Origin of the sequence: Actinoplanes sp. HUAS TT8 (assembly GCF_051380535.1) — a bacterium.
Classification (GTDB): domain Bacteria; phylum Actinomycetota; class Actinomycetes; order Mycobacteriales; family Micromonosporaceae; genus Actinoplanes.
On sequence record NZ_CP195646.1, the window covers coordinates 11,077,501 to 11,135,171 of the forward strand.

Below are 57,671 nucleotides of genomic sequence, written 5' to 3' on the forward strand. Positions count from 1 at the left end.
AAGGTAGATGAGCCCGGCCGGTGGTTGTGCCGGGGTAAGCGTGTAGGCCGTCATGTAGGCAAATCCGCATGGCAATAGGCTGAGACGTGATGCCGAGCCGTTCTGGTGAAGTCATTGATCCTATGCTGCCGAGAAAAGCCTCTAGCGATGTTTCGAGCGGCCCGTACCCTAAACCGACACAGGTGGTCAGGTAGAGAATACCGAGGCGACGGGTGAACTGTGGTTAAGGAACTCGGCAAATTGCCCCCGTAACTTAGGGAGAAGGGGGGCCGGACGCGTGAAGCCACTTGCTGGTGGAGCGTGGTATGGCCGCAGAGAGCAGGGGGAAGCGACTGTTTACTAAAAACACAGGTCCATGCCAAGTCGTAAGACGATGTATATGGACTGACGCCTGCCCGGTGCTGGAACGTTAAGGGGACCTGTTAGCTCTTCGGGGCGAGGCGGAGAACTTAAGCGCCAGTAAACGGCGGTGGTAACTATAACCATCCTAAGGTAGCGAAATTCCTTGTCGGGTAAGTTCCGACCTGCACGAATGGCGTAACGACTTCCCCACTGTCTCAACCACAGGCCCGGCGAAATTGCAGTACGAGTAAAGATGCTCGTTACGCGCGGCAGGACGGAAAGACCCCGGGACCTTTACTATAGCTTGACATTGGTATCTGAATTCGATTGTGTAGGATAGGTGGGAGACTGTGAAGCTCGGACGCCAGTTCGGGTGGAGTCATTGTTGAAATACCACTCTGTTGGGTTTGGGTATCTAACTTGCGGCCCTGATCGGGTCGAGGGACAGTGTCTGGTGGGTAGTTTAACTGGGGCGGTTGCCTCCTAAAGGGTAACGGAGGCGCCCAAAGGTTCCCTCAGCCTGGTTGGCAATCAGGTGTTGAGTGTAAGTGCATAAGGGAGCTTGACTGTGAGACTGACGGGTCGAGCAGGGACGAAAGTCGGGACTAGTGATCCGGCACTTGCGTGTGGAAGCGGTGTCGCTCAACGGATAAAAGGTACCCCGGGGATAACAGGCTGATCTTCCCCAAGAGTCCATATCGACGGGATGGTTTGGCACCTCGATGTCGGCTCGTCGCATCCTGGGGCTGTAGCAGGTCCCAAGGGTTGGGCTGTTCGCCCATTAAAGCGGTACGCGAGCTGGGTTTAGAACGTCGTGAGACAGTTCGGTCCCTATCCGCCGTGCGCGTTGGATACTTGAGAAGGGCTGTCCCTAGTACGAGAGGACCGGGACGGACGAACCTCTGGTGTGCCAGTTGTCCTGCCAAGGGCACGGCTGGTTGGCTACGTTCGGAAGGGATAACCGCTGAAAGCATCTAAGCGGGAAGCTCGCTTCGAGATGAGGTATCCCACCACCTTGAGTGGGTAAGGCTCCCAGCTAGACTACTGGGTTGATAGGCCGGAGATGTAAGCACGGTAACGTGTTGAGTTGACCGGTACTAATAGGCCGAGGGCTTAACCACCCTAAACATTTTACTTGCGTCCACTGTGTGATTCACAGCAAACGAACAACCACCCTGTAAGTGATTACGGGTTGCTGGTTGGTTCTGCTGACAGTTGTTTCGGTGGTCATAGCGGAGGGGAAACGCCCGGTTACATTCCGAACCCGGTAGCTAAGCCCTCCAGCGCCGATGGTACTGCACTCGGGAGGGTGTGGGAGAGTAGGACGCCGCCGGACTTAACTTACAGATTAGGCCCACCCCATACGGGGTGGGCCTTTTCTTTTGCCCGAATTCAGGGGCCAATCGAGTGATGCCGGCCCCTGAGGCCGACAACCCGAAAACAGGCCGGGAACGGGACCTGCCGGGAACAGGGGCGGCCGAGAATGGGGCCGGCGGGGAACGGGGGCGGCCGGGAACGGGCGCGGTTCGGTGGCAGACGGGTTCGGGTGATCCGGGGCCTCAACCGAACGATCAGACAACCGATCTCGGTGGGCATGCGTAAGTGGACCCTCGGTGCGATTGTCACCTCGGCGGTTGCCGCCTCGGCGGCCCTGGCTGCTCCTGCCCCCGCGTTTGCTGTCGGCACCGTGATCGGGGCCGACGCGCCCGGTGCGGTGCCGGGGCGATACATCGTGACTCTCAAGAACCGGGGGACCGCCCCGAGTGTGCACAGCCTCGGGACCGGAAAGGTGATTCGCAGCTTCCAGGGGATTCCGGGCTACGCGGCGCAGCTGACCGCGGTGGAGGCTCGGCGACTGGCCGCCGACCCGTCGGTCCGCTCGGTCGAGCAGGACCGCCGTGTCCACCTGGCCGGCGCGGAGAGCCCGAGCCCGGCCCAGCCGGCCGGGACGACGGGGCTGGCCCGGGCCGCTGGGACATCGGCGCTGAGCGCGGCGGGGCTGGGTGGGGCCGCGGGGGCGCAGCGGATCGGGGTTGCCGGGCAGAAGAACCCGACCTGGGGGCTGGACCGGATCGACCAGCGGGCGGTGAAGCTGTCCAACAGCTACACGGCCACCGACGACGGTTCGGCGGTTCACGCGTACGTGATCGACACCGGGATCCGGATCGGGCATCAGGAGTTCGGGGGGCGGGCCACCTACGGGTACGACTTCGCCGACCGGGACAGCAACGCCGCGGACTGCAACGGGCACGGCACGCACGTGGCCGGGACGATCGGTGGCGCCCACTACGGTGTGGCCAAGAAGGTGCAGCTCGTGGCCGTGCGGGTGCTGGACTGTGAGGGCGGCGGCTACCTGTCGGACGTGATCGACGGGGTGGACTGGGTCACCCGGAACGCGGTCAAGCCGGCCGTGGCGAACATGAGCATGGGCGGCGATGCGAGCCCGTCGCTGGATCTGGCGGTGCAGCAGTCGATCGCGTCCGGTGTCACCTACGTGGTGGCGGCCGGCAACGAGAACACCAACGCGGTCTGGAGCAGCCCGGCCGACGTGGCCGCGGCGGTCACCGTCGGGGCGACCGACGGGAAGGACAAGCGGGCCTACTTCTCCAACTACGGCAGTGTGGTGGACCTTTTCGCGCCCGGGGTGAACATCCGGTCGTCGGTGGCCGACAGCAACACGGCCACGGCCGTCTACAGCGGCACCTCGATGGCTTCCCCGCACGTGGCCGGTGCGGCCGCGCTGCTGCTGGACGCGAGCCCGAGCCTGACGCCGGCGCAGGTGCAGAGCCGGCTCAAGGCGAACGCGACGACGGGCAAGGTGGCCGACCGGAAGGGGTCACCGAACCGGCTGCTGTTCGTGACGGCGCCCCCGGCCAAGCCGGTGATCGCGACGACCCGGGCTGCTGCGGGGACGGTCGGTACGCCGTACGCCGGAAGGGTGAATTTGAAGGTCGGCCGGATCGGGAGCTGGTCGATGGCGGGCGGGGAGATGCCGCCCGGGCTGGAGCTCAGCCGCGGTGGTGTGATCACCGGGACGCCGACCGAGCCGGGGGAGTTCTCGGTGAGCGTGCGGTTCACCGACTTCGTGCCGCAGTCGGTGACGCAGACCATCGTCATCCCGGTGGTGGCCGACGCGCCGGTGATCGACGACGCGATGCTGCCGAGCGGGCAGGCCGGTGTGGACTACGAGGGGCAGCTGAGCACCGTGGACGCACGGAACGGGACGTGGACGGTGACCGCCGGCGCGCTGCCCGAGGGGCTGATGCTGGACTCGGAGACCGGCGCGATCAGCGGGGTGCCGACGGCGTCGGCGGGCGAGACGGCGACGTTCACGGTCGGGTTCGCCGACCTGTGGGGTGGCAGCGCCGCGCAGGAGTTCACGATCCGGATCGACCCGGGCGTCTGACGACTTGAACGTGTGGGCCCCGGCCGGGTGCCGGGGCCCACCGCGTTGGTCAGGCGAACAGGGCCGCGTACTTCTGGGCGATCTCCGCCGTGTCCGGCAGGTCGGCCTCGACGACCGGCAGGCCCGGCTCGACCACGGTGGCCCCGAGCTCGCCGAGCAGTTGGCGGAGCAGGGCCTCGGCGGCGGCGGCCTGCGGGGCGACGCCGGCGGTGACCACCGGGACGGCGCGTTTGCCGGCCAGGGCCTGGTTCTGCAGCTGGTCCAGGAGCACCTTGAGGACGCCGGTGTAGCTGCCCTTGTAGGTCGGGGTGGCGACCACCAGCAGGTCGGCCTCGTTCAGGGCGGCGACCGCGGCCGCGGTGGGCTCGTCGCCCTTGGTGAGCAGGCCGGCGCCGAGTTCGCCGACCTCGATGACGGCCGGGGCGGGGGCGCCGAGTCGGGCCGCGACGGCCTCGCCGACCGCGATGGCCAGGGTCGACGTCCGGGAACCGGCGCGGGGATTGCCGGACACCACAACAATTTTGGTCATCGGCTTGGCGGCGTTCGGACCGGATGCGGCCCGGTGAGCGCCGCGCCTCCTCTCCTCAGATGTCCACCAGTTGAGAATTTCTCGTGCTGCTTCACCCTGCGGGGTTTTTTGCCTTTGGTCAACGGCGATCCCAAATCCTAGTAAAAAGATGGGCTAGGTGGGTATCTGGCCAGGTAGGACGGTCGCCCCGAGCGTAACCGGAACCGCGCTGAGCAGGATCGGGTCGCGTGGGGCCTGGTGTGATGTGGCGTGCATGACTAGCATGCGGTATGCCTATCTAACAGATAGGAATTATATCCTTGCCAGGTGCCACCGGATCCGGTGGCAGTCGCCGTCGAAGGAGTCGCACATGTCCGCGCTCGCCATCGCTCATCCGCGTGCCACCCATACCCGCCCGAGCCTGCGGCCGGTTCCGGATCTGGGAAAGACCGATCTGGAGAAGGAAGAGGCGCCGGTCACGGTCACGATCAGCATCGCCGGGGGCACGGGGGGCCGGGATCGAGTGCTGGCCGCGCTGCGTGAGCTGGTCGACGCGGCCGGTCCGGGAGCCGCGGTCGAGGTGGACCTGCCCGAGGTCGCCGACTCGCGGGACGGGGAGATCGTCCTGGACCCGCGGGCGCGCACCGCCCTGCGGGACGGCAAGCGGCTCGACCTGAGCCGGTTGGAGTACGACCTGCTGCTGTTCCTGGCCCAGCACCCGCGCCAGGTGTTCAGCCGGACCCAGTTGCTCACCCACGTCTGGGGGCACCGGCACACCACCAACCGGACCGTGGACGTGCACGTGAGCCGCCTGCGGACCAAGCTGGACGACCCGGAGCTGATCACGACGGTGTACGGGCTGGGCTACCGGCTCGCCGATGACGCGCCCATCGCCGTACAGGATCGGTGATCGGGATTCATCCCGAAAGGGTCATAACCCGGGCACTATGGGGCCGACGTTTCCGCAGGTCAGCGGTCACTTGATCACTATTGTTCCGGATTGACCGGTCCTTGCCACATCATCGATCACTTTGAATACTTGCGAGCACGGGTGTGCCGGACCGGCACGCCACCTACCCAATCCCCCTGGGAGGAACCGTGCTCAACCCGAAGCTTCGCCGACCGATCGTCGGCCTGGCGGTCGGCATTCTTGTCGGCAGCGGCTTGCTCGCCACGTCACCCGCCACGGCTGCCCCGGCCGTGGGTGACGCGTCGTTCGCGCCGTCCGCGCTGGCCAGCAAGCTCGACACCCAGCTGGGCACCCGTGACGCCGGGTCCTACCTGGACGCCTCGGGCAAGCTGGTGGTCAACGTCACCGACGCGGCCACCGCGGCCGAGGTGACGGCGTCCGGTGCCACCCCGCGCTACGTGGCCCGCAGCGGCGCCACCCTCGCGGCGGCCGACGCCAACCTGAAGACCAACCTGAAGACCCCCGGCACCGCCTTCGCCGTCGACCCGCTCACCAACCAGGTCGTGGTCAGCGTCGACGAGAGCGTGACCGGTGCCAAGCTGGCCGCGGTCAAGGCGACCGTCGCCAAGCTGGGTGACAGCGCGCGGATCGAGACCATCTCCGGCAAGATCAGCACCCGGATCTCCGGCGGCGACGCGATCTACGTGAGCGGCGCGCGGTGCTCGCTCGGCTTCAACGTGCAGAGCAGCTCCGGCGTGAAGTACTTCCTGACCGCCGGTCACTGCACCAACGTCGGCGCCACCTGGACCAACGGCTCCACGACGCTGGGCACCCGGGCCGGCACCAGCTTCCCGGGCAACGACTACGGCATCGTGAAGTACACGACCACGTCGGTGACCATCAGCGGCGCGGTCGGCTCCCAGGACATCACCTCGGCCGGCACCCCGGCGGTCGGCGCCACGGTCTACCGCCGCGGCTCCACCACGGGCATCCACTCCGGTCGCGTCACGGCGCTGAACAGCACGGTCAACTACTCGGAGGGTTCGGTCTCCGGCCTCATCCGGACCACCGTCTGCGCCGAGCCGGGCGACAGCGGCGGCTCGCTCTACTCCGGCACCACCGCGCTCGGCCTGACCTCGGGCGGCAGCGGTAACTGCACCTCCGGCGGCGTCACCTACTTCCAGCCGGTCGTCGAGCCGCTCAGCGTCTACGGCGTCTCGGTCTTCTGATCCACCGGACCGACCGCGGGCGCCGGCTCTCTCCCCGAGGGCCGGCGCTCCACTGCCCGCCTCCGGTGCCATCGGCGCTGTCCGAAGCCCACACTCTCCGACGCGGGGCCGCTGGTGCCTGAGGTCCGTGCGGCGGGGTCGCTCTCCAGCGGCCTCGCCGCACAACCATTTTCCCGTACGGGGAAATCGGGCCTTTTTGATCGTGAAGTTCTTACTCCCCGACCGCGCCGACCGCGAGCTCGACCACGACGTCGACGTGGCCGACGTGACGGGCGTACTCCTGGACCAGGTGGAACAGGATGCGCTCGAGAGTCGGCGGCTCAGCACCGTCCCAGCGCGGGCCCGGCTTACCGGCCGCGCCCAGATCGTTCTCGGCGACCACCTTGTCGGTGTGCGCGCCCTGCGCCCGCAGCGCGTCGGCCAGCTCGGCGAAACTCTCCTCCGGGGCGACATACCAGCGGTCGACGTTGCGGTCACCCCACGGGTCGTCGAACGCGACACCCTCGAAACCCCACTCGATCCAGCGCAGCTCGACAAACCTCAGATGTTTGACCAGCTCGACCGGGGTCCAACCGGACGGCAGCCGGCTCGTCCGGCGCTCACCCTCGGGAAGCGCGGAAACCTTGGCGAGCAGCGTCTCGCGGAAGTACGACAGGTAGCCCGTGAAGACGTCGGCGGTGCCGGCGGCGGGGCGGGTCGGCGACGGGAACTCGATCGTCATGTCGCGAGTATGCGGGTTGGCCGGCGGCCGGATCGCGCCGAGTTTCCCTTCCATGACGAGATCACCTCGGAGATTCTTCTGTAACACGTCCGAAACCCACGGGTTCCCGGGGTGAAACCGGCCGTGGCGACTCTGATCTCCGGCAACGGGGCCGCCCGATCCGATTCCACGGCCCTGGAGGTCGCATGCCCGCAGTTCCGGACTCCGGGGACACGGCCTGGCTGCTGGTCAGCGCCGCGCTGGTCCTCCTCATGATCCCCGGCCTGGCGCTCTTCTACGGCGGCATGGTGCGGATCAAGAGCACCCTGAACATGCTGATGATGACGTTCGCCTGCCTGGCCGTGGTCAGCGTGATCTGGGTGACCTACGGGTACTCGCTGGCCTTCGGGCCGGACACCGGGCACGGGCTGATCGGGAACCTGAGCCTGGCCGGGATGGCCGGCATCGGACCGGACTCGGTCACCGGCTCGACGCCGACCCTCGTCTTCGCGGCCTTCCAGATGATGTTCGCGATCATCACGGCCGCGCTGCTCAGCGGAGCCATCGCCGACCGGGCCAAGTTCAGCACCTGGGTGATCTTCGTGGCGATCTGGGTGACCCTGGTCTACGCGCCGATCGCGCACTGGGTGTTCACCCCGGACGGCTGGATCGCGGCCCACCTGCGCATCCTCGACCTGGCCGGCGGCACCGTGGTCGAGATCAACTCCGGGGCGTCCGGGCTGGCCCTGGCGATCGTTCTCGGACAGCGGCTGGGCTTCCGCTCCGACCCGATGCGCCCGCACAGCATGCCGCTGGTCGTGCTCGGGGCCGGACTGCTGTGGTTCGGCTGGTTCGGCTTCAACGCCGGATCAGCCCTCGCCGCGAACGGGTCGGCCGCCCTCGCATTCTTCAACACCCAGGTGTCCGGGGCGGCCGGGATCGCCGGCTGGCTCATCGTGGAACGCCTGCGCGACGGGCACGCGACCACGCTCGGCGCGGCCTCCGGGGCGGTGGCCGGACTGGTCGCCATCACCCCGGCGTGCGGGTCGGTGAACCCGTTCTGCGCCCTGCTGATCGGCGTGGCCGCGGGTGCACTGTGCGGATACGTGGTCGGGCTCAAACACCGGCTGGGACTGGACGACTCGCTCGACGTGGCCGGAGTGCACGGGGTGGGTGGCTTCCTCGGGACGATCCTCATCGGTCTGCTGGCCACGGCGACGGCCACCGGAGGGCCGCGTGGACTGTTCTTCGGGGGCGGGCTGTCGCTGTTCGGGCGGCAGACGCTGGCGGCGGTGACCGTGGCGGCCTTCTCGTTCGGGGCGACGTGGATCATCGCGACCGTGCTGAACCGGACCGTCGGATTCCGGGTGACCGCCGAGCACGAGCACGGCGGACTCGACCTGGCCGTGCACGGCGAGTCGGCCTACGACCTGGGCGTCACCGGCGGTCACAGCGGCGGCGGCGGTCACGCGACCCGCCCGGCGGCCCACCGCCCGGTCGACGCCTAAAACCCATCTTCCGCGCCGCCCGCCCCGAAGCTCCCCTCCAGCCCACCTCGCGCCTCGCGCAGGGTCCAGCTGGTGCTCACGGTCGTAAAACGGGCCAGAAGCAGCCCTGAGCGCCAGCCGGCTTCGCCGGGCCGCGGCGCCGGCTCGGCCCCGGCGTGGTTCGCGGCTCGCGGTGGGCCGGCTGGTGCTCACGGCTGTAAATCGGGCTGGGAGCAGCCGTGAGCGCCAGCCGGCTTTGCCGGGCCGCGGTGCCGGTTCGGCCCCGGCGGGGTTCGCGGCTTGCGGTTGGCCGGCTGGTGCTCACGGTCGTAAAACGGGCTGGGATCAGCCGTGAGCGCCAGCTGGCTTCAGTGGGGCGGCGCCGGGCTCGGCCCCGGTGGGGGTGGGTCAGAGGTCGAGGTCGAGGCGGACCGGGTAGTGGTCGGAGGCGTGTTCGGCGGGGCCGCCCCGGATGACGCGCATGTCGTGGGCGGTGGCCGCGACCGGCGGGGAGGCCAGGACGTAGTCGAGGCGCATGCCGCCGAACTCGCGGCCACCGCCCTGGGTGGTCGGGACGGTGCGCCCGTCGCCCTCGCCGGCCCGCCCCCACAGGTCGATCAGGCCGAAGGCGGCCACCGCACGGCTGTCGACCGTGCCGTCGCGGTGCAGGTGGCGTTTGCGGAACATGGAGGGCTGGCTGGCCAGGGCTTCGGTGTGGTCACTGTCCGGGTCGAGGCCGTTCAGGTCCCCGGCCACCACGATCCGCGGTGAAGAACTCACATAGCGGGCGGCCAGCCAGCGGGCCTCCCGCATCCGCCGGTACGGCGAGAACGGGTTGAGGTGCGCGCTGACCACGGTGAGCGGCCCGGATCCGGTCGCGATCACCGCCACCGAGGCCGCGTGGTGCAGCCGCCAGGTGACGCTGGCCGTGTGGGTCATCCGCAGCGGCTCACGGACCAGCACGGCCACCGGCATGCCGATCAGGGACCGGGCCAGGTGCGCGGTCATCCCGACGGCGCCGGCCAGCTCGGTCATCCGCCGGCCGTCGTTGCGGTGGAAGTCGCGCAGCTCCTGCAGGGCCAGGACGTCGGGTTTCTCGGCCGAGATCACCTCGGCGACGGACGGCAGCCGGAAGCGCTGACCGCGGTCCACCCCACCGGTCTTGATGTTCCAGGTCATGAAGCGCATCAGGCGACCACCAACTGCCGGTTCTCCACGGCGGCCTCGGCGGCGGTGACCGCGTGCGCGTTCGGCCGGACGACCCACCACAGCACCGACAGCCAGGCCGCGGCGAGCAGGCAGGCGCCGAGGACGTCGGTCGGGTGGTGCATCCCACGGTACATCCGGGACAGCGCCACGCCGAGCGGCATGACCACCGCGAGCACCGGGAAAACCCAGCGCCAGGGCTTACGGACCCGGGCCATCACGATGATCGCGATCGCGCTCCACAGGCAGATGGTGGCCGCGATGTGCCCGGACGGGAACGACGACGTCGGCATCTGCCCGTCCAACTGCTCGACCCCGGGGCGGGGTCGGCCGACCGCGGCCGCGCTGGTCAGGAACAGGGTGAGCTCGCCGACCATGGCCAGGACCAGGAACAGCACCGGACGCCACTGACGCCACAGGGCCAGCGCGAGCGGGCAGACGATCAGCGAGACGGTGAGAATCGCGTGGGTGTCCCCGGCCTTGCTCCACAGCCAGCTCACCTGGTCCAGACCGGGGGTGCGGAACGTCTGCAGCCAGCGGCAGAAACCGTCGTCCCAGGCCGGGTTCCACCTGGTGAAGCTGTAGCCGGCCACGTAGAGCAGGCCGAACGTCAGCACCCAGCCGACCAGGATCTCCGCCGCCTTGGCCCACGGGTGCGGCAGGACGGCCTCCTCGGCCGGCGCGAGCCGCAGGTCGGTGGCGGCCTCCGGTTCCAGTCCCTCCCGGGCCGGGGAGGACGAGTGCCCGGCCTCGCGGCGCCACACCCGGAAGGCGTACGCCGTGGTGCTGATCCAGGCGATCCCGAGCAGCCACCCGGCCAGCACGTCGGAGAGGAAGTGCACGCCGAGCGCGATCCGGCTGAACCCGATCAGCGCCACGATCAGCCCGATCAGGCCGAGGAACAGGGGACGCCAACGGCGGCGGACACCGGGCAGGAGCACCAGGGCCAGCATCCCGTAGACGATCATCGAGCCGAGGGCGTGCCCGCTCGGGAAGCTGTTGCCGGGGGCGTGCGCGACCGGGGTCTCCAGCACCGGCCGGACCCGTCCGACCAGGACCTTCAGCGACGGGTCGAGGATCATCGCGCCGACCCCGGTGACGACCAGGTAGAGCGCGAGCCGCGGCCGCCGCCGGATCAGCAGCATCGCGACCACGACGGCGACCAGCGAGATCATGAAGACCCGCCCGCCGAACGTCGAGATCTGCTGCAACACCTTCACCGCGAGGTCCGAGGCCGCGACCCGATGGTTCAGCCCCTCGGCGACGCGGTGGTCCAGGTTCTGCAGCGGCGTCCAGTGGAACCGGACCAGCAGCAGGAGCGCCGCGAAGCCGAGGCCGACCGCGATCACCGCGATCAGGCCCAGCACACTGCGCTCGGCGAAGTGCCGGACCGGCGCCCAGCCGGACCGTTCCACAACTCGGTTGTCCTGTGACACAGCACGCTCCCAAGTGGTCGGGGGTGCCGCGTTCCTTACCCCGCGGAGTCGGTCGGTACACCCGGGGTGCGCTGGGCGGGCACGTCGTGGTGCGGTTCCCACTGGTCCGGCTGGGCGGGTTTCGCGCCGACCCGGCGGGCTTCCAGCTGGGCCGCGAAGGCCAGGCCGAGGAAGAACGCCAGGCCGGTCAGGTTCGCCCAGAGCAGCAGCGCCATCATGGCGGTGAGCGGCCCGTACGTCGCCCCGAAGCTCCCGCTGACCCGGATGTACCCGGCCAGCAGCAGACTCGCCGCCCACCAGAGCACGGTCGCCACCACGGCGCCGAACAGCAGCCAGGACAGCGCCGGCTGCTGGCGTCGCGGCGCGTGGCGGAACAGCGCGCCGACCGCGTAGACGATCAGGATCAGGCTCAGCGGCCAGCGCACCACGTCCCAGCCGACCCGGATCCAGCCCTCGATGTGGAAGCGCCGCTCGGCCGACTCGCCGGCCGCCCGCCCGGCGACCAGGATCAGGAAGCCGAACAGGGCCGGCAGCCCGGCGGTGAACGCGAGGACCGTGGCCCGGGTGTACTTCGGCAGGGCCGGCCGGTCCCGCTCGACGCCGTAGATGCGGTTGGCGCCCCGCTCGACCTGGGCCATCGCCGTGGTCAGGGCGATCAGGCCGGTGATCAGACCGAGGACCAGGGCCAGCTCGCCGGCATCCTCGGTGCGGTCGTCGTCCATCAGCAGCTCGCGGACCACCGGCTCGCTGGCGCCCGGGGTCAGCGCGATGACGGTGTCGGCCACGACCTCACCGCCCGACTCCACGCCCAGGTCGGTGGCGAGACCGGAGAGGGCGATCAGGAACGGGACGATGGCCAGGCAGAGCTGCAGCGCGAACGCGCGGGCGTGACTGAAGCCGTCGCCGTAGCGGAAGCGGATGAACGCGTCCCGGAACAGCGGCCAGCCGCCGTAGTTGCGCAGCGCCAGGTACGCGTCGTCGGCCGAGAGCTCGTCCCCGCCCATGGTGCGCGTCTCGGGGACCGGTTCGGTGCTGCTCACCGCGAAGTGGCCCGCTTGGCGACCGCCTTGGCGTCGTAGGCCAGGTCCGGGTCCGCGTCGGGTTGCGGAACACAGAGCAGAAGAGCCTTATGACGTACGGAGATCTTCATGGCCTTGCCCGGCGCGATGAGATCGCCGTCCAGCTGGCGGGGCTGGGCGTGGTTGCTGTAGATCTCCACCCGGGAGGCGGTGAACGTCTCCATCCGCGGCACGCGCTCGCGCCGCCCGGCCACCCCGGCGATCAGCCCGGCCCAGTGGAACAGGTTGTTCGGGCTGATGATGGCCACGTTGAGCTGCCCGTCGTCCGGCACCGCCCGCTTGAGCAGCCGCACCCCGCCCTGGAGACGGCCCACGTTGCCGACGATCACGGTCCGCGGGTGGCGGGGCATCGGCGGGCCGCCGTCGAGCCGGATCCGCACCCGCATCGGCCGGTCCAGCAGGTGCTTGGCCGCGCCGAACAGGTAGGCCGGCCAGCCGATGTGCTTCTTCGCCCGCTCGGACGTGTCCTGCAGCATCTTCGCGTCGAAGCCCATCCCGGCCATCACCACGAAGCACTGGTCGCCGATCACGCCGACGTCGATCCGGCGGCGGCCACCTTCGAGCGCCACCTGCAGCCCGGCCGCCGGGTCGGTGCCCAGCCCCAGGTTGGCCGCGAGCAGGTTCCCGGTGCCGGCCGGCAGCACCGCCAGCGCGACGCCGGTGCCGGTGAGCGCGGTCACCACGGCGGTCACCGTGCCGTCGCCGCCGCACGCGAAGACGAGCTCGGCGCCCCGCGCGACGGCCTTCTTGGCCTGGCCCCGGCCCGGGTCCTCGGGAGTCGTCTCGAACCACTCCGGCTCGGGCCAGCCGGCCCTGGTGAGGGTGTTCCGGAGCGTGTTCCGGAGTTGATCGGGATCGGTCACCTTGGCGGGGTTCACCACAACGGCCGAGCGGGGTCCTGTCACGGCCACAGTTTGCCCGAGCAACGTCACAGCTGCGACTCAGGAATCAATCCGGCCCGGGAAGGGCACACTTTCACGGGTGACTCCCTTGACGTACCCCGAAGTCGGGCTGACCCGCACCGGACCACTGCCGGACGGCTACCGCCACCTGCGCCATCGGACCCGCCTGGGCTCCGGCGAGACCGTCTTCACCACCGCCGGAGAGGCGGTCCTGACCTTCCGGATGCACCGGGCGACCGGCGCGAAGGTCCGCACCGACGCCGAGCGGGCCGCCCCCGGCGTGCGGCTCTCGATCGGACTCGGACCGGTCAGCGCACCCTGCGAAGTGGTCTGGATCACCCAAGACCAGAACAAGATCGGATTTGGGTACGGAACCCTGCCCGGTCACCCGGCGAGCGGCGAGGAGGCGTTCGTCGTCGAACGCGACGAGCGCGACGACGTCTGGTTCGCGGTGACCGCTTTCAGTCGCCCGGCCGGTGCCCTGATGCGACTCGCCGGGCCGTTCGCGGTGCTGGTCCAGCGCGCCTACGCGCACCGGTGCGGACAGGTACTGCGGCGGCTGGGTACCGTGAGCCGGTGAGCACGACGACGGTCACCTGGTGGGGACACAGCACCGTGTGGCTGGCCGACTCGGGGGTCACCCTGCTGACCGACCCGGTGCTCACCGATCGGCTCGCGCACCTGCGGCGGATGGTCGGCCCGCCCCCACGGTTGCCCGGCGCACCGGACGCGGTCCTGCTGTCCCATCTGCACGCGGACCACTTCCATGTGGCGTCGCTCAAGGCCGTACCGGGAAATCCTCTTTTGATCGTGCCTCGCGGCGCCGCCGCGTTCGCCGCGAAAGCTCTCGGCGCGGCCGCGGCCCGGCGTTGCGTGGAGGTCGCGCCCGGCGAGGAGGTCGAGGTCGGCGCCGTCCGGGTGCGGGCCGTCCCGGCCAAGCACGACGGCGGACGCGGTCCGTGGTCCCGCGACCGGGCCGAGGCCATCGGATTCGTCGTCGAGGGCGAGGCCCGGACCTGGTTCGCGGGCGACACCGGCCTGTTCGACCGGATGCACGAGTTCGGGCCGCTCGACCTGGCCCTGATCCCGGTCGGCGGCTGGGGTCCGTCCCTCGGCGCGCACGGGCATCTGGACCCGGCCGACGCGGCCGAGGCGCTGCGCCGGGTCAAAGCGGCCTGGGCCGTGCCGGTGCACTACGGCACGCTCTGGCCGATCGGGATGGGCCGGATGCGGCAGCACATGTTCGCCGAACCCGGCCCCCGATTCGCCGAACTGGCCGCCCGCACCTCACCCGACACCCGCGTCCGGGTGCTGACACAGGGCGAGACGTTGACCCTGGGACCGGCCGCGTGATCGCCACCCTGGGGGCGCTGGGCGCGCTGGCCTGGCTGTTCGGCGTGGTCTGCTTCGGCGCGATCATCCCGATCGTGCCGACCGGGGCGGCGGTCAGCAGCGCCGCCGCGCTCGCCTTCCACGAACACCACCCGGTGACCATCGTGCTGGTCATCGCCGCCGGCGCGGCCGGGGCCTACGTCGGCGACCTGGCCATGTACGCGATGTGCCGGTTCGGCGGCGAGAAACTCGCCCGGCGGCTGCGCTGGCTGCGCGACGAGGAACACCTGGCCTCGGTCAAGGACAAACTGAAGGCCCACGAGATCCAGGTGCTGCTGGTGTCCCGGCTGATCCCCGGCGGCCGCGTGCCGGTGCTGCTGGCCGCCGCGTTCGCCGGCCTGCCCTGGCGCACCTTCGTGACCGCCAACCTGCCCGCCTGCGCCCTGTGGTCGGCCGTCTACGCCGGGATCGGGGTGGCCGGCGGCTCGATCTTCCCGAAACCGTGGCAGGGCATCATCGCCGCGATCGTGCTCATCCTCGTCGTCAACCAGGCCGTGGGCTGGTGGAACAAGCGCGCCGCGGCTAGTACTTGAGGTAGGTCCGGGTCATCTTGGCCGCCGTCTCGACCACCTTGTGGCCGCTCGCCTCCGACTTGTTCAGGTGAGAGAGCACGGCGATGGAGACGTCGGTGTCGTCGCCGACGATCCGGCCGACCGAGTTGATGATGTAAAGACCGTTCTCGGTCGAGCGGCCCAGCCAGCCGTTCTTCACCGTGAAATCCTCACCGGTCTTGGCCGCGGCCGGGACACCCCACTGCTGGGCCGGGTTGACCGTGCTCATCAGCGTGTGCGCGTACTTCCGGGAACTCGCGGTCAGCGGGCTCTTGTCGGACACCAACTGGGCCAGCAACTTCACCTGATCCTTGGCCGTGGTCCTGGTCAGGCCCCACGAACTGTTCACCGTCGTCTGCGTCAGACCCAGCCGCTTGTCACACTTCTGAACCGCGGACTGCTTGCCCAGCTTCGTGAACAGCGAGGTCGTGGAGTCGTTGTCGCTGTTGCGGATCATGTTCTTGGCCAGCGCGTCCTCCTGCGAGGTGAGCTTGCGGCCGGCATCCTGCGTGGTCATCAACAGGCAGGCCAGGACCTGGACCTTGACGATGCTGGCGGTCTCGAACTTCTGGTCCCCGCGGAACGCGTACGTCAGACCGGTCTTCTTGTCGAGAACGGCGAGCGAGAACTCGGGGGCGGTCGCCGCATACTTCGTCAAAGCGGCGTCCAAGGTCTTGACCTTCTTCTCCCACGCGATCCGGGCCAGCTCCTCCGGGCTCGGACCGGTCGGCGACGGCGACGCCGTGTTGCCGGTGAGGAACGTGGCCGCGGCGCTGTCGCTGCCGATCACGCCCTTGGCTAGCAAGGCCACACCTCCCAGGACGATCACGGCCGCCATCGTCAAAAGCCACTTCGGGGAACGTCGCACGGAAGCATGATGCCCTGTCCGGGCGACGGTTGGTGTCGATGACAACTGTGAATCATGCAGGAATATCCGAATTTCCACCGTGCGATGCGACCCGGCAACTCTTGGTCATCGGATCGTGCCCGCTGTCGCTGTCGCTGCCTCCGCTGCTGCCGGTGCCGCTTGCGCCGCCGCTCGCCGATGCCGTCACCTCCGGCGCCGCCGCTGCCAGCTCCTGCGCCGCCGCTTCCTGCGCTACCGCCGCGGCTCGCGCCTGATTGCTTGCTCGCGTCGCCGCTTCCTGTGCCGTCAGCGCCGCCCGGCCGCTTGCTTGCGCCGCCTTCGGCGTGCGCCCGGTTGTCCGAGGTTGCTGCTGTCCGCTTGCGGCTGCTGGGTGGTTGCGGTGTTGCTTCCCAGCAGGCATCCGCTTCGGGTCACTGTTGCGGCCGCCGCGAGCTGTCCGCTGTTGCTCGCGGTTTCCAACCCGCTTGGGTACGCCTTCAGCCTCCGAACCCAACCGCACCAGCCACCGCCGCCGCTGCGCTCCAGCTGCGGCGCCCCGACAGCCCTCACCGCCAGCCGAGCCCGGCCAGCTGGCGCTCAGGGTCGAAAACCGTGCCGGATGCAGCACTGAGTGCCAGCTGGGGTGGGTGGGCTGGTGCTCAGGGTCGAAAACCGTGCCGGATGCAGCACTGAGTGCCAGCTGGGGTGGGTGGGCTGGTGCTGGGGGGTGTGGGGTGGGGGTGCTGTTGGTCTCGGCTGGGGCGCTCGGCGGGCCGGGGGTGCTCGCGGAGAGCAGAATGGGGAAATGGCGTCACTGGTGTCCCGAGCCGTCCAGATGTCCCGCGTCGCGTTGTCCGCGCCGGCCGTCGCCGCTGACCTCACGCGTGCCGCGATCGGGCAGGTGATCGAGACCGCGGGGGTGGTGGCCAGTGTTCCGGTGCGGGCGCTCGGGCTGCTCGGGCAGGCCGAGCTGCTGGTGAACCGGGCCGGGCTGGCCGTCGGGCAGGTGGAGGACCTGATTCAGCGGGTGACCGCGGTGACGACCTCGGCCGAGGAGACCGTTGCCGAGGTGCGGACGATCACCGCGGCCGCCGAGGGGCTGCTCGGGGAGGTTCGGGCGATCACGACGGCGGCGGCTCTGACGGTGGACGAGGCCGGGGCGATCTCGACCGCGGCCGGTGACGTGGTGCGGCGGGCCGCGACGACGGCTGACGCGGCCGGGACGATTGTGATCGAGGCCGGGTCGCTGACCACGTCCGCGGCCGAGCTGGTGGCTGAGGCCGGGGCGGTGAGTGCGGCGGCGCGGGGGATCGTGGACGAGGCGGCCGGCGTGGCCGGGCGGGCGTCGGCGGTGGTCGCGCGGGCCGACCAGGCGGCCGGGGTGGCCACCGAGCTGCTCGACGGGTATGCGCCGACGCTGCGTAAGGCGTCGCCGCTGGCCGCGCGGTTCGTCGAGGAGCTGACGCCGGAGGAGGTGACCGCGGCGATCAAGATGGTGGACGAGCTTCCGGCGCTGCGGGATCACATGGTCAACGACGTGATGCCGCTGCTCAACAAGCTTGACCAGGTCGGGCCGGATCTGCACAAGCTGCTTGAGGTGACCGAGGATCTGCACCTGGCCATCGCCGGTCTGCCCGGTCTGAAGCTGCTCCGCCGCCGGGGTGAGGAGCGCACCGAGGACCACCACATCAAGTCCTGAGCGGGCGGCGGCGGGGTCAGATGACGGTGTCGGCGACCACGCGGTCGCGGCCGCTGCGTTTGGCGGCGTAAAGGTTGCGGTCGGCCTGGGAGAGCAGGGACTTCACGGTGCCGTGGCCGTCCAGGGACGTGGTGATGCCGATGCTCGTGGTGACCGGCAGGCTGCCGGTGATCGGGCCCCACGCGTGGGCGCGGATGCGCAGGCGCAGGCGTTCGCAGCGGACCGCGACCTCCTCCGGGCCGAGGCCGGGGAAGACCAGCAGGAACTCCTCGCCGCCCATCCGCGCGGCCAGCGCCGACCCGGGTGTGGCCTCCTCCAGGAGTTCGGCCACGTGCTGGAGGACGGTGTCGCCGGTGGCGTGCGAGAGCGTGTCGTTGACCCGCTTGAAGTGGTCCAGGTCGATGATGGCGAGCGAGATCGGTCCGTCGCCGGCGGCCGCCTCCAGGAGCAGTGCGGGCAGCCGCTCGTTGATGTAGCGGCGGTTGTAGAGCCCGGTCAGCGCGTCCCGGTGGGCCATCTCCCGGAAGTGTTCGCTGGCCCGGCGCGCCTCGTTGGCCTCGAAGACGGCCTGCAGCGCGCGGGCGCGGGCGTCGCGCTGGGCCGAGAGCAGCGCGGTGGTCTCGGTGTGGAAGGCGCGGTGCTCCTCGTACGCCTCGGCGTAGCGGCCGGTGGCGGCGTAGAGCGCGGCCTGCTCCTCGCGGAGCCGGGCCCGGACCGCGGCCAGCCCCCGGTCCTCGCAGATGCGCAGGTTGGCGTCGAGGGCGGCCTGCGCCTCCGGGTAGTGCCCGGCGAGCCGGCGGGCCAGGGCCAGGGTGAGGTGGCACTCGGCGATCGCGTCGCCCTCGTTGGCCGCGACCAGATCGGCCAGTACCGGCGTGAGCAGCTGCTCGACCTCGTCGTAGTGCCCGCCCATCAGCTCGACCCGGGCCATCGTGTCCAGTTCGTTGGCGCTGAACCGGTAACCGGTCCGGGCCTGGATCTCGTGGATCTCGGCGACGATCGCCCGGGCGGCCGGCTCGTCCTCGTTCTCGTAGGCGCTGTAGGCCATGTTGTTCAGGGTCAGGATGGTCATCTCGTAGTCGCCGGCGGCGACGGTGAGGGCCAGGGCCTCGCGGGCCCGCCGGTCGCTCTCGACCCGGGAACCGGATTCGTCGAGCGCCACCGACAGCGACATCAACAGTTGGGCCCGCAGCGTGACCGGCCAGTCCGGGCGCATGTGGGCCACCGACTGGACGGCGTGCTTGAGGCCGTCGGCGGAGTCACCGACGTACCGGTAGAAGAGCGACAGCTGGCGGTGGGCCCGGGCCAGCAGGTAGTGCGCCTTGTGCTCCTCGGCCCAGGCGCAGACCCGATGGGCGGCCTGTCCACCGGTGCCGATGTTGCCCTCGCGCAGGTCGACCGAGGCCAGCAGCAGCTCGGCGCGCTGGTAGAGGTGGTCGGAGCCCAGTTCCTGGGCGCGCCGGCGGATGTCGACGGCCGGTTCGCGCACGGTCCGGAACTGGGAGTACGGGCGGGCCTCGAGTTCCGCCACGGCGGCATCGAGGGCACCGAGCTCGTCCAGCCCGGTGGGGACACAGTTCGCCGTTTCGGTCGTCACTGTCCCTACTTCCTGTAGTCGCCGTGACGACCAAGATTCCGGCCCGGCGGTGGCAGAACGGGTCCCGGCCGGGTGCGAAGTGGTTGCGAGTTCGCCGGGCGGGACGGACCGGCTCACCGGGCGGTGCAGACGGGCGACGAGGAGGCGAGTTTCCCCCCGGTGGTCTGGACGGCGACCGTGAAGCAGTAGTCCGGCTGCTCGTCGAGGTTGTACACCTCGTAGCCGACCGAGCCGGCGGTGAGCCGCTGGAACTCGACCGGTGGCTGCCCGGCCCGCCCGCCCGAGATCACCACCGGGCCGGTCGCCGAGGCGGGATTGGTCCAGGTCAGCGACACGCTGTCACCGTTGTCCCGCAGCGTCACGCGTTCCGGCGAGCCGGACGCGCCGGGGCGGGCGGTGAACAGGGTCGGTCCGGCCGCGGTGGTCGGGACGGCGGCCGGGGTGGTGGCACCGTCGGCGTCCGGCAGGGTCGAGATGACCACGGCGGCGGCGATCGCCACGCCGCCGGCCAGCGCGACCGCGAGCAGCACGGGGTGACCGCGGCGCCGGGCCGCGGGGGCGGCCGGGCTGTTCGGCGGTGGCTCGGCGGTGGCGACGCGGGCCGAGCCGACCGGCCCGTACTCCGGCGCGCGGTGGCCGGGCCGCGGGGGCGGGGTGTCGGCGCGGGCGTGCCGGCCGGTCGGGTCGCCGATCAGGTTCAGGTCGCTCAGGTAGAACGGCTGCTGGTAGACCGTGCCGTTGGGGTCGGTGGTCAGGTTGTCCGGCGGGGGCTGGGTGGCGTCGTCGAACGTGTCGTCCGGCGCCGGGGGATATTTCGTGGTCGGCTTGCGTCCGCCCGGGTCCGGGACGGTGGGCCGGCGCGGGAAGGGCCGGAAGCCGCCCGGCCGCAGCTCGGTGTCGTCGTCGCGGCCGGGGCGGGTCATCCGCCCGCAGGTGTGCCGGCCCGAACGTTCGCCGTCGACGAGCGCGGCGGCCTGGCGGGTCAGCGGGTGGTCGGCCGGCAGGTGCTCCTGGCTCAGCCGCAGGGCGGTGGCCAGGTGGTCGCGGGAGGCGGCGTCGCGTCCGCACTCGCGTTCCATGGCGCCGAGCCGGGCCAGCATCTTGATGCCGGCCGGGGCCGACTCCCCGTATTTGCGCTGGTGGCGCCGCCACGCGCCGGTCAGGCGGGCCCGGGCGGCGGCGCAGTGCCCGGCTGCGTGCTCGGCGGTGGCCAGGTCGGCCTCGGCCGCCAGCACGCGCGGTGATTCCGGATCGTCGAGATGGGACAGCTCGCCGACCAGGTCGTGGTAGACCAGGGCGGCCCGCCCGTACTGCCCGATGCGGTGCAGGACCGCGGCGTGGGTGGCGGCGGCGGCGATGGTGCGCTCGTCGCGCGGGCCGTGCAGCTGCTCCTCGGCGGCGTGGGCGAAGGCGGCCCAGAGCCGGGCCGACTGCGGGTCGCCGAGGGCGATCAGGACGCGGGCGAAGAGGGCGGCGGCGACGGCGAGCTCGGCGGTGGCGCGGCGGGGGTCGGCGTCCGCGGTGCGCAGGACCTCGGAGAGAACGGCACGAGCGCCCGTGAGATCGCCGGCTGATGAGAGGGTCTGAGCCTGGGCGGTGAGTTCGGCGAGCGGAGGAGCCACGTACCTCATAGTGCTCGTGTGAATACCCTAGGTACAAGTGTTGGGGTGTGACGGCCGGTACCGAGTGGACGGGGTAGAACTTCCGCATGTCAGTCACGACGGTCAAACGCGAACTGCTGATCCGCCATCTCGAGGCATGGGCGCCGGCGGCCCTGCACCGCGGTCGCCGGGCCATCTATCTGCACGGATACGCCGACGCGGACGCGGGGGCCAGTGCCGAGGCGGCGGTCCGGGTGCTCGCCGACCTACCGGATCTGGCCCGCGGGCGGGAGCTGTCCATGGTGGCCGTCGGTGACGACATGACGACAATCACCACGCGGCTCGGTGAGGTTCAGCAACAGGCCGGTGCCGGGGCGGGGCTGTCGGTGCTCGCGATCAACGCGCCGGGCGACGTCGCACTGCGGGCGGCCGGGGCTAAAAACGTACCCACGCTGGGTTTTCTTGATGCCGGAAGCGCGAGCGAACCGCCCGCCGTGACCACCGTGGCGGCCCTGGCCGCCGGGCGGCCGGCCGAAGCGCTGCTGGTGCTGCCGCCGGGATCGGACGTGGCGCCCTATCGGGACGCCGGGTTCCCGCTGGTGACCGCGGCTGAGCTGGCCGTGGGGGAGGAGCCCGGGCAGGTGGTGGTGTTCGTGACCGGGTCGGGCAAGAGCCTGGAGTCCTTCAAGGAGGCGCTCTGGGCGGTCGACGAGTTCGCCGGGGTGCGGCTGCGCGACCCGGGCGACCCGGAACGGCACCTCATCGACATCTCGCTGCAGCCGCACCCCGGCCCGCTACGCCGGGAGATCCTGGCGTACCTGGCCGAGGTGGGTGCGGCGACGGTGAGCGACCTGCGCACGTTCACGCTGACCGAGACGGTCTATCGAGCCGCGGACGCGAATCGTGTCCTGCATCTGATGCTCGACGCCGGCCTGGTCACTCGCGATCCGGCATCGGGCCGGCTCGGCGGGGACGTGCTGATCAGCGCGTCATGACCGGGAGCGGGACTTGTCCTGCTTCCAGGACAGCGGGCCGGGCAGGTCGACGCGGTGCGCGCGGGTCTTGGAGTTCCACGACCAGCGGCCGATCTTGAAGCTCCACGACGAGTAACCGTTCTCGGTGAAGTTCAGGATCAGCGGACCGAACTTCTTGCGGCTACGGAATACGAGGCCCATCGGAACGTCTCCTTCGGGGGGAACAGCTGTGCGATGACAGCGTGTTTCCCGATCGGACGCTTCGACAAACGTCAGCGTGGCTGCCAGGCGTCCGGACGCGTGGTCAGCTTCCGGACGTGGGCCGGCATCCGGCCGCTGATCAGCTCGGCGAGGCTCACCTCGTCGACCACCTCGCGGACCGCGGCCCGGACCGCGACCCACAGGTTCGGCAAGTTCTCGGCGGCACCGGTGTACTGCGTCTCCTCCGGACGGAGGCCGCGCACACCGGCGAGCGGGCCGTCGACGGCCCGGAGGATCTGGCCGATCGTCACGTCCCGTGGAGGGTGGGACAGCGTGTACCCACCCTCGGCGCCGCGCTGCGCCCGCACCACCCCGGCGCGACGTAGATCGGCGAGCACCGCTTCGAGGAACTTGCGGGGCATTTCCTGGTCTTGGGCAATGGCCTGGGCGGACATCAGTGCCGGGTAGGCCTGCGCCAAGCTGAGCGCTGCCCGGACCGCGTAGTCGCCGCGCGCGGAGATCTGCACGCGACTATTCTGCCTCGCCGCCGCATCCGGGATGCACATACCCCAGGGCGATGTGGGAATTAACCCTCAGTCAGCGGGGAGTCGCTGTCCGGGGATGCCTCCGGAGTGCTCGGCCGGACCGCCCCGGAAGTGTCCGGGACTCAACCCGGTCTCCCGGTGGAAGAACCGCCCGAAGTTGGTCGGCTCGGCGAAACCCAGACTCCGGCCCACCTCGGCCACCGACAGATCGGTGGCGGCGAGCAGCCGGCGGGCCTGCAGGGCCACGCGGTCGTCGACCACCTGTTTGGCGGTCCGGCCGGTCACCGCGAGGCTGGCCCGGGTCAGGGTGCGGACCGAGCAGCCGAGCTCGGCCGCGTAGTCCTCGACCCGGCGGCTGTGCGGATAACCGTCCTCCAGGCGGCGCCGGAACCTCTCGAAGGTCCGCCGCTCCACGTTGCCCGAGTCGTCGCCGGCGCCGTCCAGCAGCTGGATCCGCAGCAGGAGCGCGGCCAGCTGATGGCGCAGCAGGGCGGCTGCCACCTTGCCCGGCGGGCCGGTGGCGTCGGTCGCGATGTGATCGAACACGGCTCGGAACACGTCCGGGTCCGGCAGGACGATCGGTGTCCGGCCCGGCCCATCCGGATCGTCCGGGTACAACCCGGGAAGTTCCTCCGGCCCGAACAGCCCCGGCCGGAAGACGACCGTGGCGGTTCCGGACGGCGAACTGCCCGTCTCGAAGTGGACAGCCTGACCCGGACGCGCCCAGAGGAGCGTTCCCGGACCGGCGAGGTGCGCGGTGAAATCTACGTCGGCATGCATGGGCCCCGTGGTGGTCAGAACGAGTGCATGGCACTCGAGCAACCCGGTGGCGGATCCCGCCGCCACCGGCAGGGCGCAGGCGCCGACCCCCGACCACTCGGTCGGGGCACTGGTCGCGCGCTCGGCGCGGTGAATGAGTGCTGGCATCGTGCCTGACGGTAACCGTCGATGGACGTCAACGCATCCCTTACTGCACCGACCGGGCTATTTGTCTGTTTCGTGCCTCGGTATTCGCTATACGTCCGATTCCGATTCCTTTTCGGAGATCCAGACTTTCCCCCGAAAAAGGGCGACCCGCGCGGATCGGCAGAGTCCGCGCGGGTCGCCCTTCAACTGCTTCAGATCATCGGCCCGCCAGGAGCCGATTGACCGCCGCATCCACGTCCAGATGTTCTGATTCCCGTCCACGCGGCACCACCACATAGGTGCGCCGCAGGAATCGGACGAGGACACTGCGCGGTACCTCGAACAGCGCGTTGCCGTCAGGTGACGACAACGCCAGAGCGACGAAGTCCCCCCGCGGTGTGGCCCACGGCCACACCCGGACATCGCCGATACCGGCCGGCTCGTCAAGGCCGGTGACCAGCAGTTCCCTTGCGAATGACCAGCTCACGGCTTCCCCACCGGCTGATTCCGCATGGAACAACACATGGACCGCATACGGGTCCGCCGGGTCGTAGCGCAGACTGGCGCGCACCGGCAGTGCCGTCGCGTCTGGCGCTACGAGCCGCAGCGAGGTCTCGACCTCGACGGTCGTTGGACGAATGGTACTCATGGACGAACTCCCCCCGGCACCGCTGCGAGGCTGGTGAACCCCGCGTTTCCCATACTCAGGTGATCCCTGTCATTACGCTCCGCCATACGCTGATCTCACCCAGTAGTGGGAAGACGGTTCCGAAAACCCATCCGCACAGAACGCAAAAAGATATCTTGTCCTGTTATGCCCAAGTACTCGGTTCCGCCCGGCGTCGGGTGGTCCAGCAGTTGACTTACTCCGGTAACGTCCATTCGTCCCGGGCGGTGACGGGGCCCCGGGACACTGGGGGATGAAATGGGTGTAAAACCGGACGACAAGGCTTCCGACGTGCGTCTGCTCGACCGTATCCGTTCCAACCCCACCGGGCGGCTCGCTCTGAAGATCGGCATCGGGGTGCTCGGCACCCTGGTCGTCGCCGTGGGCATCGTGCTGATCCCGTTCCCCGGCCCGGGGTGGGCCATCGTGATCCTCGGCCTGGCCATCTGGGCCGTGGAATTCACCTGGGCCAAGCGGCTGCTCGACTTCACCAAACGCCACGTGTTGTCGTGGACGCACTGGATCGGGCGGCAGAGTCTGGTGATGCGGGCGGTGATCGGGGTCGCGTGCATGGTGTTCGTGGCGTTCATCGTCTACTTCGCGGTGCGCCTCAGTCTCGGGATCGACCTGATCCAGGAAGCCCGCGACTTCCTCGCCCGGAATTAGGGGCGTGGGAACCCCCGGTTTTCCGGGCCGGGCCGGCGTCCGGTAGAGTTCCTTCTCGTTGAGGGCGATTAGCTCAGCGGGAGAGCGCTCCGTTCACACCGGAGAGGTCACTGGTTCGATCCCAGTATCGCCCACCAAACACCTGGGGCTCCGTGTTCGCGAACGTGCGAACCGGGGCCCTTCGTCATGTCCGGACCGCTTCGCCTCGGCCGAGTGGCTGACCCCGGAAACGACTGTCCGGACGCCATCGTCCGGGGTCGGCCGGACGCCGGGTCGCCCGACGGGCTGTCCGGTATCGCCGACCGTGCGGCCATAAGTGTTATTCGCCCCTGTCGGCAGGCCTCCGAATTTGGTGTATTTGCTCCCGGTCAAGCGTTCCCCCCGCACCGAGGAGACCCATGTTCCGCATTCGTTCCGTATTGATGAGCCTCACCCTGGCGGCCGGGGTCGTGACCCTGCCCGCGGCACCCGCGGCCGCGGCGGCGGGCACCGTGCTGCTGGCCGGCAACCAGTGGTTCGGCGGCGCCGGCGTGCCGGTCTGCAATCCGACGTGGAGCACCTGCGGCGGGCAGGCCGCGGTCGGCTCGGCCGGGCAGTGCGTGGAGCTCGCCCAGCGCTTCTACCAGTCGAAAGGCTGGTATCGGGGGTACTTCCCGCGGGTCGCCGGCGCCATCGACATCTATACCAACGCGGCCGGGCTGGGCATGACCCGGCAGGCCCAGGGGGCGATCACCACGGTGGTGCCGGGCGACATGCTGGTGCTCTCCGGCGGCAGCACGAGGCTGTCGGACGGCCGCATCGCCGGTCACGTCGCGATCGTGGACGGCGTCACCGTCAACGCGGACGGCTCACGCACGCTCAGCACTGTCAACCAGAACGCCAAGGTGGTCCGGCAGGCCGCCCGCTGGCACGCGGGCACGGTCGACTCGTTCTGGTCGACGCATCAGGTCGCCGGGATCGTGCACGACCCGGACAACCGCAACAGCGGCACCGGGTCGGGCGGCAGCGCCGGCTATCCGGACGTGGTGAACGGCGGTGGCTCGCGGCTGGCCGGGCCGCGCTCGTACCTGGACGTCAGCTCGATCGGGCAGGTCTACGCCTGGAACGGCACCTACAGCGGCGGCCAGCCGGCCGGGAACACCGGCATCACCGATGTGGCTATGGCCCCGAACGGCGGCGGGTACTGGATGACCGACTCGGTCGGGCACGTGTACGCGTACCCGGGTGGAAACCCGTACTTCGGGGGCAGTCCGAAGGGTTTCAGCGGCCGGATCGTGTCGATGGCCGCGCGGCCCGACGGCGCCGGATACTGGCTGATGTCCGAGGCCGGGCAGGTGTACTCCTATCCGGCGGGCAATCCCTACTACGGCGGCAGCCCGACCGGCTACGCGGGCCGGTTCGTGGCGATCGAGTCGACCACCACCGGCCGCGGCTACTGGCTGCTGACCTCGGCCGGGCAGGTCTACGCGTACGGCGACGCGCAGTGGCGGGGCAACGCCACCGGCTTCCAGCGGGCGATCGTCAGCATGTCGCGCACCCCCGGAAACGGATACGTGCTGGTCAGCGTGACCGGTCAGGTCTACGCCTTCGGCGACGCGAGCTACTTCGGCAACGTGCCGAGCATCGCCGGGGACGCGGCCGACATCAGCTACGCGCTGCCCGGCATGAGCCCCGGCTACCTGGTCGTCAGCCGTACGGGTGCCCACTACGCCTTCGGCTCGGTGCCGTTCCTCGGCAATCCCACCGGCTTCACCGGCCAGTTCTGACGGGAGACAACTGATGAAACGCTTGATGACGGCCGCGCTGGTGCTGGCCGCCCTGGTCCTGCCCACGGCGGCGCGGGCGGCCGACACGACCACGCGGAAACCGCCGGTCGGGATCGCCGCGACCAGGACCGGTCTCGGTTACTGGGTGGCCGCCGCCGACGGCGGGGTGTTCAGCTTCGGCGACGCCCGGTTCTACGGGTCGATGGGCGGCAAGGCCCTGAACGCGCCGGTGGTCGCCATCGCGGCGACCGCGACCGGTCTCGGCTACTGGCTGACCGCCGCGGACGGGGGAGTGTTCGCGTTCGGTGACGCCGCCTCGAAGGGTTCGATGGGTGGTAAGCCGCTCAACGCGCCGGTCGTCGGGATCGCCGGCACACCCAGCCGTCAGGGTTACTGGCTGGTCGCGTCCGACGGCGGGGTTTTCGCCTTCGGTGACGCGCAGTTCTACGGCTCGATGGGTGGCAAGGCGCTCAACGCCCCGGTCAAGGGCATCGCCGCGACTCCGACCGGCCGGGGCTACTGGATGGTGGCCGCCGACGGCGGTGTCTTCGCTTTCGGTGACGCGCAGTTCTACGGCTCGATGGGTGGCAAGGCGCTCAACTCGCCGGTGGCGGGCCTGTCGGCCACGCCCACCGGCAAGGGATATTGGCTGGTCGCCGGGGACGGGGGCATTTTCGCGTACGGCGATGCCCGCTTCTACGGGTCGATGGGCGGGCAGCGGCTGGTCAAGCCGGTGATCGGACTGACCGTCATCCGCAACGACGGTTACCTGATGATCGGCGCCGACGGCGGGGTGTTCGCGTTCGGGGCGGCCGGCTACTTCGGACGGGTCGTCTACTCCGGGGCCGACGGCTCCGAGCTGCCGGCCGACGCCGTGGTCACCGCCGCCCTGCTCAAGGAGGCTCTCGGCATTCCGTCGTCGGCCGCGGTGACCGACGGGCTCGCCTCGCTGAACGCGGCCATGCGCCGGGGCAACATCAACAGCCCGGCCCGGATCGCCGCGTTCCTGTCCACTCTCAAGGCGGAGAGCGGCGTCCAGTACAACCGGCTGGAGGTCGGCTGCACGGCCTCGACGAAGTCGTACTACCCGTACTGCGGGCGTGGTTACGTCCAGCTCACGCTCAAGGGCAACTACGCGGCGGCCGGGAAGTACTTCCAGCGAGACTTCGTCACCAACCGGGAGGAGGTCCGGTCGGTGGCCTACAGCGCCGACATCGCCCGATGGTTCTGGACCGTCACGCACGACCTCAACACCCCGGCCGACCGGCTCGACATGGGCAAGGTGACCAGGGCGGTGAACGGCACGGCGGCGTCGGCGGCCACCTTGAAGGCGCGCTGCGCCGACTTCAAGAGCGTGCTCACCTACTACCGCAACCACGGCGGCTACGCCGTCGACCTCAACGCGGTGGTGTGCTCCTAGGCGCACACCACCGCGGCGGCCGTCCGGGACTACCGGTCCCGGACGGCCGGGGTCAGGTCGGCCGGGCCGGACGTGGCGACGCCCTCCAGGGGCGCGTCCGTCGCCCCGGCCGACTCGCGCTGGGAGCGGACGTCGGCCAGCCGGGTGACCAGGGTGTTCTCGATGGTGCGGTACGAGTCGCTGCCCAGGACCAGCCGGCGCGGCGCCGGGTCCTGCTCGACGCTGGCGATCATCGCGGTGGCCATCAGGGCCGGGTCGCCGAGGCCCTCGGTGGTGCGTTCGGTCAGGATGCGGCGGACCCCGGCCACGGGCGTGGCGTCGTACGCCTCGATGCGGTCGGCCAGCACGGAACTGCCGTAGCGGAAGTTGGTGCGGGCACTGCCCGGCTCGACGATGGTGACGCCGATGCCGAACGACGCCACCTCGCCGGCCAGCGCGTCCGCGAACCCTTCGACGCCCCACTTGGTGGCGTGGTAGAGCGATCCGCCCGGCCAGGCCGCCTGCCCGCCGACCGAGGAGAGCTGCAGGATCCGGCCGCCGCCCTGCCGGCGCAGGTGCGGCAGGGCGGCCCGGATCAGCCGGATCGAGCCGGTCAGGTTGGTCGCGATCTGGTGCGTGATCTGGTCATCGGTCAGTTCCTCGGCCGCGCCCATCAGGCCGTACCCGGCGTTGCTGACCACCACGTCGATCCGGCCCAGGGCGGTCCAGGCCTGGTCGACCACGGCGATGATCGCCGCCGGGTCGGTGACGTCGAGACGGGCCGGGTGGAACCGATCGGGCCAGTGGGCCGACAGGTCGTCGACGCTGCCGGGGGTACGGAAGGTGCCGGCGACCCGGTCGCCGCGGGACAGGAGCTGCTCGCTCAGGTGGCGGCCGAAACCGCTGTTGGCGCCGGTGACGAGCCAGGTTCGTGAAGTCATGCCGACAGCCTGCGGCGGACCCGGCGGGTCAGCCATTCCCCTGGTGAGGGGGGTGCTGCCAGGGCTACCCGGCGGGACGGTGAACCGGCCTATGGTCGGGGCGTGAACCTGATCGGCGAGTACCTGCGGGCCCGGCGTGAGCTGATCCGGCCCGAGGATGTCGGGCTGCCCGACAACGGTCATCGGCGGGTGCCCGGGCTGCGACGTGACGAGTTGGCCATGCTGGCCGGGATCAGCACCGAGTACTACACGCGGATCGAGCAGGGGCGCGACCGGCGGCCCTCACCCCAGGTGCTCGGGGCGATCGCGCGGGCGCTCGGCCTGGACGAGGACGCGACCGCGCACCTGCACGCGCTCGGGGTTCCGGCGGCGTCCCGGCAGCGGCGCCCCGAGCGGCTCCGGCCGGGTCTGCAGCCTCTGCTGGACGCCTGGCACACCACTCCGGCGTACGTCCAGGGTCGTTTCCAGGATGTCCTGGCCGCCAATCGTCTGGCCGTCGCGCTGGCCCCGATCTTCACGCCGGGCACCAACATCCTGCGGTCGGTGCTGCTCGACCCCGCCGTGCAGGAGTTCCTGCCGGGCTGGCAGCACCGGATCGGTGGCCTGGTCGCCGCCCTGCGCGCGATGGCCGGCCCGGACGTCGACGACCCGCGGCTGACCGAGCTGGTCGGCGAGCTGTCGGTGCGCAGCGACATGTTCCGCCGGCTCTGGTCCCGGCACGACGCCAAACCGCACGTGGGCGGGGGCGTGCACCGGATGCGTCATCCGATCGTCGGTGACCTCGAACTGCCCTACGACAAGTTCGCGGTCACCGACACCGACGGACAGTTGCTGGTCGTCTACCGGGCCGAGCCGGGCTCGCCCAGCGCCGACGCGCTGGCCCTGCTGGGGTCGCTGCCGGAGGAATCGGACCGGACCACGAGCCGGGCGCTCAGACGCGCTGAGCCGCGACGCTGATCCCCTGGGTGGGCGCGTCGTCCGCGGTCACGCCGGGAGGGGGCCGGTCGTCGTTCTTCGGTGTTCGATCCGGTGGTGCCACCTTGTCCCGGAGGTCGTTGGTGACGCGACTCATGGCCTTGGCCAGCGCCCGCTTCATCGGCTTGGCCAGTGGTCGTTCCACGAACCGGCTGACCAGGTACGACAGCAGCAGCATGGCGGCGATCAGGCCGAGCACCAGGTTCCGCGGCGAGACGCTGTCCCGGAACTTCTCGATCACGGTCCACCCGAGCACCTCGTGGAGCAGGTAGAGCGGGTAGGTCAGCGCGCCCGCGGTGGTCAGCCACCGCCACCGGGCCCATGAGAGATGCCCCAGCGCGACCGCGATGACCAGCAGGTAGAAGACCAGGAGCAGGCCGGTGGTCCAGCGCCAGTTGCCGTACACATGCGTGTTCTTGTGCATCTCGGTGAGCGACTTGGTGAGGTACAGCTGCCCGCGCAGGAACGACATCCCGATGATCGACCAGAGCAGCAGGTCCGGCCCGAATCGATGCATCAGGTAGATCGCGATGCCGGCGATGAAGAAGCTCGACGTGTCGGCCTGCACGAGGTTGCGGATCATCGGGTCCGAGCTGCCGCCGGCGAACAGCCCGGCGACCGTCCAGAGCACGCAGAAGGCGACCGCCCGGCGATAGGTCAGACCGCGCCACACCACCAGGGCGAACAGCAGGTAGAACCGCAGTTCGGCCCAGAGCGTCCAGTAGACCGCGTCGATGTCGCCGACGCGGTGCGCCACCTGCAGCATCGTCAGGTTGATCAGGATCTTGGAGGGTTCCGCCCGTTCCTGGATGGCCGGGTAGAACGTGGTGACGACGGTGACCGCGATGATCGCGAACCAGTACGCCGGGTAGAGGCGGACCACGCGCGAGATGAAGAAGCCGCCCAGCGACCGGCCCCATCCGCTCATGCAGATCACGAAACCGCTGATGATGAAGAACAGGTAGACGCCGGTCCAGCCGTAGGACGAGTAGGGGTGGACCCGCGGGAAGAGCTCGTCGGTGCCCTTGCTCCAGGCGTTGCTGATCTGCCCGGTGTAGTGGTAGAGGACCACCATCAGGGCGGCGACCAGTCGCAGCCCGTCCAGGGCGGTCAGCCGTGACCGTTTAGGGCTGACATCGTTCGGCTCAGCCACGACGCGGTCCATTCATGAAGTCCCCCCATGCCGTTGAACCGCGCGATCATACGGTCCCGGCCCGATCCCGGTCACCCCGCGTGGGAATGGTCACGCCGGTGCGGGTTTTTTAGGGGCTTCGCCCGATTTTCCGGTACGGAGGGTGAGCGTCACCTGACCTTGGGGAGTCGATCGGCGTGGATATCGGCAGACGGGGGCTGATCGAGGGTCGTACACTTCCGGGCCGCGGCACCGGGGGAGTGCCGCCACCCCTTGAAAACAGGAGATTCTCGCGCATGAAGCGCTTTCTGGCCGGCGCCCTCGCCGGTGGTGTCACCCTCACTCTCGCGGTCGGTTGTGCCCAGCAGATCGAGCAGCTCGAACCGAAGCTGGCGATCAAGAAGGCGGCCGACGCCCTGGGCGCGACCGGCAAGGCCGGGTTCACCCTGAAGGCCGGTGGCAGCGTCGACGACCTGATCGCCCTGGCCAAGAAGGAGTCCGGCACCGGTGAGGACGCGTTCACCGACGAGGACGCCGACGTCATCCGCAAGCTCTACAACTCCTCGTTCACCTTCGGCTGGGACAAGGCCGGCGCCGGGGCCACCGACGACCGGGGCTCGGTCAGCGCGGTGATCGACGGGGTCGCCGGCACCGAGATCCGGGTCGTCGACCAGGTCGCCTACGTGAAGGCGCCGGTCAAGGACCTGGCCACCAAGTTCGGGGCGTCCGCGGCCGACGTCGACGCGATGCGCAAGGAGCTGGGCGCCTCGGTCGACGGCGTCGACACGCTGCTCGACGGGGGCTGGGTCTCGCTCTCCCTGACCGACCTGCAGAAGCTCGGCGGCGGTGTCGCCGGCGTCACGCCGAGCGCCGACCCGGCGCAGAACGAGCAGATCGCGAACGAGCTGACGAGCGGCATGCAGAAGCTGATCGAGGGCGCCGACGTGGTCCGCGACGAGAAGGACAAGACCCACCTGGTCGTCACCACGTCCACCGTCAAGGCGTACGAGCAGGGCAAGCAACTGGCCGAGTCGGTCTCCAAGCTCGGCGGGGCGGCCGGGGGCGACGCGGTCGGCAAGGCGCTCGACTCCGAGATGGAGAAGCCGCCGGCCGACAAGCCGATCGTCCTCGACGTGTGGATCGACAACGACGGGTTCAAGGCGTTCGAGATCAACCTGCTGCAGTTCTCGGCGGGCGCGACCGGCCGGGCGGCCCTGCGGGTCGAGCTCTCCACCGGCGCCGACATCGCGGCTCCGGACGGCGCCAAGAAGATCGACCTGAGCAAGCTGGCCGGCTCGTTCGCCGAGCCGGACGTGGACGCGCTGGGTGGTTCCGGCGGTGGCGCCGGGGAGTGGGCCGACCTGCTCGGCTCGCAGGCCATGCTGCTCGCCCTGAGCGACGGCAAGCCGGCCGCGCACCTCAAGGAGGCCGCGGCCAAGATGACCATCCCGGGCGTCACGGTGAAGGTCGTGCGCTCCGGGGTCGCCCAGGTCACCTCCGGCAAGAGTGTCGCCTGCGTGACCCTCCCGAAGAACGTCGACGACGACCCGAAGGTGGTCGCGCACGCCTGCTGAGGCTCGCACCTTGTGAGAGCCCGTCCCGCCGGCTTCCGGTGGGGCGGGCTCGCGCCTTTCCGGGCCGGACCGAGAGTGATCGGTCTCGATACGTTCTGTTGATCTCTCAAGATGACTAACATCCACGTACATCAAATTGATGTTTGTCAGTGTGGGGGGCTGTCTTGGGAATCAGGGGAAGTGGGCCGCGCCGTGTCGTGACCGGAGTGGCCGCCGCGGTGCTGGTCGTGGGCGTCTGGGCGCCCGGTGCCGGCGCGAAGGGCCCGGAGGACGCGACCAGCCGGGCCTATGACCAGATCGGCGCGTTGCAGCAGCTGAAGAAGTCGTTGTCCGGGGCCGAGCGCAAGCTGGACAGCCGGCTCGCCGTCGAGCTTCGTCAACGCACCGGGAAGGTGGCGGCGAGCGCGCTGCCGAAGGTGTCGACCGGGGTCGAGGTCTCCAAGTCCGGGACGACCCAGGTCGAGGTGCACGCAGGCAAGATCGGCGACGACCTGCTCGGCCGGCTCCGGAAGGTCGGGGCCGGGATCCGGTACCCGTCCGCCGCGACCGGAACCGTGCTGGTCGAGGCCCCGCTCGGGGCCCTGACGACGATCGCCGGATGGTCCGACGTGACCCGGGTCGGCATCGCGCACGGGCTGATCAGCGCGCGGGAGACCGATCCGCGGAGCAAACCGGCCGCGGAGTCCAAAGAGGCCCGGGAGGCCCGGGTCGAGCAGACGGTCCGAGCGGCCACGGCCAAGGTCGCGGCGGTGACGGCGAGCCAGGGATCGGTGGTCTCCGAAGGCGACCGGGCGCACGCGGCCGACACCGCGCGGACCCGCTACAAGGTGACCGGCACCGGCGTGAAGGTCTGCGCCCTGTCCGACGGTGTCGACTCGCTGGCCGCCTCGCAGGCCAGTGGCGACCTGCCGGCCGATGTCGACGTGCTCACCGGGCAGGAGGGTGACGGCGACGAGGGCACGGCCATGCTGGAGATCATCCACGACCTGGTGCCGAACGCCCGGCTCGGCTTCGCGACCGCGTTCACCAGCGAGGTCAGCTTCGCCGACAACATCCGGGCGCTGCGCTTCACCGCGGGCTGCGACATCATCGTGGACGACGTCGTGTACTACCACGAGAGCCCGTTCCAGGACGGACTCCCGGCCCAGGCGGTCAACGCCGTGATCGCGGACGGCGGGTTCTACTTCAGCTCGGCCGGCAACGAGGGCAACAAGCTCGACGGCACCTCCGGGAACTGGGAGGGCGACTTCGTCGACTCCGGTCGCGGGATCGGCAAGTTCGCCGGTCAGGCCCACGACTTCGACCCGGGCGCGGGCGTGCAGGTCTTCGACCCGCTCTCGCCGAACAGCGCCAACTGCGTGACGACCCTGTGGTGGGCCGATCCGCTGGGCGCCTCGGCCAACGACTACGACCTCTACCTGATCGACGCGGCCGGCAACGTCTCGGACTTCTCGCAGGACACCCAGGACGGGAACGACGACCCGTTCGAGATCCTCGCGACCGGCGCCGGGAGCAACCAGAAACTGGCCGTCGTGAAGTACTCCGGCGCCGACCGGTACTTCCAGCTCAGCGTGTTCCGCGGGCGGTTCACGGACTCGCCCGACGGGACGCTCAAGGCGTTCTCGACGCCCGGCATCACCCGCGGGCACAGCGCGGCCGTCGGCGCGTTCTCGGTCGCCGCGGCGCCGGCCGCCGAGCCGCTGCCGTTCGACCTGGAGGACGGCGACCCGGCCAACCCGGCCGGGCCGTACCCGAACGTGTTCACCAAGCAGTCCAAGCCGGAACGGTTCACCTCGGACGGTCCGCGGCGGGTCTTCTTCGGGGCCGACGGCACGCCGGTGACCCCGGGGAACTTCAGCTCGACGGGCGGAACCGTACGGAACAAGCCGGAGATCACCGCGGCCGACGGCGTGGTCACGTCGGTGCCGGACTTCTCACCGTTCTTCGGCACCTCGGCGGCGGCACCGCACGCCGCCGCGATCGCCGCGCTGGCGCTCTCCGGCAACCCGGGGATGAGCAACGCGGAGATCCGTTCGGCGCTGACCGGGACCGCGCTCGACCTGGCCCCGACCGGCTACGACAACCGCACCGGCAACGGCGTGATCCGGGCCGACCTGCTGCTGCGCAACACCGGCGCGACCCCGCAGCCGCTCGTGCGGGCCGGCACCCCGGTGGTCACGCCGACCAGCGGGGACGGGGACACCTACCTGGAGCCGGGCGAGAACGCGACGGTGGCGTTGCCGGCGGTCAACGTCGGTGACGGTACGGCCACCGGGGTCAGCGTCGTGGTCACCAGCGACGACAGCCGGGCGACGGTCACGCCGCGGGCCGCGTCGTACGGGAACCTCGCCGCAGGCGCCTCGAAGTCGAAGAACTTCACGCTCGAACTGGCCGCCGACTATCCGCTCGGCAAACCGGTCACGCTGTCGGTGAAGATCACCTTCGCCGGCTATCTGTCCCCGACCACCAGCAGTGTCGTGCTGCCGACCGGGCAGCCGTCGGCCGTCGCGCGGGACTTCGCCTACGCCGGCCCGGCCGTGGCGATCCCGGACAACGACCCGACCGGGGTGTCGGCCACCGTGGCGGTCAGCGGGGTCGGCTACGCGTCCGGGCTGACGTTCTCGATCGACGGCACGACCTGCTCGACCGACACCGCCTCGGCGACCGTGGGCATCGACCACACGTTCGTCGGCGACCTGATCGGGACGCTCACCGCGCCCGACGGCCGGACCGCGACGCTGTTCTCGCGCAGCGGTGGCGGCGGGAACAACCTGTGCCAGGTGGTGTTCGACGACGCCGCGGCGACGCCGTTCTCCGACGCGCTGTCGGCCAACGCGCCGTTCACCGGCTCGTGGAAGCCGAACGACCCGCTCTCCGCGCTGCGGGTGTCCCCGGCCGACGGGACGTGGACGTTCCACGTCGCCGACCGGGCCGGCTCGGACCTCGGTTCGATCCGGGCGTTCTCGTTGCACCTGACCGGGTTCGAACCGGCGTAGAAAGTACCGGCCCGGACGGGGCTTATCCCCGTCCGGGCCTTCTGCCCACTGTGTCCGGGGCACTACGGTTGCACGAAGGGTCACCTCATCGAAGCGGAGGGACACGGCGTGCGCGAGCTGGTCGAGGTGGAGCTTCCGTCCGGGCAGACCATGTGGGCCACAGTGGAGTCCGATCAGGAGGCGGCGGACGTCGGCCTGTCCGAGAAGTTCGCCGGACTGCCCGGCCTCCCGGAGATCGTCGAGTGGGTCACCACCAACGTGTCCGAGGGCGCCCGCCGGGCCCGGCCGGACTCGATCAGCGTCGAGGTCAACGTCGAGCTCAGCGTGGGCAATCGCGGACTGGTCGCGGCGCTCGGCGGCGCCGGCGCCAAGGGGGCACTCAAGGTCACGCTGACCTGGGGGCCGGCCGAGAAGAGCAAGACACCGGAGTCACCGGCCGACGAGCCCCGGTGACGGCATGGCCGGTCCCTCCGACATCGACCAGCTCATCGATCACCTGCGGAGCTGCCTGGTCCTGATCTCCGGGGCCGGTACCGGCAGCGGGTTCCTGATCGCGCCGGACACGATCCTGACCTGCGCGCACGTGGCCGGTGGGCCGGGCCGGCCGGTGACGATCACCTGGCACGGGCAGCCGTTGCCGGGGGTGGTCAAGTGGGGTTCGGAGCCGGGCGGCGGGCGCGGGATCACGCCGTACCCGGATCTGGCGGTTGTCGAAGTGAAACTGCCGGAAGGCAGCCGGCAGCCGGTGGTGTGGCTCGACGACCACCGGCCGGCGTCGAGCGCCGAGTTCGTCGCGGTCGGGCACGCCGAGGTGTTCGGGACGTCGCCCGAGCGCAATTCCGGCCGGTACACGCACGGCGGGGAGTACGCCGAGATGATCCGGCTGGCCGGTGACACGGTCGAGTCGGGGATGTCGGGCGGCCCGGTGCTCAACCTGGAGACCGGCGGCGTCTGCGGGATCACCAAGGCGGCCCGGCAGAAGGGGCAGCCGGCCGGCGGTGTGGCCGTGCTGATCCGGGCGTTGCGCCTGATCATGCCGCCCGACGAGTACCGCGATCTGCGCCGCCGTCACGAGGCCCACCATCGCTGCAACCGCGCCTGGTTCCGCCTGGCCGGCAACGGGGTCAGCGAGAGCCGCGGCGAGTGGCACCTGCGGGAACTCCTCGGTCTGCTGCCGCCGATCGGGCACGCCGAGCACCTGGCCGACTTCCGGGCGGTGATCGGCGACCCCGGCGCCGAGGTGCCGCACCCGCTGCTCGACCACGGCGACGTGGTCGCCGAACTGGCCGGGCGGGCCGGACCGGCCGACCGGCTGCCGCCCGTGCTGGCCTACGCGCTGCTGCGCGCCCGCTCGGCCGGTGACCCGCTGGCCGAGCAGATCGGCCAGTGGGCGTCGATGGCCGCGCACACCCCCGAGGACTGGGAGCGGGTGCAGGCCGCCCGATCCGGCCCGGCCACCACCCCGCCCGTCGCCGGGCTCCCGTCGGTGCTGGTCTACGTGCGGCCGCTCGGCTCGAACCGGCAGCGCTACCGCTGCGAGATTTGGAAGCACGACGGCACCACGGTGACCGCGCTGGACACCGGCGGGCCGGACCGGTCGGCCGACGAACTCCGTACCCACCTGCGCGAACACCTGCCCCGGTGGGCCCGCCGGGGCACGGCCGGCGACCGGCCGCCGATGATCGAGCTGGTGCTGCCCGAGGACCTGCTCGACGAGGCGGTCGAGCAGTGGCCGCGCCGGGGCCGGCACGTGGTCTCTGTGCTCGGCGTGAACAACCCGGTGGTGGTCCGCGCGCTGGAACGCTTCGAACTCGACCCGGACGACCCGGACGACGAGGAGATGCTGGCCAGCTGGCAGGAGCGCTGGGACCGGCTGGCCGGGCGCCGGATCGGGATCGGCCCGGCCACCGTGATGACCGTGGACTGCCAGGAGCAACGCGACGAGTCGGCGCTCTTCGCCGAGATCGCGCTCGACCCCGGCCTGAGCACGATGATCCTGCCCGACACCCCGCAACGGCGGGCCGAACTGCGCCGGGTGCTCGGCGTCGGCCTGGAGAGCGGGATCCCGATCATGGTGTGGCGGCGGAACGGCTGTGGCGGCGGGGCCGGGGTGGCCCACGACGAGTGCGCCGGCTTCCAACTGGGCGAGGCGGTGAGCGGGGCGCTTCTCGGGGTGCGGCGAAACGACGTACCGGAGCAGATCTTGCAAATGCGGCAACAGGCGGCGGCCAAGAAGGGTCCGGACTGCGGGAACGACGTCGTTCTGTTCTGGGACGACCCGGGACGCCGGCTGAACTGGGCGCTGATGACGCCACCGAGGAGGGACGCAGGTGGGTGAGTTCCGGATCTACCAGGGCACGGGAACGGTGGACACCGGAGGCAAGCGGATCCGGCGGCGGGCCGAGCCACCACCGTGGCGCAAGTTCGACGGCGGGCCCGCGACCACCCTCGACCGGGACGCGCCGGTCGGCCGCCGGCTGCCCGACCGGGCCCGGGTCGCGCCCTACCAGGCCGACGAGAAGACCGTACGGATGGTCAACGTCGCGCTGCACCTGCGCCGCCCGCTGCTGGTCACCGGCGACCCGGGCACCGGCAAGTCGACGCTCGCCTACGCGGTCGCGCACGAGCTGCGACTCGGCGGGGTGCTGCGGTGGCCGATCACCAGCCGGTCCACGCTGATCTCGGGGCTCTACCACTACGACGCGGTCGGCCGGATCGAGGAGGCGAGCCTGCGGCCGGGCGAGGAGCCGGACATCGGCCGCTTCCTGCGGCTCGGGCCGCTGGGCACCGCGTTCGCGCCCTACGACCTGCCGCGCGTGCTGCTCATCGACGAGATCGACAAGGGTGACATCGACCTGCCGAACGAGCTGCTCGACATCTTCGAGATGGGCGAGTACGGCATCCCCGAGCTGGAACGCGTCGCCGACCGGGTCCCGCAGGTGCGGGTCCGCCCGTCCGACGACGGCGAGCGGGTGTCGGTCGACGACGGCCGGGTCCGCTGCCGGGAGTTCCCGCTGGTGGTCATGACCAGCAACGGCGAGCGCGAGTTCCCGCCCGCGTTCCTGCGGCGCTGTGTCCGGCTGAACCTGGCACCGCCCGACGAGCCCCGCCTGCGGGCCATCATCCAGGCCCACCTGGGCGCCGACGCGCTGGCCGCCTCGGAGGCGCTGATCGACGAGTTCCTGGCCCGCCGCGATCGGTCGTCGCTCGCCACCGACCAGCTGCTCAACGCCGCCTACCTGCTGCACGACGCCGGCGGCGAGGGCCAGCCGGACCGGGACGACCTGGTCGAGGTGGTGTTGCGCGAGCTGAGCGGGCCGGCGTGACCGCCCCGATCGACCGGTGGCTGGCGGTCCTGCGGGCCGCCGGGGTGGAGCTGACCCCGGCCGAGGCGGCCGAGGCGCTCTGGCTGGCCACCCGGCTCGACCTGTCCGACCGGCCGCCCGAGCCGCCCGGCGAGACGCCCGCGCCGGCACTGCCCGAGACGCCGCGGATCCCGGCCGAGCGGGTCGGCCTGCGGCTGCCCGCGCAACCCGAGGAGAACCCGCCCGAACCGGTGACCGCCGAGGCCACGGCCACGGTCCCGGCCGACGCGCGGGTCACGTTCGAGACCGTGCCCGGCCGGCCGCTGCGCGTGCCCACCCCGGGGGCCCTGCCCAACAGCGGCCGCACGATGCACGCGCTGCGCCCGCTGAAACGCCGGCTGCCCTCCACCCGCCGGGTCGTCATCGACGAGGAGGCCACCGCCCGGCAGATCGCCGAACGCCGGCTCTGGACCCCGGTCTGGCGGCCCGCGCCGGAACGCTGGCTGCACCTGACCCTGCTGCTCGACGACACCTCGGTCCACGGCGTCCTGCACCGGCTCGGCCAGGAGGTCAGCACCCTGCTGGAACGGCTCGGCGCGTTCCGGACCATGCGGGTCCTGCACCTCGGGCTGGGCGACGACGGCGCACCCCGGGTGATCCGGCCGGCCGGGGCCCGGCCGTCCCTGGACCGGCTGGCCGACCGGCCCGGCGAACACCTGCTGCTGGTGCTCAGCGACGGCGTCGGTGAGCCCTGGCACGACGGGCGGATGTCCGGGCTGCTCGTTCGGTGGGGCCGGCGGGCGCCGGTGGCGATCCTGCAGCCGCTGCCCGAGCGGCTCTGGTCCCGCACCGGACTGTCACCGCGGGCCGGGCGGTTGCACGCGCCGCGGGCCGGGGCGCCGGCTTCGGCGTACACCTTCGAACCGGCCCGCCGCCGGCGCGGCCTGGCCGGCGGCAGCGTGCCGGTGCCGATCCTGGAGATCGATCCGCGCTGGCTGGGCTCGTGGGCGCGGCTCGTCGCGGGCCGGGCGCCGGGCGGGATCGACGCGGTGGTGACCCCGGCCGGGGCGGCGCCGCGGACACGCCGGAGCGGGGAACCCGGTCCCGAGCCGTCGGCCGGGCAGCGGGTGCGCGACTTCCGGGCCGGGGCGTCGCCCGAGGCGTCCGGCCTGGCCCGCTACCTGTCGGTGGCCAAGCCGCTCAACCTGGCCGTGATGCGGCTGCTGCAGACCGTGATGGCCCCCGAGTCGGGGCTGTCGCACCTGTCCGAGGTGCTGTTCGGCGGTCTGCTGCGGCCGGTCTCCCCGGTCTCCCCGGCCTTCCCGGACGAGCAGCACTTCGAGTTTCTGCCCGGGGTGCGGCACGCGCTGCGGGCGACGGGTGAGGCGTCCGACCCGGACCGGGTCTTCGCCGACGTGTCCCGCCACCTCGACCAGCATCCGGAGCGGCTCGGCGCGCTGTTCACCGCGCTGGCCACCGCTCCGGCGGACGAGCCGGGCGAGCCCGGGGCGGCCGACGCCTTCGCCGACATCGGCGCCGATGTGCTGCGGCGGTTCGTCGGCGGCACCAGCGGCGGCGGGTTGCCGCTGCGCCGGGTCCGGGATCGGCTGACCGTGCTGCACCTGCGCGAACCGATCTCCGCGGCCGATCTGCCGGCCGACGTCGGGCCCGATCTGGTCGTGGTCACCGGGGGCGTGGCCCGCCGGGCGACCTCGGCCGAGTACCGGACCGCGTACACCCGGCTGGAGAAGCTGCGCGCCTCGCTGCGGCTGCCGGTCGGGCGGATCGTGGTGACGCCGGGGCTCACCGACGTCAACGAGGGCCTGTGCCGGGCGTACTTCCTGGAGCAGGCCGCGGACGGACTCGAACCGGTCCCGCCGTACTGGCCGAAGTGGGAGCCGTTCGCGGCGCTGACCGCGCGCCTGCCCGGCGGCAGCAACTTCCAACCCCATCAACCCTGGCAGATGTACGCGATCCCGGCGCTCCGCACGGTCGTGGCCGCGCTGAACTCCACCGTCCCGGTCAGCCACCTGCCGGGCGAACGGACCGCCGGTGGTCTCGGCCCGGCCCAGCTGACCTGGTTCACCGACCGGCTGCGGGACTACGAGGACCGCGGCTGGCTGCGGATCGGCGTGGTGCACCACGACACCGCCGAGGTGGCCGCCCTCGCCCCGCACCTGGACGTGGTGCTGCACGGGCAGGCGGGCGGGGTCCGGGAGATCGGCCTGACCGGGGTGCCCGCGATCGGCACCCCGGACCCGGCCCAGGTGGTCGACCTGCGGCCGGGCAAGCTGCTGGCCGGTGGGGTGGCGCACGCCTACGGGGATCACTGGTGGCTGGCCGAGGACCGGTCGCCGCCGCCCCCGCGCGTCTCGGACGACCCGGCCGACCCGGGGCGGACCGACCTGCTGGGGCTGGTCGCGCGGGCGTACCGGGCCCGGCACCCGGGCGTGGTGATGGTCGAGCGGGACGGATACCTGCTGGTCGCGCCGACCGGCGACCGGCACTGCATCGGGGTCGCCGACGGGCCGCCGTCCACCGAGATCGTGGAGGGGTTCCTCGACCGGGTGGTCCGGCGGGAACGGCCGGGCCGGGACGCGACCCTGGTCTGCCGGTCGGCGCCGTCGCGGGCGCTGCGGCGGTGGGCGCTGTCCCGCGGCGTACGGGTCGTCGACTTCGCCGACTTCCAGCTCGGCGACGACGTGCTGGCGTTCGCCCGGGAGCAGGCCGAGCGGCTGGGCGGTGACCCGGCCTACCGGCCGGAGCTGTACGTGCCGCCCCCGGCGCTGGCCACCCTGCGCGCCCGGTTGTCCGAACCGGGCGGCCGCACGATCGTGGTCACCGGCGAGTCCGGCGCGGGCAAGACGTTCCTGCTGCGGGAGCTGGCCCGCCGCCTGCACGCCGATCACGACCCGGTGATCCCGATCGTGATCAACCTGGCCGAGCACGACTGGCGGGCCCGGCTCGTCGAACTGGTCGTCGTCCGGCTGATGCGCGGCGGCATCCGCGAGCTGGACTCCGGGCACATCCGCTACCTGCTCAACGCCGGCCGGTTCGTGCTGCTCGGCGACGGGATCGACAACATCGCCGCCCGCGAGGCGCTGCGGGAACAGCTCGGGCACTGGCAGCGGTCCGGCCCGACCTCGCTGATCCTGGTCAGCCGCGATCCGATCGGGCCGGGCTCGGACCGGGTCGAGCGTCTTCATCTGGACCCGTTCGGCCCGGCCCAGATCCTCGACCTGCTGGAACGCCGGCTCGGCCCGGAGCCGGCGCGGGCCCGCCTGGAACTGCTCGGCCGGGTCGACGGCTCGCTCCGGATGGCCGGCAACCCGCGGATGCTGGCGCTGATCGCCGACATCGACGACCAGCGGCTGCTCGCCGCCGGGTCGGGCGACGGCCGGGTCACCGCGTCCGCGCTCTACCAGGCCCTGGCCGACCGGTGGCTGGGCACCGACCCGGAGTTGTGGCCGGCGGCGACCCAGCTGGCCCGGCGGCTGTGGGAGTCCGGGGAGAACGCGCTCGGCGGGGCGGCCCTGGGCGCGGCGGCCGAGCCGCTGGCCCGGATGGTCGACGTCCGGGGGAGCGCGCTGGTGCTGCGCGACCCGTACTACCGGTTCCAGTTCGCCGACCGGTCGGTCATGGAGTGGCTGGTGGCCCGGGAGATCGCGAACCTGATGGGGTCGCCCGCGGGGCCGGACGTACTGCTCGGCCGGGAGCTGTCACCGCTGATGGTGGACTTCGTCTGCGACCTGGGCGGTCACGACCGGGTCCGGGCGTGGGCGCGGGCGGCGCCGGCCGGCCTGGGGCACGTCGCCGCGCGGCTCCTCACCCACCTGGGCTGACCGGCGTCACCAGAGGCGTTCGCCGGGCCGGGCCGGTTTCAGGGCCGCGACGTACGGGTCCAGGTCGCCCGGATCGAAGCGGCACATCCCGAGCGCGTACCAGTACTCGTCGCCCGGCCGCCCGTTGAGCACGTACCGCTGGTCGTGGAAGAGCACCACCGACCCGACGTCGCCGAGCGGCACCAGCACCGCGTGCGGTACGGCCCGGCTGGTGTCCCAGATCCGGACGGCGTGATCGCCGCCCACCGCGGCCAGCCGCCGCCCGTCCGGGGTGTAGCTCAGCGCCCGGATCCAGCCGGACTGCCCGGTCAGCGTGTTGGTCGGCCGCCCGGCCGCGTTGTCCCAGATCCGGACCGTGCCGTCGGTGCCGCCGCTGGCCAGGTGGCCGCCGCCCGGCGAGTACCCGATCGCCGTGACCGCCCCGGTGTGCCCGGTCAGCACGATCGGCGGGTCGCCGACGGAGCTGCGCAACCGGATCACCCCGTCCTCGTCGGCGCTGGCCATCTGCCGGCCGTCGGGGGAGAAGGCGATCGCCCGTACGGTGCCGGTGTGCCCGGCCAGGCTCTCCCACTCTCCGGTGGGCAGGTGCCAGATCCGGAGTGCCCCGTTGGTGCCGCCGCCGGCCACCGACTGCCCGTCGGGCGTGAACGCGACGGTCCGGAACGCGACCGCGGTGGCGGTGCTGCGCTGGCCGGCCAGGGGGCGCGGTTCCTCGGTGCCGGCGACGTCCCACAGGCGTACGGTCCCGTCGGCCCCGGCGCTGACCAGGTACCGCCCGGCCGGGTCGAAGGCGATCGCGTGCACCAGGCCCCGATGCCCGGTCATCCGGGTGCCGGGCGTGCCGGCCCGGGTGTTCCAGATCCGGATGCCGCCGTCGGCGGTGGCGGTGGCCAGGCGCTCGCCGTGTGCGGCGACGGCGGTGACGGCCGGTTGGGGCGGGACGTTCGGTTCGGTCACGGTCGGCTTGCTGAGCACGCGCGGTTCGGCCCCGGCCTCCGGGCTCCACAGGCGGACGGCGCCGTCGCCCGAGCCGACGGCCAGCCACGGGTCGTCGTCGCGGGCGTCGTCGGTTCGTTCGTCGCCGGGCCCGATCGCGAAGCAGAGCGCCTGCGAGTTGCCGCCGGCGGGACGCAGTGTCCGTTCCGGGCGGCGGTCGGCGGTGTCCCAGATCCGGACCGTACGGTCGTCGCCCGCGCTGGCCAGATGCTCCCCGTCCGGGTAGTAGGCGAGGGTGTGCACCCGCCCGTCGTGCCCGGTCAGCGGCCGCAGCGAGGTGCCGGCCAGGCTGTCCCAGACCCGGATCACGCCCTCGTCCCCGGCGCTGGCCACCCGGCGCCCGTCCGGGTGGAAGGCGATCGCCCGGATGCACTGGGTGTGCCCGGTCAGCCGGTGCTCGACCGTCTCGCCGGCGACGTCCCAGATCAGCACCCGGCGGTCGTCACTGGCGCTGGCGATCCGATTGCCGTCCTGCGCGTACGCCACCGCGTGCACCGTGCCGGTGTGCCCGGTCAGCGTGTGCAGGGCCTGGCCGGTCCCGGTGTCCCAGACGGTGACCGCCTCGTCGTCGCCCGCGCTGGCCAGATGCCCGCCGCGGGGCTGGTAGGCGAGCGCGTGGATCCGCCCGCCCCCGGTGTGCAGGGTGCGTACGACCAGGCCGCTGTCGGTGTCCCAGATCCGGATGTCCTCGTCGTCGCCGGCGCTGGCCAGGTGCTTGCCGTCCGGGCTGAACGCGAGCGCGCGGATCCGCAGCATGTGCCCGACCAGGGTGTGCACGGTCCGCCCGCCGGTGGTGTCCCAGATCCGGACCGACTCGTCGTCGCCGGCGCTGGCCAGGTACCGGCCGTCGGCGCTGAACGCGATCGCCCACAGCGCGCCGGTGTGCCCCGGCAGCATGCGCAGCGGCCGGCCGTTGATGGCGTCCCAGATCCGGATCACGCCGTCGGCGCCGGCCCCGGCGAGCAGCCGCACGCCGGAGACGACGGCGACCGCCCGGATCACCGAGGTGGACGCGATCTGCGGTTCCGGCGGGCCGGCCCCGGGCAGCGCCGCGCCCAGCGTGTCGGCCTCGCGCAGCGCCCCGTCGGCGATGCCGGTGGTGGCCACCAGGGCGGCCCGCCGCAGCCGGACGCCGTTCAGCGCCGCCCCGGTCAGGTCGGTCCCGAGCAGCCGGGCCCCGCTGAGGTCGGCGCCGGTGAGGTCGGTCCCGCGCAGGGTGGCCCGGTCCAGGCGGGCGCCGGTGAGGGTGGCACCGATCGCCTTGGCGTCGGTCAGGTCGGCCCCGACCAGGCTGGCGTCGGTCAGGTCGGCCTCGCTCAGGTCGGCCCCGATCAGGAAGCGGGCCGAGAGGTCGTAGCCGCGCAGGTCCAGCCCGGCCATGTTGAGCGGGGTGGCCGAGCTGTCCACGCCGAGGTGCCGCAGGACCTTGACGGCGTTGCTGCCGACCACCCGGGAGGTGGGCCGCCCGGCCAGGATCTCCTCGGCCCAGTCGCGCATGACGTCGTTGCCGGCCAGCCCGCACAGGAACTCGATCATCAGCGGCTGCCACTTGTGGCCGATCATGCCGGCCGTGATGTTGCCGGGCAGCTGCGCGGCGAGGTGGTTGGCGATCAGCCACTCGCGGACCGAGTCGTGCACGAACGTGAACCGTTCGTCCCCGGAGCGGACCAGCAGCGTGCTCGACCCCAGGACGTGGGCGCTCTCCTGCGGTTCGAGCGCGGTGGTGTCGCCGGCGCCGGTCGTGGTCAGCTGGGACAGGGCCCGCGCGGCCTCGCCGAGGTCCTCCAGGCTCAGGCTGTCGTTCGGCTGGTCCCACAGCCGCAGCGCGAGGTGGGTCACGGCGACCAGCAGGTCGGCCCGGTCGGGGGCGCCCGGGCCGAGCCGTTCCAGCCGGCGGGCCTCGTAGTCGAGCCACCGGTCCAGCACCCGCCGGTAGAGCCGGGCCGCGGTGATCGGGTCGCCGCCGGTCGCGTCCACGCCGAGCGGCTCCTCGACCAGCTCGGTGATGAAGCCCAGCATCCGCGGGTTGCGGGACAGCGGGAGCAGCTCCTTGACCTCGCTGAGCAGCTCGAACCGGGCGCGGGCACCCTCGGCGTCGTTGAGCTTGTTGGTGAGGAACGCGACGATCTGCTCGTCGTCGAAGTTGGCCAGCCGCACCACCCGCCGGTCGGTGCCGAGCTGGGTGCCGAGCGCCGTGAGCACGTCGGTGTCGGTCAGGAAGTGCTGGTCGCGACTGGTGACGACGACCTTGGCCCGGTCCTCGGCGGCCTGCACGATGGTGTCCAGGTGGTTGGTCGCGCGGTCGTAGCTGACCCGGGTGGCCAGCTCGTCGAAGCCGTCGAAGAGCAGCGTGACCCGGCCCTCGCGGCACAGGTAGCGGATCACGTCCAGGTCGAACTTGCGCTGGCGCTGCCGGTAGAGCTGCACCGCGATCAGCTCGTCCAGGCTGTACGCCTTCTCGAACTCGCGCAGGTCGATCAGGACCGGCACGGTCCGGGCGCCCTCCCGGGTCATCCGCCGGGCCAGTTCCCGGAGCAGGAACGTCTTGCCGTGCCCGAAGGTGCCGAGCACCACCACGAGCCGCCCGGCCGGCTTGCCGACCCACAGGCGCAGCCAGGCCAGCAGGTCGGTGGCGGGCAACTCCTCGGAGGCCACGGCCGACGGGGTCACGAACTCGGTGTAGCGCTGCGGGACGTACAGGTCGGACCGGTAGACCGGGTCGGCCTCCAGCGCGGCCGCCTGGTTACGGGCGAACGAGGCCAGGTCCGGGCCGATCTGGAAGTCGGCGAAGGTGACCAGGAAGACGCCCCGGCTCTCGGCCCAGTCACGCAGTTCCCGGCCGGCCGGTTCGCCGTCGTGCACCAGCTCGGCCGTGCGGTCCGAACCGCTGGTGCGGAACTGGGCCAGCACGTCGACGAACCAGTCCACGTCGGCCCGCGTGGGCTCGGCCGCGCAGATCCCGACCGGGTACTGCTCGACCGGCCCGTGGTCGCCGCGGGACCGGGCCGGCGAGACCCGCAGGTAGGCGACCCGCTCCGAGTTCTCCGGCCCGTTCGAGACCACCTCGGCGCCCTTGTTGCGCAGCCGGCACACGTCGGTGACCCGGGCGGTCAGGCGGCTCAGGGCCGGTGGTGGCTCCGGCCGGCGCGGGCGGGGCACCGAGCGCCGCGGGAGGGGATGCGGCAGCGGGATCGGTTCGGCTCCGGAATTCAGCCGTACGCGGTCGGCCCGCGCCTCGATCATCTGCCAGGCGCGCCGGCTCCCGAGCACCGGCGTGCCCTCGTCCACCAGCCGGGTGACCGCCGGCTCGCCCGGCTGCCCGTGCAGCAGCAGATCCAGGTGCGGGGCGAGCACGTCGGCGAACCGCTCGGCGTCGGTGATCGCCTCGACGCCCTCGGGCCGGTGGTGCATCACCCCGATGCGGAGCCAGTCCCGGCGCGGCGGGGCGCTGAGCCGGTCGGCGAACCAGTCGATCTGCGGGTCGCCGAGCGCGCCCGCCCGGTCCTGTTCCTGATGGGTGAGGGCCATCGTGGAGTTGAGCCCGGCGACCACCACCCGCAGGTCCGGGTATTCGGTCAGGGACCACGGCTGGTCCTTGGGGAGTTCGGCCCCTTGGAATCGGCGCAGCATCGTGGAGAACGGCTGCCACTTCTCCCAGAAGGGTGGCACCGGATCGGTCTCGTCGGCCCGGCACTGAAGGAAGTAGGCCTCGCACTTGCCGCGGTTGACGTCGAGACTGCCGGGCACCAGAATAATTCGCTGATTTTCGATGCGAAGATTTTCCCGAAGTGCGCTGAGGAACTGGTGAGACCGCTCGTATTCGGCCGAGGTCGCCCGTTCCGCGAGATTCCCGCTGATCATTATCAGATCGGGTCCGGTCGCACCGCCGGACGCTTTGAGATCATTTACAAGATTGCCCGCGAGCTCGTGCGGAGATAGCGTTCCCGCAGCTGGGGACCGCATCAGGGCCGGAAGGTCCCGGCAGTGCAGGATCATGATCGGCGACGAGGCGTTAACCGGTGATCTCCCCACCTGCGGGAGCCCTCTCCGGATGCGCGAGGTTCTCCGGAGCGATCTCAGACGACCATGCGAGTCACGAGACTATCAACAATGATGATCGAAAACAGCAGCCTTCCCTTAAGAGGGTTAAGTCGGTTATTGTCCATAATGTTCGGGGTCCCCGCTGGACATGTGACGAGATATGCTACGCCGCAGAAGATCGGTTATTTCCTGAGTGTGCCGGGCGGTGGCGGCCTCACCGTGTCGACATTGACCAGGATGAATGAACGGTGGTAGCCGACCGATGAGACTTCAGCCGCGCCAGGAATTGCTGTCGGTGTGGAAAGCGATCTCCAAGTGGTGTGGCCCGGTCCAGTCCTTCAACTGGGCGGACCGTGGCGGCAGCAACTCGATCAGCGACGCCGAACTGCTGCTCTGCCTGTTGCTCCCGCCGCAGAAGTTGCCGGCCATCCGCTTCGACCGGCCGGACGAGACCAAGACCGACGTCTGCCTGGCGCTCGCGGCCTTCGGTGGCCCGGTCGAGATCCCGCAGCGCATCGTCGGCCTCATCGGGCAGTACCTGACGCGGTACAGCGACCCGAAGACCCAGCTCCCGATCTTCGCCGGCGGCAACTACCTGACCACCGCGCCCGACGACGACACCGAGCCCACCCCGGAGCAGTTCGAGCTGGAGGTGGTGGACGCTTTCTCCACCTCGATCGTGTTCTGCACCGCGGTCATCCGGTTCCTGCGCAGCTACCGCCCCCAGGTGCAGCGCAAGGTGCACCTGGAGGAGATCGCCCGGGTCGAGGAGGACACGCAGCGGCGGCTCACCGCCGCGATGGCCGGCCTGCAGCGCAGCTTCACCATCAGCATCTTCGAGCCGGACGACCTGGAGCACCGGGTGCTGCGCGAGACGGTCTACCCCGGGTCGAACTTCTCGGGCGACCTGGTCGCGCGGATCCGCAGCTCGCTGCGCGACGTGATGGCCGGCCTCCGCGAGCTCGGCATCGCCGGTGAGCAGGTCGAAGACCTGCTGCAGAACCGGGAGAAGCTCTTCGAGTGCGGCTGGTCCTGGGGCGTGGTCCAGGGGTCGGACGAGGTCAAGACCGCCTCGGCGGTGTACGGGCAGCCCGGTTACGCCGAGTCCTTCCCCTACCTCTACTTCACCGTGGTGGCGGTCGACGGTATTCGTGACCTGTTCTCCCAGGAGACCCGCCTGATGGGTCTGCTCAACGAGGACCAGCAGCAACTGGCCCGGGTCCTGAATCTCCAGTGGGACCTGGCCCAGCGCTACTGGTCGACGATCGCGACCATGGGCGACCAGAGATGGCCGGTCGAGGAGTTGCCCTGGCGGACCACCGACGACCAGGAGAGTGACTACTACAGTCTGCTGGTCGTCTCGCTGGTCCGGCACTCGCTGGCCGACCGGGGTGCCCCCGACGCCGACCTGGCCCGGGTCACCCGGGTCCTGGAGGACCTGGCCGACCGGGGTCGCATCCGGCGCCGCCCGCTCTCCAACGACCCGGCGCTCACGCTGCACCAGCCCGGCCGGTGGGTCAACCTGGTCGGCGCCGACCAGATCAGCCCGGGCGCGCCGAGGATCGGCTGGCGTCTCGGCGAGCTGTCCAGCTTGCTGCTCGGCCGTTCGCTCGCGCTGGCCGCGCAGGTCAACGACCACCGCGAGCGGGCCCGGCTGCTGCGTCTGTCCGACGAGACGTGGCGGCACCTGGAGCGCCGCCGGCTGCGTGACGGCAAGGGCGCCGGCCTGTGGGACGACCCGGCCAACGTCTATCCGACCCTGCCCCACCGGGACCGGCCCAGTTGGTACCACACGACTCGCGTGGTCCAGTGCATGGGCACCGCGGCCGACCTCATCCAGGGGGAGCCGCCGCCCGGCTCGATGCTCTCGGACATGGCTTCGGAGCTGCTGATCGAGGCCGAGGACGTCTTCGACGAGGAGCAGCTGCGCGGCTCCGGCGAGGGCGGCCCGGCCCTGCGGGACAGCCTCAACCGGCAGTCGATCGGCCTCCGGCGAGCCCGCCAGATGATGCCGACCCGGCCCGGCACCGCCGCCTCGATCCTCCTGGAGGTGCTGCGAGATCTCGACAAACTCGCGGCGGCCCGGGAATTCGAGGCTGGAGACTAGGGTGCTGGTCTTCGCGGCCTCCGACAAGGGAGGCACCGGAAGGTCGGTCACGAGCTGCAACGTCGTCTATCGCAGCGCCCTCACCGGGGCCGACGTCTGCTACCTCGATTTCGACTTCGGATCCCCGACCGCGGGCTCGATCTTTCAGATCGCCGATGCGACACGCGGCGTCCGGCAGGGCGGCGGGCTGCACACCTACCTGCTGGAGCCGGACGTGGTCGCCACCGGCGAGCCGCAGCGGATCGACGTCTGGAGCCGCTCGGCCCGGGCCAGCCTGCGGCAGCGCCCACCCGGCTCGGGCAAGCTGATGCTCTTCCCCGGCGATCAGGACGGCGGCGAGTTCGGGCCGGACAAGGAGGCGTTGCGCCGCTGCGTGCAGCTGCTCCAGGCGCTGGACGAAGAGTTCGACATGTGCCTGATCGACCTGAGTGCCGGTCGGTCCTACGCGACGCAACTGGTCCTGGAGGCGACCTCGGATCCGGCCCTGCGCGGGGTGGCCGCCCGCTGGCTGATCTTCCACCGGTGGACCCGGCAGCACATCCCGGCCGCGGCCGGCCTGGTGTTCGGCCGGGACGGCATCCTCGACGTCGGCGAGCGCGCCGGGCACGACCGGGAAAAGCTTCAAGCGGCAATCAAATTCGTGCGTACGGCCGTGGTCGACCCCGATTCGATCGAGCTCAGCGGCCTGCGGCCGGCGCAGGTGGCGTGGCTGCGCGACTGTGACGAGGACCTGCGCCGGCTGGCCGCCGTGCACCAGGTCGGCCGCAGCGCGATGCTCGGTTCGGTGCCGCTCGACCCGGTGTTGCAGTGGCGGGAACAGCTCATCTCGGACAACGACGTGGTGGCCCGGGACATCGCCAACAACTCGACGGTCGAGGCCTTCGACGAGCTGGCCCGCAAGATCGCCACGGACGAGGAGTGGAGCGGCGCATGAAGGCGCAGGCCGATTTCCACGAGTCGACCGCGGATGCGCGGAACGCGTCGATCCCGCTCGCCCACCTCTCGGTCGAGCTCGGTCACTTCTACGCGCCCGACCTGCGGCAGAACGAGGACTTCTTCATCGACCACTTCCGGCAGATCGGCATCTGGTACAGCGCCGCCCGGACGGCCCTGGAGACGTCCGGCCTCAAGGTGACCCCGCGGATCAGCACGTGCGTCCTGATCGACGACTACTTCGGCAAGCTCGACCCGCCGAAGGCCCTGGTCGACAAGCTGATCGACGCCGCCCGCAAGGCCGATCTGGAGATCGACTATCTGGTACGCGAGTCCGGCTGCGCGCACACCGTGCCGGTCGACGCCGATCAGGCCGAGACGTCCGAGAGCGGCCCGCCCGGGTTGTCCCTGGCCGAGCTGGTCGAGGCCCGGCTGGTCGAGGACCCGCCGCCGGAGACCACCGGCGCCCGGCCGCCGGTGCGCCAGACCGGCTGGCTCTGCAACGGGCAGCGGTCGCCGGCCACCGAGACCCACGAGGCGATGAAGCGGCCGACGCAGTGGCGTCCGCCGGCCGAGAACGCGGCGGTCAACCACTCGATCTTCGCCGACATCGAACTGTGGAGCGACGATCCGAAGAAGGGCCGGGTCTGGTCCTGCGCCATGCTCGCGGCGGTGTGGCAGCTCCTGCGGCTGGGCGTGCTGCGGGACAACGGTCGCTGGGTCGCGAAGCCGCAACCGCCGCCGGCCGAGCTGCCGGACAGCTGGCGGGCGCTGCCCATGGTCCTGCAGCTGAACAAGCGCGCGGCGCCGTTCAACGCGTACCGGGCGATGACCATCTGCGCCCCGCTGTTCCTGCCGATCGAGGGCGCCGTCCGCACGATCTTGCAGCAGGTGGCCGTGGACCCGGCGGTTCTCGCCGAGGTCGACGCGCGGGCCGACGGGGAACGGATCAAGCTGCCGCCCGAGGTGGTCGACCGGATCCAGTACCTGTTCGTGGACACCGGACCGGTGCGCGGTGCTGGTCCTGGGTGAGGTGCAGACCGCCGCGCTGCGCCACTCCGGCGGCATGCCCTCGAAACTCGCCGAGACCGCCCTGGCGCTGCTGGCCGGCGAACGGGTCCGGGTCTTCGAGCGGCCGATCAGCCACGCGGTCAGCCCGAAGACGTACACCGGGGTGGACTGCCGGATCGTGGCCCGCTCCGGCCCCAAGGTGCGGGGCGTCGGCACGCTGATGGGCCGCGCCTGCCTGACCGGCGGCCGGGTCCTGCAGGGTTCCACGGTCGCCCGGATCGACCCGGTCGGCGGCGGCCACCGGCGCCCGTGGTCGCACTACCTGGCCCGGCTCGGAGTGGTCGAGGCGCTGGGCAGGGCCGATCTGCCCGGCATCCTGGCCGCGCACCTGGGCGCCGACCGGACCACCTCCACGATGGGCATGGGCGCGTTCTGCGTTCGGCTCCTCACCGAGGTGCAGGGTTCGCCGGCGCTGGACCAGCGGCCGCCGCTGCGCACCCAGCGGACGGTGATGCGCTGGGCCGCCACGGTCGACGGGAACGTCGACCCGGGCGCGGTCCGGGTCAACCTCTACGTCCGGGAGGACGGGCTGCGCACCCTCCGCGTCGCCTACGGCACCGAGCCCTCCGACATCGACTCCGTCGTGGAGCTCTGTGAGGACCTGGCGTTGCACGACTGGCTCCTCACCGCGCTGCTGCTGGTCATCGAGCAGAGCCAGATCGGGGTGGAGCAGCCCGCGCAGAGTGTTCTGCGGCTCCGGCCGGCCGTCGATCATCTGCTGCACCTGTGGATGCCCGCGGCCCGGCTCGGCGAGACGGCCCACGAGGTCTGGGCCGAACTGGAGGCCCGGGCCGGACTGTCCAAACAATGGGAAGCCTCGGTCCAGCGTGTTCGTGATCAGATGGCGATGGCGGCCGCCCTGGTCAATCGACCACCCGAGAAAGCACAGCTTTTCCGGTGACGAAAAATTCTTTGTGTAGCGCTTTCGGGTGATTACGAGATCCATAGTGGTTAGGCTTCCGGGGAGACGATCTGATCCTCTTCTTCGGGGCCTCTTGCTGCGGTTTCACGCGTCGAGCGTGTCAATTTCGCAAGTTACGGCGCTCGACACCGGGGCGCGGTAGGGTTATTAGTTACAGCCTCAATCGGTGGTAGGGTCCGCTTCGGTTTCGCGCAGAACGCTTGCCGGGCAGCGACTCCGGAGCCCGGATTCCGACTGACACGAAAACCTCTCGTGTTCAGCCTGACGGACGGGTAGGTAGCGGTAGCGGTGGTCAGAACCGGAGGCGCCGTGGTCGAGCGGCAAACCACGAACGGCATCGACGCCGATGTGGTCATGCTGCACACCGCGGAGCATCTGAACGCCGCCGCCGAGCTTCTGTGGAACGTGTGGGGCGCCCGTGACGGGAGCGAACGCAACGAGGTGATCAGCGGAGTCCTGCTGCGCACCCTCAGCCACGGGCGTAACTACGTGGCCGGAGTCTTCGATTCCCAGGGCGAGATCATCGGCTGCACGGTCGGGATATTCGCCTCCAGCTCGGACGACGGCCCGCCGGATTACCTGCAGTCCTATATCGCCGGTGTGGACGCTACGAAGAGTAATCACGGTGTCGGCTACGCGATGAAGCGGCACCAGCGTCTGTGGGCACTGGCCCGGGGTTTGCCAACTATCGTGTGGACTTTCGATCCGTTGGTGTCCCGCAACGCGTACTTCAATCTGTGCAAGCTCGGCGCCACGGTGACCTCCTACGAACCGGACTTCTACGGCCGGATGGACGATGGTGCCAACACCGACCAGATCACCGACCGTCTGCTGGTCACGTGGGATCTCCACGACCCGTGGGTGGAGCGGGCCATGAGTGGAGACGGCATCGGGGCGAGGCGGCACGCCGTGGCGACGCCCGGCGCGGAGCTGATCTCCGTACCGAAGGACATCACCATGCTGCGTGAGAAGGACCCGGAGGCCGCGCAGCAGGAGCGGCTGACCGTGCGTAAGCAGTTCCAGTCGCTGTTGACGCAGGGCTACCGGGTCGCCGGCATGAGCGAGTCCCGGGAGTACGTTCTGGTGCCCGGTGACGCCTCGGAGTCCGCGGCATGAGGCTCACCGAGGTCGAGCTCCGCCGGGTGCGCCTGCCGCTGGTCACGCCGTTCCGCACCTCGCGCTACACCGAGGACTGGAAGCACGCCCTGCTGGTCCGGCTCCGCACCGAGGAGGGCGTGGTCGGCTGGGGCGAGTGCGTGGCCATGGAGGTCGACGTCTACTCGCCCGAGACCATCGACGACGCGGTGAAGATGCTGCGCGGGACGCTCATCCCGATGGTCCTGGAGATGGAGTCGGTCACCGCGGAGGGCGCCAAGGAGGCGTTCACCCGGGCCGAGGGCCACCCGATGGCCAAGGCGGCGCTGGAGATGGCGCTGCTGGACGCCCAGTTGAGGTTGGACCACCGCTCCCTGGCCGAGTATCTCGGCGCCAAGCGCACCCGGGTCGAGGCGGGCGTCTCGGTCGGCATCATGCCGGAGAAGGACCTGATCGACACCGTCCGGCGCTACCTGGTCGAGGAGCGTTACCGGCGGATCAAGCTGAAGATCGAGCCTGGCTGGGACGTGGAGCCGGTGCGCCTGGTCCGGGACACGTTCGGTTCGAGGGTGCCGCTGCAGGTCGACGGCAACGGGGCGTACAAGCTGGACGACGCCCAGCATCTCGCCGAGCTCGACCGGTACGACCTGCTGATGATCGAGCAGCCGCTCGCCGCCGACGATCTCGACGGGCACGCCAAGCTGGCCCGCGAGCTCACGACGCCGATCTGCCTGGACGAGCCGATCACCTGCACGGCCGACGCGATCGAGGCCATCGACCGGGGCGCCGCCGCGATCATCAACATCAAGCCCGGCCGGGTCGGCGGTTACCTGGAGGCCCGGGAGATCCACCGGGTCTGCGCCGAGCGCGACGTGCCGGTCTGGGTCGGCGGCATGGTGGAGACCGGCCTGGGCCGATGGGCCAACGTCGCTCTGGCCGCGTTGCCGCACTTCACGCTGGTCGGCGACCTGTCGGCATCCGAGCGGTTCTTCACGCGGGACATCACGCCGCCGGTCGTGGTCGACCGGGACGGCTACATCCAGGTACCCGACAAGCCGGGCATCGGTGTCGAACCGGACCCGGCCGCGCTCGACGAGGCGACCGAGGACGTCGACCAGATCGACGTCCCGGCGCGGGTGCTGGCCACCGGCCACTCCCGCTGACCAGGGCTTTTTAAAGATCAAAATCCCGATTGGGTACGGGCGGAGCCGCGCGACCCCGATCGCTCAGGGCGGGGTGGGCGAGTCCGGGTCGATGGGGATGTGCATCAGCTCAACCAGACGATCACGCCGGTGACCCGGTGGAGCACGGCGGCGACGCCCGCCCGGACAGCGTTGCCGCAGCGCTCGGCGGTGAACGAGGCCGGATCGTAGGTCGACGCCGAGCCGAGCCCCTCGCCCCGGAACGACGCGCCGGCCCAGTCGGTGGCGGTGACGTTGCCGGTCGGCTCGGCCAGCTCGGCGCCGACGACCAGGAACTGCTGGTCGAGGTGGCTGGCGGTGACGATCGCGAGCGGGTCGACCAGGGAGTCGCCGGCACTGACGATCAGGTCGGGCTTGAGCTGGATCGCCGCGCTGATACTGGCCACCGGGTCGTGAGCGCTGGCCACCACCGTACGCAAATCGGCTTTTTCGGTTTTGGCCCAATCGTTCACGGCGGTGACCAGGGCCTTGGTCGGCGCGTCGTCACCGATCGTGAGCAGCACCACGCGATAGCCCTCGGGTGGGTGCACGCCGGACCAGGAACCGGGCGCGGGCGTGATCGTGCTCTCCGGCGCCGGACTCGCCGACGGGGCCAGGAAACCCGGACCCAGAGAACCGACCGGGGTGGGCGCGGCGTGCGGCTCGGACCAGTCGTCGCCGGAGCCGCACCCGGTGATCAACATGGCGGCCGCGGCGAGCGTGGCGACGGCCCGGAACGGGTGGCGCAAGGGGGTCTACCTCGTGGTGGGGGTGGCGGCCGGCGCCGTGGGCGACGCGTCCGCGCGCCCGGCCGCCGGCCCGATCGCCCCCTTCCTACACCGGATCCGGCCGGTTTCAAGACCGGGGGACCACCTTGTCGCCAGCGGTTCGCCTAGCGTCTTGATCTTGTTCACCGGGGGCGTGCACGGTGCTCAGGCCATATCTGAAGGAGCCACCGTGTTGCGCCGTGCCATCGCCGCCGCCGTCCTGGGGGCCGCCGCCACGGCGGCCGTCCTGCTGAGTGCCGGACCGGCACTCGCCCACGGCTTCAGCTCGACCGTCTACGTCGACGTCACCGCCGGAGACCCCGGTCACGTCCGGACGACCGTCGAGCTGGAGTACGACCTGTTCATCGTCTCGGCGGCCGACTACGAGAAGGACGACCCGCTGTTCCGGGCCGGCACCGACGCGTTCGACGCCGAGGACGACACCGCCATGGGGGCGGCGCTGACCTCGCACAAGGACTCCGCGGTCAGGTACCTGACCGGGCGGTTCGGCGTGCGATCGGCGGGCCAGGACTGCACCGCCACGCCGGTCGGGGACTTCGTCATGGAGGTGCGCGAATCCGTTCCGTACGCGAAATTGGTCCTTGACTGGAATTGCCCGAAGACCTCGGATGCGCATGAGGTGCGCAGCGCGCTGTTTCCGGACAGCGAAACCTACGTCAAGGGCGTCAAGACCATCGTCACCTACAAACTGGACGGCCGCACCGGAAGCGCCGCGCTCGACGCGAACCAGCCGACCTTCTCCACCGGGCAGTCGTGGCAGCAGCGGTTCGGCGAGTTCTTCCTGCTCGGCGCCGAACACCTGCTCACCGGCATCGATCACATCCTGTTCCTGGTGGCGCTGATCGCCGGCTCGCGCCGGCTGCGCGAGATCGTGCTGGCCGCCACCGCGTTCACCGCGGCCCACTCGGTGACCTTCATGCTCGCCGCGCTGGGCCTGGTCAGCGTGCCGGCCGCCGTGGTCGAACCGATCATCGCGCTCTCCATCGCGGTGGTCGCGGCCTGGCATCTGTGGCGGCTGCGGACCCACGTGCCCGACCTGCCGCCCGGCCGTGGCCTGGACCGGGCCGGCTGGACCCGGCTCGGCGTGGTGTTCCTTTTCGGTCTGGTGCACGGGCTCGGGTTCGCCGGGGCACTCGGCATCGACGAAGCCTTCTCCTGGACGCTGCTGTGGTCGCTGCTGGTGTTCAACGTGGGCATCGAGACCGTTCAACTCGGGATCATCGCCGTGGTCTTTCCGCTGCTCATCGTCCTGCGACGTAGGTCACCCCGGGCTGGACTGTGGACCACCGGGATCATTTCGGCGGGTGTGTCCGTGATGGGGATGATCTGGTTCGTGCAGCGGGTGCTGCAGGGCTGAGGTCTTCCGGTGGGTGCCACCGATCCTCTTGATCTTGTTAACGCTCGGTTCATCCGGCGGGACCAGCTTGATCACGCCTCCCAGAAGTTTCACAGCGGGAAGCCATCTCTCTCTCATCCGGAACAAGGAACGGACACCGATGAGAACCAACCACTCGAAGCAGGCCTCCGGGCTTGCTCGGAACCGTGTGGCCGCAGGGGCCACCGCGGTCTTCCTCGGCATGGCCGTTGCCCTCGGCAGCGGCCTCGTCACCCCTGCGGTCGCGGCCGACAGCTCGGTCTCCGCGATCATCCTCGGTGTGGGCGCCAACGAGGCGCAGCGCATCGTGACCTGGTACTCCAGCGTGGACACCGCGCAGCAGGTCCAGGTCGCCCCGACCGCCTCCCTGGTCAACGGCGA

General features: G+C 70.9%; 44 protein-coding genes, 1 tRNA gene and 2 rRNA genes (2 of these 47 only partly in view). 30 read left to right on the forward strand and 17 right to left on the reverse strand.

What is annotated here, in order from left to right:
- The 3 genes from ACSHV8_RS49490 to ACSHV8_RS49500 all read left to right on the forward strand — a co-directional run.
- Positions 1 to 1,463: ribosomal RNA gene (locus ACSHV8_RS49490) — 23S ribosomal RNA — on the forward strand (it extends 1,612 nt beyond the left edge of the window).
- 98 nt (positions 1,464 to 1,561) lie between these two features.
- Positions 1,562 to 1,678 (forward strand): 5S ribosomal RNA (gene rrf, locus ACSHV8_RS49495).
- A 258-nt stretch (positions 1,679 to 1,936) separates the two neighbouring features.
- Complete coding sequence (locus tag ACSHV8_RS49500) at positions 1,937 to 3,748, forward strand: S8 family peptidase (protein WP_436527435.1); 1,812 nt, start codon at positions 1,937 to 1,939, stop codon at positions 3,746 to 3,748.
- Between the two features lie 49 nt (positions 3,749 to 3,797).
- On the opposite strand, the gene ACSHV8_RS49505 is transcribed toward ACSHV8_RS49500, so the two are convergent.
- On the reverse strand, positions 3,798 to 4,277 hold the full coding sequence (locus tag ACSHV8_RS49505) for an NAD(P)H-dependent oxidoreductase (protein ID WP_436527436.1): 480 nt from the start codon (positions 4,275 to 4,277) through the stop codon (positions 3,798 to 3,800).
- A 349-nt stretch (positions 4,278 to 4,626) separates the two neighbouring features.
- On the opposite strand from ACSHV8_RS49505, the gene ACSHV8_RS49510 reads away from it, so the two are divergent.
- Together ACSHV8_RS49510 and ACSHV8_RS49515 are read left to right on the forward strand one after the other, a co-directional pair.
- Positions 4,627 to 5,166 (forward strand): winged helix-turn-helix domain-containing protein, encoded by a 540-nt coding sequence (locus ACSHV8_RS49510; protein WP_436527437.1) that lies wholly within the window; start codon positions 4,627 to 4,629, stop codon positions 5,164 to 5,166.
- 188 nt (positions 5,167 to 5,354) lie between these two features.
- Positions 5,355 to 6,395 carry a S1 family peptidase gene (locus tag ACSHV8_RS49515; protein ID WP_436527438.1) on the forward strand — a complete coding sequence of 347 codons (1,041 nt, stop codon included), beginning with the start codon at positions 5,355 to 5,357 and terminating at the stop codon, positions 6,393 to 6,395.
- Between the two features lie 211 nt (positions 6,396 to 6,606).
- Here ACSHV8_RS49515 and ACSHV8_RS49520 read toward each other — a convergent pair whose 3' ends face one another.
- Positions 6,607 to 7,116, reverse strand: a complete 510-nt coding sequence (locus tag ACSHV8_RS49520; protein WP_436527439.1) for a mycothiol transferase — start codon at positions 7,114 to 7,116, stop codon at positions 6,607 to 6,609.
- A gap of 185 nt (positions 7,117 to 7,301) precedes the next feature.
- Between ACSHV8_RS49520 and ACSHV8_RS49525 the strand changes: the two genes are divergently transcribed.
- Complete coding sequence (locus ACSHV8_RS49525; protein WP_436527440.1) at positions 7,302 to 8,603, forward strand: ammonium transporter; 1,302 nt, start codon at positions 7,302 to 7,304, stop codon at positions 8,601 to 8,603.
- A 387-nt stretch (positions 8,604 to 8,990) separates the two neighbouring features.
- Here ACSHV8_RS49525 and ACSHV8_RS49530 read toward each other — a convergent pair whose 3' ends face one another.
- The 4 genes from ACSHV8_RS49530 to ACSHV8_RS49545 are packed head-to-tail and all read right to left on the reverse strand — an operon-like array spanning position 8,991 to position 13,208.
- A complete protein-coding gene (locus ACSHV8_RS49530) occupies positions 8,991 to 9,770 on the reverse strand; it encodes an endonuclease/exonuclease/phosphatase family protein (protein WP_436527441.1) in 780 nt (259 codons plus the stop codon).
- Positions 9,770 to 11,224 carry a phosphatase PAP2 family protein gene (locus ACSHV8_RS49535; protein ID WP_436527442.1) on the reverse strand — a complete coding sequence of 485 codons (1,455 nt, stop codon included), beginning with the start codon at positions 11,222 to 11,224 and terminating at the stop codon, positions 9,770 to 9,772. Before ACSHV8_RS49535 ends, ACSHV8_RS49530 begins: the two co-directional genes overlap by 1 nt.
- 35 nt (positions 11,225 to 11,259) lie before the next feature.
- Complete coding sequence (locus ACSHV8_RS49540; protein WP_436527443.1) at positions 11,260 to 12,264, reverse strand: YihY/virulence factor BrkB family protein; 1,005 nt, start codon at positions 12,262 to 12,264, stop codon at positions 11,260 to 11,262.
- Complete coding sequence (locus ACSHV8_RS49545) at positions 12,261 to 13,208, reverse strand: diacylglycerol/lipid kinase family protein (RefSeq protein WP_436527444.1); 948 nt, start codon at positions 13,206 to 13,208, stop codon at positions 12,261 to 12,263. Before ACSHV8_RS49545 ends, ACSHV8_RS49540 begins: the two co-directional genes overlap by 4 nt.
- A 76-nt stretch (positions 13,209 to 13,284) precedes the next feature.
- Between ACSHV8_RS49545 and ACSHV8_RS49550 the strand changes: the two genes are divergently transcribed.
- From ACSHV8_RS49550 to ACSHV8_RS49560, 3 genes are read left to right on the forward strand one after another with little or no spacing between them, the layout of a single operon-like run.
- The gene (locus ACSHV8_RS49550) at positions 13,285 to 13,785 is read left to right on the forward strand and encodes a DUF1990 family protein (RefSeq protein ID WP_436527445.1); all 501 of its coding nucleotides are present in this window, start codon (positions 13,285 to 13,287) and stop codon (positions 13,783 to 13,785) included.
- Complete coding sequence (locus ACSHV8_RS49555; RefSeq protein WP_436527446.1) at positions 13,782 to 14,558, forward strand: MBL fold metallo-hydrolase; 777 nt, start codon at positions 13,782 to 13,784, stop codon at positions 14,556 to 14,558. The genes ACSHV8_RS49550 and ACSHV8_RS49555 overlap by 4 nt, the downstream gene beginning before the upstream one ends.
- A complete protein-coding gene (locus tag ACSHV8_RS49560; RefSeq protein ID WP_436527447.1) occupies positions 14,555 to 15,130 on the forward strand; it encodes a DedA family protein in 576 nt (191 codons plus the stop codon). Before ACSHV8_RS49555 ends, ACSHV8_RS49560 begins: the two co-directional genes overlap by 4 nt.
- On the opposite strand, the gene ACSHV8_RS49565 is transcribed toward ACSHV8_RS49560, so the two are convergent.
- A complete protein-coding gene (locus ACSHV8_RS49565; RefSeq protein ID WP_436527448.1) occupies positions 15,120 to 16,016 on the reverse strand; it encodes a serine hydrolase in 897 nt (298 codons plus the stop codon). The genes ACSHV8_RS49560 and ACSHV8_RS49565 overlap by 11 nt on opposite strands.
- Before the next feature lie 784 nt (positions 16,017 to 16,800).
- On the opposite strand from ACSHV8_RS49565, the gene ACSHV8_RS49570 reads away from it, so the two are divergent.
- Positions 16,801 to 17,694, forward strand: coding sequence for a hypothetical protein (locus ACSHV8_RS49570; RefSeq protein ID WP_436527449.1), 894 nt, complete (start codon positions 16,801 to 16,803; stop codon positions 17,692 to 17,694).
- Between the two features lie 16 nt (positions 17,695 to 17,710).
- Here ACSHV8_RS49570 and ACSHV8_RS49575 read toward each other — a convergent pair whose 3' ends face one another.
- Both ACSHV8_RS49575 and ACSHV8_RS49580 read right to left on the reverse strand, forming a co-directional pair.
- Positions 17,711 to 19,291 (reverse strand): diguanylate cyclase, encoded by a 1,581-nt coding sequence (locus ACSHV8_RS49575; protein WP_436527450.1) that lies wholly within the window; start codon positions 19,289 to 19,291, stop codon positions 17,711 to 17,713.
- A gap of 113 nt (positions 19,292 to 19,404) precedes the next feature.
- The gene (locus ACSHV8_RS49580; protein ID WP_436527451.1) at positions 19,405 to 20,922 is read right to left on the reverse strand and encodes a fibronectin type III domain-containing protein; all 1,518 of its coding nucleotides are present in this window, start codon (positions 20,920 to 20,922) and stop codon (positions 19,405 to 19,407) included.
- Positions 20,923 to 20,999: 77 nt separating this feature from the next.
- Between ACSHV8_RS49580 and ACSHV8_RS49585 the strand changes: the two genes are divergently transcribed.
- Positions 21,000 to 21,887 (forward strand): hypothetical protein, encoded by an 888-nt coding sequence (locus tag ACSHV8_RS49585; RefSeq protein ID WP_436527452.1) that lies wholly within the window; start codon positions 21,000 to 21,002, stop codon positions 21,885 to 21,887.
- On the opposite strand, the gene ACSHV8_RS49590 is transcribed toward ACSHV8_RS49585, so the two are convergent.
- The 4 genes from ACSHV8_RS49590 to ACSHV8_RS49605 form a co-directional block, all read right to left on the reverse strand.
- Entirely contained in the window at positions 21,882 to 22,067 is a 186-nt protein-coding gene (locus ACSHV8_RS49590; protein WP_436527453.1) for a DUF4236 domain-containing protein, read from the reverse strand. The two genes, ACSHV8_RS49585 and ACSHV8_RS49590, sit on opposite strands and share 6 nt — an antisense overlap.
- Before the next feature lie 71 nt (positions 22,068 to 22,138).
- Entirely contained in the window at positions 22,139 to 22,594 is a 456-nt protein-coding gene (locus tag ACSHV8_RS49595; protein ID WP_092554613.1) for an RrF2 family transcriptional regulator, read from the reverse strand.
- Positions 22,595 to 22,660: 66 nt separating this feature from the next.
- Positions 22,661 to 23,392: a helix-turn-helix transcriptional regulator gene (locus tag ACSHV8_RS49600; RefSeq protein WP_436527454.1), complete on the reverse strand. Its 732-nt coding sequence runs from the start codon at positions 23,390 to 23,392 to the stop codon at positions 22,661 to 22,663.
- A gap of 343 nt (positions 23,393 to 23,735) precedes the next feature.
- The gene (locus tag ACSHV8_RS49605; RefSeq protein ID WP_020514863.1) at positions 23,736 to 24,167 is read right to left on the reverse strand and encodes an SsgA family sporulation/cell division regulator; all 432 of its coding nucleotides are present in this window, start codon (positions 24,165 to 24,167) and stop codon (positions 23,736 to 23,738) included.
- A gap of 276 nt (positions 24,168 to 24,443) precedes the next feature.
- Here ACSHV8_RS49605 and ACSHV8_RS49610 point away from each other — a divergent pair, with 276 nt between their 5' ends.
- The 4 genes from ACSHV8_RS49610 to ACSHV8_RS49625 all read left to right on the forward strand — a co-directional run bounded on the left by ACSHV8_RS49610 (position 24,444) and on the right by ACSHV8_RS49625 (position 28,037).
- Entirely contained in the window at positions 24,444 to 24,851 is a 408-nt protein-coding gene (locus ACSHV8_RS49610) for a TIGR02611 family protein (protein WP_436527455.1), read from the forward strand.
- Positions 24,852 to 24,913: 62 nt separating this feature from the next.
- A tRNA-Val gene (locus tag ACSHV8_RS49615) sits at positions 24,914 to 24,988 on the forward strand.
- 261 nt (positions 24,989 to 25,249) lie between these two features.
- Entirely contained in the window at positions 25,250 to 26,617 is a 1,368-nt protein-coding gene (locus ACSHV8_RS49620) for a CHAP domain-containing protein (protein WP_436527456.1), read from the forward strand.
- A 13-nt stretch (positions 26,618 to 26,630) separates the two neighbouring features.
- Positions 26,631 to 28,037, forward strand: a complete 1,407-nt coding sequence (locus ACSHV8_RS49625; protein ID WP_436527457.1) for a hypothetical protein — start codon at positions 26,631 to 26,633, stop codon at positions 28,035 to 28,037.
- Positions 28,038 to 28,066: 29 nt separating this feature from the next.
- Here ACSHV8_RS49625 and ACSHV8_RS49630 read toward each other — a convergent pair whose 3' ends face one another.
- A complete protein-coding gene (locus ACSHV8_RS49630; RefSeq protein WP_436527458.1) occupies positions 28,067 to 28,957 on the reverse strand; it encodes an SDR family oxidoreductase in 891 nt (296 codons plus the stop codon).
- Between the two features lie 102 nt (positions 28,958 to 29,059).
- Here ACSHV8_RS49630 and ACSHV8_RS49635 point away from each other — a divergent pair, with 102 nt between their 5' ends.
- Positions 29,060 to 29,914, forward strand: coding sequence for a helix-turn-helix domain-containing protein (locus tag ACSHV8_RS49635; RefSeq protein WP_436527459.1), 855 nt, complete (start codon positions 29,060 to 29,062; stop codon positions 29,912 to 29,914).
- Here the strand turns inward: ACSHV8_RS49635 and ACSHV8_RS49640 are convergent.
- The gene (locus ACSHV8_RS49640) at positions 29,889 to 31,085 is read right to left on the reverse strand and encodes an acyltransferase family protein (protein ID WP_436527460.1); all 1,197 of its coding nucleotides are present in this window, start codon (positions 31,083 to 31,085) and stop codon (positions 29,889 to 29,891) included. The two genes, ACSHV8_RS49635 and ACSHV8_RS49640, sit on opposite strands and share 26 nt — an antisense overlap.
- A 275-nt stretch (positions 31,086 to 31,360) precedes the next feature.
- Between ACSHV8_RS49640 and ACSHV8_RS49645 the strand changes: the two genes are divergently transcribed.
- The 6 genes from ACSHV8_RS49645 (at position 31,361) to ACSHV8_RS49670 (ending at position 42,781) form a co-directional block, all read left to right on the forward strand.
- The gene (locus ACSHV8_RS49645) at positions 31,361 to 32,638 is read left to right on the forward strand and encodes a hypothetical protein (RefSeq protein ID WP_436527461.1); all 1,278 of its coding nucleotides are present in this window, start codon (positions 31,361 to 31,363) and stop codon (positions 32,636 to 32,638) included.
- 197 nt (positions 32,639 to 32,835) lie between these two features.
- Positions 32,836 to 35,634, forward strand: coding sequence for a S8 family serine peptidase (locus tag ACSHV8_RS49650; protein WP_436527462.1), 2,799 nt, complete (start codon positions 32,836 to 32,838; stop codon positions 35,632 to 35,634).
- A gap of 108 nt (positions 35,635 to 35,742) precedes the next feature.
- Positions 35,743 to 36,087: a CU044_2847 family protein gene (locus tag ACSHV8_RS49655; RefSeq protein WP_436527463.1), complete on the forward strand. Its 345-nt coding sequence runs from the start codon at positions 35,743 to 35,745 to the stop codon at positions 36,085 to 36,087.
- Positions 36,088 to 36,091: 4 nt separating this feature from the next.
- Positions 36,092 to 37,972: a trypsin-like peptidase domain-containing protein gene (locus tag ACSHV8_RS49660; protein ID WP_436527464.1), complete on the forward strand. Its 1,881-nt coding sequence runs from the start codon at positions 36,092 to 36,094 to the stop codon at positions 37,970 to 37,972.
- Entirely contained in the window at positions 37,965 to 38,960 is a 996-nt protein-coding gene (locus tag ACSHV8_RS49665) for an AAA family ATPase (RefSeq protein WP_436527465.1), read from the forward strand. Before ACSHV8_RS49660 ends, ACSHV8_RS49665 begins: the two co-directional genes overlap by 8 nt.
- Positions 38,957 to 42,781 (forward strand): SAV_2336 N-terminal domain-related protein, encoded by a 3,825-nt coding sequence (locus ACSHV8_RS49670; RefSeq protein ID WP_436527466.1) that lies wholly within the window; start codon positions 38,957 to 38,959, stop codon positions 42,779 to 42,781. Before ACSHV8_RS49665 ends, ACSHV8_RS49670 begins: the two co-directional genes overlap by 4 nt.
- A 6-nt stretch (positions 42,782 to 42,787) precedes the next feature.
- Here the strand turns inward: ACSHV8_RS49670 and ACSHV8_RS49675 are convergent, their stop codons facing one another.
- Positions 42,788 to 47,524 (reverse strand): pentapeptide repeat-containing protein, encoded by a 4,737-nt coding sequence (locus ACSHV8_RS49675; protein ID WP_436527467.1) that lies wholly within the window; start codon positions 47,522 to 47,524, stop codon positions 42,788 to 42,790.
- Between the two features lie 556 nt (positions 47,525 to 48,080).
- Here ACSHV8_RS49675 and ACSHV8_RS49680 point away from each other — a divergent pair.
- The 6 genes from ACSHV8_RS49680 (at position 48,081) to menC (ending at position 55,109) form a co-directional block, all read left to right on the forward strand.
- Positions 48,081 to 49,925 carry an SCO2524 family protein gene (locus ACSHV8_RS49680; protein ID WP_436527468.1) on the forward strand — a complete coding sequence of 615 codons (1,845 nt, stop codon included), beginning with the start codon at positions 48,081 to 48,083 and terminating at the stop codon, positions 49,923 to 49,925.
- Between the two features lies 1 nt (position 49,926).
- Positions 49,927 to 50,859, forward strand: a complete 933-nt coding sequence (locus tag ACSHV8_RS49685; RefSeq protein WP_436527469.1) for an SCO2523 family variant P-loop protein — start codon at positions 49,927 to 49,929, stop codon at positions 50,857 to 50,859.
- Positions 50,856 to 51,890 carry an SCO2522 family protein gene (locus ACSHV8_RS49690; RefSeq protein ID WP_436527470.1) on the forward strand — a complete coding sequence of 345 codons (1,035 nt, stop codon included), beginning with the start codon at positions 50,856 to 50,858 and terminating at the stop codon, positions 51,888 to 51,890. Before ACSHV8_RS49685 ends, ACSHV8_RS49690 begins: the two co-directional genes overlap by 4 nt.
- The gene (locus ACSHV8_RS49695) at positions 51,874 to 52,830 is read left to right on the forward strand and encodes an SCO2521 family protein (RefSeq protein ID WP_436527471.1); all 957 of its coding nucleotides are present in this window, start codon (positions 51,874 to 51,876) and stop codon (positions 52,828 to 52,830) included. The genes ACSHV8_RS49690 and ACSHV8_RS49695 overlap by 17 nt, the downstream gene beginning before the upstream one ends.
- A gap of 330 nt (positions 52,831 to 53,160) precedes the next feature.
- Positions 53,161 to 53,967, forward strand: coding sequence for a GNAT family N-acetyltransferase (locus ACSHV8_RS49700; RefSeq protein WP_436527472.1), 807 nt, complete (start codon positions 53,161 to 53,163; stop codon positions 53,965 to 53,967).
- Positions 53,964 to 55,109, forward strand: coding sequence for an o-succinylbenzoate synthase (gene menC, locus ACSHV8_RS49705; RefSeq protein ID WP_436527473.1), 1,146 nt, complete (start codon positions 53,964 to 53,966; stop codon positions 55,107 to 55,109). The genes ACSHV8_RS49700 and menC overlap by 4 nt, the downstream gene beginning before the upstream one ends.
- A 104-nt stretch (positions 55,110 to 55,213) precedes the next feature.
- Here menC and ACSHV8_RS49710 read toward each other — a convergent pair whose 3' ends face one another.
- Positions 55,214 to 55,876 carry a hypothetical protein gene (locus ACSHV8_RS49710; protein WP_436527474.1) on the reverse strand — a complete coding sequence of 221 codons (663 nt, stop codon included), beginning with the start codon at positions 55,874 to 55,876 and terminating at the stop codon, positions 55,214 to 55,216.
- A 208-nt stretch (positions 55,877 to 56,084) separates the two neighbouring features.
- Between ACSHV8_RS49710 and ACSHV8_RS49715 the strand changes: the two genes are divergently transcribed.
- Together ACSHV8_RS49715 and ACSHV8_RS49720 are read left to right on the forward strand one after the other, a co-directional pair.
- A complete protein-coding gene (locus tag ACSHV8_RS49715; protein WP_436527475.1) occupies positions 56,085 to 57,272 on the forward strand; it encodes a HupE/UreJ family protein in 1,188 nt (395 codons plus the stop codon).
- A 139-nt stretch (positions 57,273 to 57,411) separates the two neighbouring features.
- On the forward strand, positions 57,412 to 57,671 hold the 5' portion of the coding sequence (locus ACSHV8_RS49720) for a fibronectin type III domain-containing protein (protein WP_436527476.1). It continues 1,702 nt past the right edge of the window; only the first 260 of its 1,962 coding nucleotides appear in the window; the start codon lies at positions 57,412 to 57,414; its stop codon lies beyond the right edge, outside the window.

Coding starts and splice junctions, on each gene's coding strand:
- ACSHV8_RS49500 (WP_436527435.1), top strand. CDS start 1,937: ATGCGTAAGTGGACCCTCGGTGCGATTGTCACCTCGGCGGTTGCCGCC.
- ACSHV8_RS49505 (WP_436527436.1), bottom strand. CDS start 4,277: ATGACCAAAATTGTTGTGGTGTCCGGCAATCCCCGCGCCGGTTCCCGG.
- ACSHV8_RS49510 (WP_436527437.1), top strand. CDS start 4,627: ATGTCCGCGCTCGCCATCGCTCATCCGCGTGCCACCCATACCCGCCCG.
- ACSHV8_RS49520 (WP_436527439.1), bottom strand. CDS start 7,116: ATGACGATCGAGTTCCCGTCGCCGACCCGCCCCGCCGCCGGCACCGCC.
- ACSHV8_RS49525 (WP_436527440.1), top strand. CDS start 7,302: ATGCCCGCAGTTCCGGACTCCGGGGACACGGCCTGGCTGCTGGTCAGC.
- ACSHV8_RS49530 (WP_436527441.1), bottom strand. CDS start 9,770: ATGCGCTTCATGACCTGGAACATCAAGACCGGTGGGGTGGACCGCGGT.
- ACSHV8_RS49570 (WP_436527449.1), top strand. CDS start 16,801: ATGGCGTCACTGGTGTCCCGAGCCGTCCAGATGTCCCGCGTCGCGTTG.
- ACSHV8_RS49580 (WP_436527451.1), bottom strand. CDS start 20,922: ATGAGGTACGTGGCTCCTCCGCTCGCCGAACTCACCGCCCAGGCTCAG.
- ACSHV8_RS49585 (WP_436527452.1), top strand. CDS start 21,000: ATGTCAGTCACGACGGTCAAACGCGAACTGCTGATCCGCCATCTCGAG.
- ACSHV8_RS49590 (WP_436527453.1), bottom strand. CDS start 22,067: ATGGGCCTCGTATTCCGTAGCCGCAAGAAGTTCGGTCCGCTGATCCTG.
- ACSHV8_RS49600 (WP_436527454.1), bottom strand. CDS start 23,392: ATGCATGCCGACGTAGATTTCACCGCGCACCTCGCCGGTCCGGGAACG.
- ACSHV8_RS49605 (WP_020514863.1), bottom strand. CDS start 24,167: ATGAGTACCATTCGTCCAACGACCGTCGAGGTCGAGACCTCGCTGCGG.
- ACSHV8_RS49610 (WP_436527455.1), top strand. CDS start 24,444: ATGGGTGTAAAACCGGACGACAAGGCTTCCGACGTGCGTCTGCTCGAC.
- ACSHV8_RS49620 (WP_436527456.1), top strand. CDS start 25,250: ATGTTCCGCATTCGTTCCGTATTGATGAGCCTCACCCTGGCGGCCGGG.
- ACSHV8_RS49625 (WP_436527457.1), top strand. CDS start 26,631: ATGAAACGCTTGATGACGGCCGCGCTGGTGCTGGCCGCCCTGGTCCTG.
- ACSHV8_RS49630 (WP_436527458.1), bottom strand. CDS start 28,957: ATGACTTCACGAACCTGGCTCGTCACCGGCGCCAACAGCGGTTTCGGC.
- ACSHV8_RS49645 (WP_436527461.1), top strand. CDS start 31,361: ATGAAGCGCTTTCTGGCCGGCGCCCTCGCCGGTGGTGTCACCCTCACT.
- ACSHV8_RS49660 (WP_436527464.1), top strand. CDS start 36,092: ATGGCCGGTCCCTCCGACATCGACCAGCTCATCGATCACCTGCGGAGC.
- ACSHV8_RS49680 (WP_436527468.1), top strand. CDS start 48,081: ATGAGACTTCAGCCGCGCCAGGAATTGCTGTCGGTGTGGAAAGCGATC.
- ACSHV8_RS49690 (WP_436527470.1), top strand. CDS start 50,856: ATGAAGGCGCAGGCCGATTTCCACGAGTCGACCGCGGATGCGCGGAAC.
- menC (WP_436527473.1), top strand. CDS start 53,964: ATGAGGCTCACCGAGGTCGAGCTCCGCCGGGTGCGCCTGCCGCTGGTC.